Below are 56,484 nucleotides of genomic sequence, written 5' to 3' on the forward strand. Positions count from 1 at the left end.
TTTATATTATGTTAAATCATGGATCAAAGAAACGGCCCGTTGTCCTGCAACCGTCGCATTGCATAAATCTGTTCCCCATCCACCGCCTATTCCTTCGTCCCGCAATCCTCGAGCGCTTGCAGAAACGTCGAACTCCACCAGTGCACATCGAACTTGCGGATCCGGCTAAGCAGCGCTTCATGCCGGTTGATCCGCTCATCGAGCGACATCGTCAGCGCCCGCTGAATGGCCTGCGCGGTGCCTTGCGTGTCGTAGGGATTGACCAGCAGCGCTTCCTTCAACTGCTCGGCGGCGCCGGCAAAACGCGAGAGCACCAGCATGCCCGGATCGGCTGCGTCCTGTGCGGCGATGAACTCCTTCGCCACCAGATTCATCCCGTCGCGCAAAGGTGTGACAAGCGCCACGCGACTCGCGCGATACAGGCCCGGCAAGCGCTTGCGAGCCACGTTCCGATGAATGTAGCGCACCGGCATCCAGTCCAGTTCACCGAAGTCGCCGTTGATCGCGCCGCACAAACTATCCATCTGACGCCGCAGATCGTCGTAGGCACCCACGTCTTCTCGACTCGGCGAGGCAATCTGGATCAGCGTCGCGCTATCGCGGTTCTCCGGGTAGTAAGTCAGCAGTTCGCGGAAAGCATGAACGCGTTGCGGCAGTCCCTTCGAATAGTCCAACCGGTCGACGCCCAGCAGCAAACGCCGCCGCGAATATTCGTCGCGCATCCGGACAAACATGTCGCGGCCCTCCTTCGAGTCGGCAAGACGAATGAAGTCGTCGACGTCGATGCCGATGGGATACGCGCCGACCCGCAGCGTTCGATTGAACGCCCGAAGGCGATCCGGACTCAACCGCTCCGCCTGTGCCTCCGATTCAACGTAGTGAGAAAAATGCGTCAGGTCGGCTTCGCTCTGGAAGCCCACCAGATCGTATGCGAAGAGCGAACGCATCAGCCACTCGTGCTCGGGAATCGCTGCCATGATCAGCGGCGGCGGCATCGGAATGTGCAGGAAGAAACCAATGCGGTTGGTGCATCCCATGGCGCGCAACTCGGCCGCGAGCGGGATCAGCTGGTAGTCGTGAACCCAGATGAGATCGTCCGGCTTCAATAGCGGTAGCAACTTGCGCGCGAATAGCTGGTTGACCCTGCGATAGCCCGCTGCGAATCGCGTGTCGAAGTTAGCGAGGTCGAGCCGGTAGTGAAATACCGGCCACAAGACATCGTTGGAGTAACCCAGGTAATACGTGTCGTGATCCTCGCGGCTCAGATCGAGTGTCGCAAGTGTGACGTTGCCGGCCGTCTGGACATGAACTTCGCCATGGCCGGCTTGTGCGCCATCCGCCTGTTCGTGGATCTTGCCGCTCCAGCCGAACCACAGCCCACCTGTTTGCTGCAAGCTCTCCCGCAGCGCTACGGCGAGTCCTCCGGCCGCGGGCTTTCGCGGGTCTGCAGTACGATTCGAAACGACGACTAGTCGACTCATGAGTTCCTTGTGTTGTTGCGTCCACAATCACGTTCTGATCGACTCAGTTTACTCTGTCGCTGCGGTTAGGGCACGGCAAGGTTAGCGTGCACTGCCCTCCTGCGTCATGACCAGCGCGAGCGACGCGGACAGAATCGATTTCGCCAGTTTGTCGTCGTCCACGGCGCGCGCCAGCGTAATGGCTCCCACGATGGTCGCGACGATACCCAGGGCAGCCTCTTTGCTCTCGCTGGATGCGGCTTGCGCTATTTGTAGCGCCAGCTTGCGCACGTAGTCGGTAAGCCGCGCCATGACGTCCGGATTCGCATGCCGCGCTTCTCCGGCGAGTGCGCACAGCGCACATCCATTGCCGGGATTCTTCACGTGACGCTCATTGAGGAAAACTTCGGCGATAGCCTGCAGAGGCGTTTCTCCGCGCTTTACCGCACCGTTTGCGAGAGACGCTATGCGTTTCTCGCTCTGACTAACCGCGTGCTCGAGCGCTTCCAGAATCAACGCGTCGCGTGATGAAAAATGTCCGTAGAACGCGCCATGCGTGAGCCCCGCGCTACGCATGCACTCAGCGACGCCGAGTGCCTCGATGCCGTGTTCGCGAATCTGCCGTGACGCGTTCTCAAGAACACGCTGCCTGCTCTCAGCCTTTTGTGCCTGCGAGTAACCCATATTTTGCCTCGCTACCCTTGACAATCTGCATGACGAGCATAATACTGAATTTCTGCATGATGATCAACATATAGAATTCGATGTTGACGATGCTCATGTCCGTTTGAATGCAGCGGCTGAGCTGCGCTGCTTAACAGGGCTTTTTAACAGGGCTTTTTGCGAGATTTTTGCGCCACCAGCAGGCGCGGCTTTGGTTGCGATCTCGGCGTAATACACAGGAGAAGGAAATGCGTTTTACAGGAAAAACAGCGCTCGTCACTGGCGGCAACAGCGGCATCGGCTTTACTGCAGCGAAGCTTTTGATTGCTGAAGGCGCCCGCGTTGCGATCACGGGCCGTGATCGCGCAAAACTGGATCAGGCAGTCTCTGAACTCGGGGAAAACGCGCTTGGCATTCAAGCCGATCTCGACAATGAAACCACTATCGAGTCGATGTTCAAGCAGATCAAGGAAACCTTCGGGTCGCTCGACATCGTGTTCGCCAATGCCGGCATCTCGGGTCCGACGCCGCTCGGCGGCACGACCGCGGCTGCATTCGAGGCGATTCTTCGCACCAATCTCACCGGTGTCTTTCTCACGGTTCAAGCGGCGCTTCCGCTGATGAGCGCCGGCGGCTCGATTGTATTGAACGGCTCCGTGATGCGCGAACTGGGTTCGCCTGGGTCGGCCGCTTATTCCGCTACTAAAGCAGGCGTCACCGGCATGGCCAAGGTGTTTGCATCCGAACTCGTGCAGCGTGGCATTCGCGTCAACACTGTGATTCCAGGCGGCACACGTACGCCGATCTGGACGCGCGGCGCCCGGGCCGGGGCCACGCTCGACGGGACCGAAGAGGCACTTGCGCCGGGCATTCCGATGGCACGTCTTGCTACCCCTGAGGAAGTGGCGAGGGCTGCACTTTTCCTCGCGTCCGACGACGCGTCGGGAATCACCGCGGCGGAAATTGTCGTCGACGGCGGCACGATCGGCGCGCCGTGGGGAGCGCCTGTGTTCCGCAAGGGGTGAAGAGGTTCGATTTGCTGATTGGCGAGGCGCAACACGCGATAAAATCAGCGAACACCTATGAAGCGGTTCATGAATGCGTCGCGAGAACTACAACGACCTGCTGGCCTTTATCGCCGTCGCACGCGAACGCAGTTTTACGCGTGCCGCGGCGCAACTGGGCGTTTCGCAATCCGCTTTGAGCCATACGATTCGTGCTCTCGAATCACGGCTCGGGCTGCGCCTGCTGACCCGGACAACGCGCAGCGTCTCGCCGACCGAGGCGGGCGAGCGTCTGCTCCAGACAGTCGCGCCCCGCTTCGAGGAGATCGAATCGGAACTGGCGTGCCTGACCGAGTTTCGTGACCAACCCGCCGGCACCATCCGCATCACCGCGACCGACTACGCGACGAGGACCGTCCTATGGCCCAGATTGTCGAAAGTCCTGCACAAGTATCCGGACATCAAGCTTGAAATCATGACGGACTACGGTTTGTCCGATATCGTGGCCGACCGCTTCGATATCGGCGTTCGCACCGGCGATCAGGTTGCCAAAGACATGATCGCGGTCCGCATCGCGCCCGATATGCGCATGGCAATCGTCGGCTCGCCTGCGTATCTGGAGAAACGGGCTTTGCCGAAGAAGCCTCAAGACCTGACCGCGCATAACTGCATCAATCTTCGTTTGCCGACGCTTGGCGGCTTTTATCCGTGGGAGCTCAAGAAGGGCAATCGCCAGGTTCAGGTGCGGGTGGAAGGCCAATTCGCCTTCAATGGGACCTATCAGATGCTGGACGCGGCCCTTGCTGGACATGGTCTGGCGTATGTGCCGGCGGATCTGGTGCTAACGCATGTCACCACGGGGCGCCTGATCTGGGTACTGGAGGACTGGTGCCCCACCTTCCCCGGTTTGCACGCCTACTACGCGAGCCGCCGGGAATTTTCACGGGCGATGACCGTGGTTATCGATGCAATCCGCTATCGCCCTGAAGACAGGAAACGGTGAAGCAAGCACCATTCATGATTGCAGTTCATAAGGGTTTGCTGTTTCAGGGGCTTTATCGCTAGATCCTCTGTGCCTATCATCTATCGATACCCGTTAGCAATCGCAGGTACCGCCTGCATGGAGATGATGATGGATTACCGATATCTCGGCCGTAGCGCCCTCAAGGTTTCACCGCTGTGTTTGGGTGCAATGATGTTCGGCGGCGAAACTGACGAGACCACATCCAGAAGAATTCTCGACAAGGCGTTCGATCAGGGCGTGAACTTCCTTGATACCGCTGACGTTTATCACGCTGGACGCTCCGAGGAAATCGTCGGCCGCGCGATTGCGCAGCGGCGTGACAGTTGGGTCGTCGCGACGAAGTTCGGCTATCCGGCCACGTCTACAGCGGGTCCGAACGAACAAGGGCAATCGCGCAAGTGGATTTTCCAGTCGGTCGACGCCAGCCTGAAGCGTTTGGGCACCGACTACATCGACGTCCTCTATTTCCATCGCTCGCTGGTCGATGCGCCGCTCGAGGAAGGTGTGCGTGCCATCGGCGACTTGATCCGCCAGGGCAAGGTTCGTTATTTTGGCCTATCCAACTTCCGCGCCTGGCGCATCGCGGAGATCGTGCGCCTCGCCGATCAGCTTGGGATTGATCGCCCCGCGGCGATCGAGCCGTTGTACAACATGGTGGATCGCACGGCCGAGGTCGAACTGTTGCCGGCGGCCGGGCACTACGGGATCGGCGTCGTGCCTTACAGCCCACTCGCGCGTGGCGTGTTGACGGGTAAATATGCACTCGACGGTGCGCCGCCAGCCGACTCCCGCGCGGGACGCGGCGACAAGCGTATCCAGCAGACCGAGTGGCGTCCGGAATCGCTGGCCATCGCGCGCAAAGTCGCGGCTCACGCCGCCGATCGCGGTACGACTTCGGTTGCCTTCGCCATTGCGTGGGTGCTGAAGAACACACTCGTGAACTCCGCCATTGCGGGTCCGCGCACGGAAGCCCACTGGGACAGCTACGTCGAAGCGCTGAAGCTGCAGCTTGGACCCGACGACGAAAAGTTCGTCGACAGCCTCGTTTCGCCGGGCCACGCGTCGACGCCGGGCTATACGGACCCGAACTATCCGATCGAAGGCCGCCGCGTCATCGTCTGACCTTGCGGCGAAGCTTACTTCTCACACAGCGAGGTGAAATCCCGCCAGGGTGACTGCCCTGGCGGGTCACCTGCCCGTTCAGGCGAGCTCGAAGCGGTCGAGGTTCATCACCTTGACCCAGGCCGCCACGAAGTCATGGACAAATTTTTCCTGCCCGTCCTCGCTTGCATAGACTTCGCCCAGGGCGCGCAACTGAGCATGCGAACCGAAGACCAGATCGACACGGCTACCGGTCCACTTCAACTCGCCGCTCTTGCGCTCACGCCCTTCGAACACCTCGCGAGCCGCCGAAGCCGGCTTCCATTCCGTGCCCATGTCGAGCAGGTTGCGGAAGAAGTCGTTGGTCAGCGTTTCCGGCTTGTGGGTGAAGGCAGCTTGCGGATTTTGCCCGGTCCCTACGTTCAGCACGCGCAAACCGCCGATAAGCGCGGTCATCTCAGGGGCGCTCAGGGTCAGTAATTGCGCCCTGTCGATCAACAAAGCCTCGGGCGGCACGCCGTATTTGCCTTTGACGTAGTTCCGGAAGCCATCGGCGATCGGTTCCAGGGCCCCGACGGATTGCACGTCGGTCTGTTCCTGCGAGGCGTCCATGCGGCCGGGCGTGAAAGGCACGCTCACCTGATGGCCGGCGTTTTTCGCCGCCTGCTCGATGCCGGCGCTGCCGGCCAGCACGATCAGGTCGGCCAGCGACACCTTCTTGCCGCCGGACTGCGCACCATTGAACTCGCCCTGAATGCCTTCGAGAACCTTCAGCACCTTCGCCAGCTGCTCAGGCTGATTGACCGCCCAGTCTTTCTGCGGCGCGAGGCGAACGCGTGCGCCGTTGGCGCCGCCGCGCTTGTCCGAACCGCGGAAGGTGGAGGCCGATGCCCAGGCGGTCGATACCAGCTGCGAGACCGACAGCCCTGATGCCAGAATCTTCTGCTTGAGCGAGGCGATGTCCTGCTCAGCGGCTAGCGGATGGTCAACCGCCGGAATCGGGTCTTGCCAGAGCAGTTCTTCGGCGGGCACTTCCGGGCCCAGATAGCGGGCGCGCGGTCCCATGTCACGATGCGTGAGCTTGAACCACGCACGGGCGAAGGCATCGGCGAGCTGGTCGGGATTCGCCAGAAAGCGCCGCGAAATTTTCTCGTACTCGGGGTCGAGGCGCAGCGCGAGGTCGGTGGTGAGCATCGTGGGCCGCAGCTTTTTCGACGGGTCGTAAGCGTGCGGGATCGTTTCGCCGGCATCCTTGGCGACCCACTGGTTGGCACCGGCTGGGCTCTTGGTCAACTCCCATTCGTACTTGAACAGGTTTTCGAAGAAGCCGTTGCCCCACTTCGTCGGCGTGGCGGTCCAAGTCACTTCCAGACCGCTGGTGATCGTGTCGGCGCCCTTGCCGGTGCCGAAGCTGTTCTTCCAGCCCAGCCCCACGTTCTCGAGATCGGCGGACTCGGGTTCGGGACCGACGTTGTCGGCAGGACCGGCACCGTGCGTCTTGCCGAAGGTGTGGCCACCGGCGATCAGCGCGACGGTTTCTTCGTCGTTCATGGCCATGCGCGCGAAGGTTTCGCGGATGTCGTGTGCCGCGGCATGCGGATCGGGATTGCCGTCGGGACCTTCCGGGTTCACATAGATCAGCCCCATCTGCACGGCGCCCAGCGGATTCTCCAGAATCCGTCCGTGGTCGTCGCGGCTCACCTCTTCACCATGTTTTTCTACGTCGGCAACGATCACGCCGCCGTCTTCGTTATCGCCTGCGGCTCCCTTGCCATAGCGGACGTCGCCGCCCAGCCAGGTCTTTTCATTGCCCCAGTAGACGTCCTGGTCCGGTTCCCACGTGTCTTCACGGCCGCCGGCGAAGCCGAAGGTCTTGAAGCCCATGGTTTCGAGCGCGACGTTGCCAGTGAGGATCAGCAAATCGGCCCAGGAAAGTTTCTGGCCGTACTTCTGCTTGATCGGCCAGAGCAGCCGGCGCGCCTTGTCGAGACTGACGTTGTCCGGCCAGCTGTTGAGCGGCGCGAAACGCTGCTGACCGCGCCCCGCACCACCGCGGCCGTCGCCGATGCGATACGTGCCGGCACTGTGCCAGGCCATGCGGATGAAGAGCGGACCGTAGTGGCCGAAGTCCGCCGGCCACCAATCCTGCGAGTTGGTCATGAGGGCGGCGAGGTCTTTCTTTACCGCTGCGAGATCGAGGCTCTTGAATGCCTCGGCGTAGTTGAAATCGTTGTCCAATGGATTGGACTTGTTGGAATGCTGGCTGAGCAGATCGAGCCGCAGTTGTTTCGGCCACCAGTCACGATTCGTCGTGCCGCCGCCTGCGGCATGGTTAAACGGGCATTTTGCTTCGTCTGACATGCGTCATCTCCTTGAGGACGTACCCACTACCTGTTGTGCTACGGCTCCTGAATTCTTTGTATGGTGCATCGCCGACTTACGCCGGCGGGACTGCCGGGAAATCACATAATGGGCGTTTCTGGTGTACCACTGTTGATCACCCGACGTGCATGGTCGGCGTCCGTGATGGATCGCGTGGCGCGCATTGGACGAGGACGGCTCGCGTCGGCAGGCTGCTGCACTTCAAAATATACGTGAGAGTCGCTGTCAATAGTATGGGATTCTGGCAATGCTATTGATAGACCGTGACTATGACGTGGCAAGCGCTTCTGGCGCAGCGTTCGGCGCGCCACAGACACCACACAGGCACCCCACGGCGGCCTTTCAAACGCGCATCAGGGACATACCCTCGCGGTAGCGTAAGCGGCCACGCATGCGATATGCATCGAGCAGCGAGGTTTTCATTCGTTCTTGCACTGCAGCAACATGCCGCCCATCTGAACACGGCGCGCTCATGCAAGCGTGGAGTCATTCAGGATTTGTGCATGGCGTGTTTGTCAGCCAATAGCCATGCAGCCCACATCCCAACAGAATGGGCTGTGCCTGCCATACAGGAGGGCATGCGTGGTTGCCGCGAGCAACCGTTCCTGCAAAAGGAAAATCGTATGTTGATGCGTGACCCAATCCCTACCGCCCTGACCCGTGGATCCGCCCTTCTTTCCGAAGACTCGCTGACCCCGGAGCCGCTAAAGACCTTCCACCATACGTTCGACATTTATCTCAAGGACTCGAACGCGTTCATGAATACGTATTTCTCGCGCTACTTCGAGTGGCAAGGTGTATGTCGCGAGCGGTGGTTTCATGAATGCATACACAACGACCTGCTGGGATCCGACGGCATGTTCGTAACCAAACGCGCGCACCAGGAATATGTCCACGAAACCTTCCCCTTCCAGCATGTGGATTGCTATCTGAACACAGTGCAGGTCAAGCAGTGCTCGGCCTACCTGCTGTTTCGCTTCTGCGTGGATGGGCGCGAGGTCTCGAAGGGTTATCAACAGATCCTGTACGCCGGACGGGACCGCAAGATCAGGCGGTTCCCGGAAGGGATCGTCGAACGGGTCAAGGAGTATGAGCTGCCGTTGACGGCGCTAAGCGCCTGAGCGTGACGACTGATTTTCGCCGTTCAGTTTCGCCGTTCAGTTTTATCGCTGGGTTTTTCCCGCTGTTTTCTCGTTGAGTTTCACCACTGGGTTTCAATACCAGGTTTACCGCTGGGTTTTACCGCTGAGTTTCAACACTAACTTCCAACCTTGAGTTTCACCCCTGACGCCGGCGCAAGGAACGCGCCGGCTTTTTTTTCAGTGCGCGGTCCGCGGGCGACCCCGGTACCGGCAGGCGCACGGTGAAGGTGGTGTGGGCGCCGCGCGTCGAACTGCATTCGATACTGCCGCCCAGAAGCTCCGCGGCGCGGCGGCAAAATGCCAGCCCCATTCCCGCGCCGCTTCCGTGCCGTTTGGTCGAGAAGAAGGCATCGAAGATATGCGGCAGGACGTCGGGCGTGATGCCCGGCCCTGTGTCGCGAAATCGCAGGACGCAAAACCCCTGCTCCAGCACCGCGCTGATTGCAATTTCGCCCTCGCCGCTCACATGAATGGCGTGCAACGCGTTTTTCAACAGATTGAACAGGACAAAAACCGCCAGCGTGTCCGAGCCCGAAAAGCACAGGGCCGCGTCGATCGGCGCCACGCTCACGCGCGCCCGTTCATCGCCGCGGAACGGATAGCGTTCCAGCGCCGACGTCACGCACTGCTGGATGGACTGAGGACTGAAGCGGGTGCGGTCCAGTCGATCGAGGGTGAACGAAGCGAGCGCCATCTCGACCATTGCGCTCGTGCCCGACACCTCCCGTCTGATCGACGTGGCGAGCTGGCTGATGCGCTCGGACTGCCCGGCATGCACCTCATGATCGTCGTAAAGCCCATGCGTGACGGCCAGCCGGTAACCGTTGAACACGTGGGACCAGACGCTGGCGATTTCGTCGGCGTGCATGGCGATCGTCGCGAGCGGTGTCGCGATCTCGTGCGCGATGGTCGCCGCGATTGCATAGGGGTGAATCAGGTGATAGCGGACGATCGTGATCGCGAGAAGCCCCAGGCTGAGGGCAATGAACAACACGCCCGGCGGATAGATCGCATAGCCGTAGTTGACCGCATAGTCGACCGCTGCAAACGAATACAGGCAAAGGCTCGCAAAGCAGAGCTCGAGGCGCCTGCGCGCTTCGCCGCCAGCCTGTTTGCGGGCGGCGAGCAGAAGCTGTCCGCTGCGGCCGGCGAGCAACACGGTCTGCACGACGTGCAAGGGATGCAGCGTGCCGGCGCTCGGATAGTAGCCAAAAAAATAGTGCCGGTAGCCGGCGATCACTTCGTTGCCGGGCAGCAGCACGGCCAGCACAAGACACACGCCGTAAGACGCGAGCAATATCGGCCGTTCACGGCGTCTCGCCGCCACCTCGGTGACGAAGTGATAGAACGTAGTGGGCAGAAAGAGAATGAAGAGATAACCGACCCGGACCAGCACGCTCGCAAGGTGGGGGTTTTCAGTCTGGAACAGCAAGGTCCACGTGCCCTGCCACGCGAATGTCGTCGCGCACATCAAAAGGAATGGCGCTGACAGACGCGTCACGCCTTGTGTGATCAGTACGTAAAGGCCAAACACCACGAACAGCGCGGACACAAAGGCAGTCGGAATGGCGTACATGTGGCTCGATGTGTCTGGAAGCGGTGGTCTATCCCGGCATTTTCATAGCGGACTGCGCAAAGGGCCCAACGCGTCATCCGCGGGCGTGCTGGTTCCGCTCGCTCCGCCATCGCGCAAACGTCAGCGCGTTCAAGCCCACGTGTTTCGAATCTATTCGGGTCCAGCAATAGAAAGCGTCGTCCCAGTCCGGGATGGTTCGGGGTGTCAGCGCCGTGAACTCCGCGTCCGGACGAAACGCCAGGTGCGGCCAGAAAACGGGCATCGACTCGCGTACGGCCATGCGCCTCAACAGATCCACCGGCCCGCTCTCATCCGCCACGATCTCCGCCTGGGCGATCCAGTCGCTCTCAACCCACGCAAGGAAAACGCTCGGGTTGCCTTCACGGTCGAACATCAGAATCGCATTCTGCTCCGGACGCCAGTAGTACTCGACAATGCCCTCAGCGGCCACCACCTCGTCGAGAACCTTCCTCGTTCTCGGGTCGCAGTAGGTGATGCCGTTTTCGCCCAGGCCAAGCCAGCCCGCCTCTGAGCAATGCCGCTTTCTGGCGTCTTTCAGAAAATGGACGAGTCTGCCGGCTGAATCCGCATCCGTCTTGCGCAGATACAGATCGACGATGCCGGCATTGAAAGCCTTGACCGCGACGGTCTCATCCGCGACGCCGGTCAACAATACCTTCGCGCATCGCAAATTGGAAATGGACGAAAGGAATTCGACACCGCTCAGTCCTGGCATGTCGTAATCGACGACAACCGCGGCCACCTCGGAAAATCGGGAATCGCGCGCCAGGATGTCTCGCTCCGCCGAGCTTTCGACAAAGCGCTCGAGGCCCGTCTCGCTCAGACCGGCCGACGCCGGCGCGAACTCCAGCGAATTCTCGCGGGCATGTTTGCGGATGAAAGCGAGCGCGGTTTGAGGCCGCGTGAAAAACAGATTGGTGGAAATATCCGGAAAGAACCGGCGCAACGCGTCGAGGTAGCTGTCGTTGTCATCAACGAAAACGACGGAGGCCGGATAGAAGACTGGGGGTCGAATAAAGTTGTTCATGTTTTTACGTGGAATGTGCGGCGCGCCTTGTACCGGCTGACACGCCGGTTCTCTCACGCTGGCTCCCGGGCCAATTCCCGCTGCCCCATATAGTACCGGGGTCTTCGCATGAACGTGCAATCTCGCGCTACGCGTGCGTCACGCTATGCAAATGGAATAATTTCCTTTAATCAGGCCGTGCTCTCGCGCCGAGGCTCGCCTAACCGTTCAACTGCTCCTTGAGCCGCGCGCGGTGCGCCGCGACCTTCGCGCGGTTTCCGCAGATCGCCATGCTGCACCACCGGCGTGCGTGACCACGCGTGTGATCCGCGAACATCAAGGTACAGGCGGGGCCTTCGCACGCTTTCACATACGTGAAGTCTTCGTCACATACCAGCCTCGCGAATGCCTCGGCGATGGGCATCAATAGCGACTCCGGCGACTGCCAGCGCCGCTGCGCGCGAACCTCAAAGCGCGTCACGCCGCCCTCAGCGTGCGTCACGATTTCGCCATGCTGCTGGTCTTGTTCGAGCAGTTGATTCAACGGTTCGAGCTCACGCAGATCTTTGGCAACGAGCGGCCGCCCTTTTCTCTTGTGGACAAATTCCCTGAACCACTCGCGCAATTCACGCGCGCGGGCCGCAACGTCGTCAAGTTCGGCAGTGGTCGACCGGTTCCGTATGCCTTCGAGCGCCGCTCGAGGCACGAACCCCGCCTGATCCAGCCACGCCAGCAAACCTTCCCCGTCGCTGATCCAGTCCACCGGTTCATCCACCGGTGTCGCGAGCGAGTTGAGGAAATCGAGACCTGGCGCGTCGGCCAGCATCATCGCGGGGATCTGACGGTAGTCCATTTCTCATGACGAATGTGAAGTGATGGTACCTCAATGTAACCTTTAAAAATGCGCTTGACAAGTTACATGACTCGTTTGTAACCTGTAAATACGCTGTTAAGCGGTTACTCGACACGCAGCGGAACACGCCATGCGTGCATCACGAGCAGCACCTACTTCCTTCAAAGGAGCGAGAAATGTCGATTGGTAATGTCAGCGCGGTGCTTGCGCACGGCGCGTGGGCGGATGGTTCAAGCTGGAGCAAGGTGATCGAACGCCTGAATGCACACGGCATTCACGCAGTTGCGGCGCCGTTGCCGCTCAGTTCTCTGCAGGATGACGTGGCCGCGCTCGATAGAACACTGGAACGCATCGAAGGCCCAGTTGTGCTTGCAGGGCACGCCTACGCCGGCGCCGTGATCGGCGAGACGCGCGCCGCCCACGTCAAGGCGCTGGTCTACGTCGCCGCGCTTGCGCCTGACGAAGGCGAAACCGTCGGCGATGTGTTCTACCGCGGCGAAGCGCATCCGCTGGCGCCCACACTCGCACCGGATCGGCACGGCCTGATCTGGCTGCCGGACGAGGCATTCGCGGCAGCATTCGCGCAGCACGCCAGCGCGCAGGAGCTGACGGTGCTCAGCGCGATTCAACGGCCGATTTCGGTTTCGTGCATTGGCGAGGCGGTAGGACGTCCACTCTGGAAGGACCGGCCGAGCTGGTTCCTGACCGCCGGGCAGGACCGCATGATCAATCCCGACACGCAGCACTTCATGGCACGGCGCATGAAGGCGCACGTGCAGTCACACGAGGTCGATCACACACCGATGGTCACCGCCCCCGACGCCGTCACCAGCGTGATTGTCGAAGCGATCGAGGCGGTCTCGGCTCGTTAGGAATATCTGTAACTGTCATGCCGGCCTACGTTGAGCACCGGCCATTTTCAGCAGTACGCCATTCACCCAATCAGGAGTTAAACCATGTCCTCTATCGCCTATCGTCACGCTGATGTAGACGGCCTCAAGGTGTTCTATCGCGAAGCGGGTCGTGCGAAGGCGCCGAAGCTGCTGCTCCTGCACGGCTTTCCCAGCTCGAGTCACATGTTTCGCGACCTGATCCCGTTGCTTGCCCAACAGTTCCATATCGTCGCGCCCGATCTGCCCGGCTTTGGTCAGTCGGACATGCCGGGTCGCGATACGTTTGCCTACACGTTCGACAACATCGCCAACGTCATCGAACGCTTCACCGAGCAGATCGGTTTCGATCGCTTCGCGATGTACGTATTCGACTACGGCGCGCCGACGGGCTTCCGGCTTGCCCTCAGCCACCCCGAGCGGATTGCCGCGATCATCTCGCAGAATGGCAACGCATACGAAGAAGGTTTGAGCGAAGGCTGGAATCCGATTCGCGCTTATTGGCAGGATCCGTCTCAAGCCAATCGCGACGCACTTCGCGCGATGCTGACGCACGAAACGACGGTGTGGCAGTACACCCATGGCGTTCAGGACGCGGCTTCCGTCTCCCCCGACGGCTACTCGCTCGACGAGTTCTATCTGAGCCGCCCAGGCGCGGACGAAGTCCAGCTCGATCTGTTTCGCGACTACCGGAACAACGTCGCGTTGTATCCCGCATTCCAGCAGTATTTCCGCACCCACCAGCCGCCTTTCCTTGCCGTGTGGGGCAAGAACGATCCGTTTTTCCTGCCGCCCGGCGCTGAGGCATTCAAGCGCGACATCCCGAACGCCGAGGTGCGTTTTCTCGATACGGGGCACTTCGCACTGGAAACGCATGCGGCAGAGATCGCCGCGGCCATTTCCGGATTTCTGATTCGCTGACCCGGAATGCCGGAAGGTTGTTGTTCACTCAATCGATATTCAAGCGGCTCATTTACGAGTCAAGGAGAGAGAAAATGTCCAGCAAGGTAGCCATCGTTACGGGTGCGAGCCAGGATATCGGCCGCTCCACCGCCATCAGGTTGGCGCGCGACTTTGCGTCGATCGTGCTCGTTGCGCGCAATCGCGAGAACCTCGATCAGACCGCCGACGCCGTCAGGAAGGCGGGTGCCCAGGCGCTTGCAATCGACCTCGATCTGTCCGATCCGGCGGCCGCGCAAAGCGTCGTCGACCAGACGCTGGCGGCGTTCGGGCAGATCGACGCGTTGCTCAACATCGCCGGGGCGGTGCCGCAAATCGACGTGTTCGACATGACCGACGATCAATGGGAGCGCGGCTTCGCGCTGAAGCTGCACGGCGCGCGGCGGTTGACGATCGCGGCGTGGCCGTCGCTGAAGAAAGCGTCGGGGTCGGTGGTGCTGATGTCGGGCAACTCGGCGCTGTTTCCCAAGGCACCGTACGCGGCCGTGGGCACCATCAACGCGGCGATCGTGGCCCTGGCGAAAGCCTTCTCGGACCGCGGAATCGCCGACGGCGTACAGGTCAACAGCGTGCTGCCTGGCCCGGTGATGACGGGTCGGCGGCAATCCTATCTGGAACATTGGGCGCCGCTGCACAACATGACGGTCGAAGAAGCGACAGCGCGGTTTCCTCTTGAAGCCGGAATTGCCCGGTACGGCACGCCCGAGGAGATTGCCGAACTGATGGCATTCATCGTATCGCCTGGGGCTCACTGGATGACGGGCTCGACGTTGAGGATGGATGGCGGCGAGGTTAAGTCGATCTGAAATCAAGTCGCTCTGAAGCGCGACGATCGCGAGGCGGTGAGAACGTTACGGGGCGATTGATAGATTGATGGATTGATAGATTGATGGATTGATACGCAGCCGAACATCCTTCAATTGCCACGTCGGCGAAACTTTCGCATCACGCGTCACACCAGGGAGAGCAGGCCAACCAGGATGAGGCTCGATGCCCAGATTGCATCCAGGTTGAACCAGCTCCGTGACACGAACTTCAGCCCCAGGTAGCGGTAGACCAACCAGGCCAGCAGTCCGCCGACCAGCACCATGGCGGTAGCGTGAACGCCGGACACGAGTAGCGCCATGCCCAGATTGGCGCCGATCAGCGTTTGCGCGGCCTGGTGCCCGCGGTCGAGATCATAGGACCGGCACAGTCCGAGGTAGATCGGCACGAGCATCAGTCCGGCACCGTGCGCGATGGCCACCGCGAAAGACCAGAGCGCGAGCCGCGACGGCGGGATCCGCGCGAGCACACGCGGATGGCGCCGGCGGATCAGCAGGAACACGCCGAAGCCAACCACGAGAACGCCGGCGCCGACCTGGATCTGACGCTGCCAGGCGAGCAGCATAGCCAGCACGGCGAACGGCATCATCACCGCGAACATCGCCAGTATGTGGCCCGCCGCGAGGTAGACGAGCGCGGCGAGCAGCGCCCGCGCGCGTCTTTGCATCAGTCCGTTCGACACCGCGAGCGGCCATCCCATCGCCGGATTGATGCCGTGAAAGAGGCCACTGGCGAGGACGGCTAACCAAAGGCTGGTCTGCGACCAGCCGCTCCCGATCAAACGCCCACCGACGGATAACAGAACGAATCGGTCGAGCAGTCGCCGCCTTCGAGCCGGATCTGGTGGGCCCGGTATCCGTCCGGGAAGTCCACCCAATAATCGTCCGCCAGCGTGAGGCCGCCGCCGGGTTCAGCCCGCGCCATGACCTGTGCGGCAGGCACGCCGTCCGGGTAGAACTGGTTGTCCCAGGTCGAATAGAGCGAGTTGGTCCAATAGACACGCTTGCCGTCGCGGCTGATCTCGACCATCTGCGGACCGCCCGCGAAAACTTTTCCGTTCGGATGGGGCGTGCGCCGTGCTATCCCGCCGATGTGGACCGATCCTGTGAGCTTCGGCTTGCGGGGCTCCGTCACGTCGTACTGGCGCATCTCGCCGGTGCCCCAGCAGGCGACGTAGAGGAATTTGTCGTCGATGGAGAGATCGATATCGGTGACGAGCGGGGGCACCGCACCGAATCCCTGCAGCAACGGAGGAAGCTGTTCCGTGGCGGCGGGCTCGGGCGGAATGGTCGCGGTCTTCTCGATATGGAACTCTCCGCCTTCGCGCCACCAGGTCCAGATCGATCCTTCCAGGTTCGTCGTGTCGACCACCACGCCGATAAAGCCGTACTCCCGGCTGGGATCATGCGCGGGCCGCACTTCGAGCGCCATCTGATGGTTCGCGCCGAGGTCGAGTGTCTGCACGTTGCGCCTGCCGCGCAGGTCCCAGAAGTGGATGCGATGCCCGTACCTGTTCGACAGAAGGTCCTCGGGGACGATCCCGTTCTCGAATTGCGGCGGCAATGCCCACTCGCTGGACACCATATAGTCGCGCGGCAGGTTCCACCAGAAATCGTAGTGTTTCTCCTGCAAGCCGCGATCGATCTCCCAGCGGCCGAGCACCTCGAATGTTTCGCAATCCATGATGAAAATACCCGGCGGCCCGTCGGTGCCGTCTTGCCCCGCACCGCCGAGCGTGCTGACGTAGATGCCTTCCGGCCCGCAATGGACCGTATGCGGGCGCGAGTAGCCCGTCTTGCGGAAGATTTCTTCCGGTTCGATGATCTTGTGAATCCGCGCCTGAGTCGGATGCGGATGCGTATCCACGATGTAAATGCGTGAAGAACGCATGCCTGGAATGATCAGATAGCGTCGTTCGAGGAAGGCATGGCCGGTCAGCGGCGATAGCGCGGACGAGCAGGCATTCCAGCCGAAATGATGAAATTCGTCTCCCTTGTACGGCACCGGCACCGTGTGAACCACCTGGCTGTAGGTCGGCGAGCCCGGCTTCACGTCGATGACGGCGAGCGCGTCGGGCTGCGAGAAATCGGGGCTGAGCAGCACCGTGTAGGCGTACTCTTCCGCGGGCGCATCCATTGCGAGTTTCGGTGAGGCGTGGAACGTAGGATCTGGGCGCATACCCATGACGGGACTCTCCTTGTATGGTTCGGGGGCGTAAGGCATTCGCCTGCCGGTTTACCTCGTTATTCAGCTGAGCGGGTGCTGCCCGCAGGGTGGCAAGCCGACGTGCGTCGGTGAGCTGCATGGCCTGACAGCCGCGAACCGCGGCTGAACGCACTCAATATTAGGTGTAGTCCACGGCGGAAGTGAGAGCAACCGAAAGTTTTGTTAGCCGTCCGAATGCCAGGCATTTCGCTGATCAAACGTCATATCTGAAACGATAGCAGACGCCCTGCTTTGATCGCATTGTTTGGTCGAACCTTCGGTGGACATCCGGGCGAAATTTCGCCGTGACCGTCGAGCATGGCCTCAACTCGGCTTCGCACGTGGCCGCCGCATGAGATTAAACGGTGCCCTGGGGATCTGTTGCCCAGTGACCCACACCTTGTGCGGAATGTTGGCCGCCGGCCAACGAGCCTGCGCGAATTCCCTGGCACAACGTCCGCCCGGCCACGGCAAACAGTGCGCCACGCCGGTCGTTAAACGGACTGGTCAGCGACACCGTCACGATGCTGCAGCAGATTGGCTCAGGGCAGTGCGGGTTTTCCGGCACCGGCAAGTCGTACGTCTGCTATTGACCGGCGTCTGCACGATGCCTTTCGCCTTGAGCGGAGGTCATCGCGCCGCAAAGGATCGCCGCGGGAATATTTGAAATCGCGCTATCAGGTGCTACGTTCAGGCAGCGGCAACGTCATCAGCCGTCCCCGCTCAGGCTTCACCGCGTTGTCGCCGCAAAGACGCAGACACATCCAGGCGGTGGCGAGATTGCTGCTCACGACCGCCTTGCCCAGCGCGGCCTCGATTCGCGCGATGACCGCCGCTGCCCGCACCGCCGTGCAGGAGATAAAGAGCGCATCGGATTCTTCGGCCGTCGCGTCACGCGCGAAGGCAACGATATCGTCATGCGAGATCCGCGCCATCTCCCGGTCATCGGACAAACCGATGCAGGTGAAGCGGTCGATGATGAAACCTCGTGCGGTGAAGTACTCGGCCATCGGACGGCTGGTTTCAACGGTATAGGGCGTAAGCACGCTGATGCGGCGCGCGCCGAGCGCTTTGAGCGCAGCGACGGCCGCTGCGGTCGGTGTGACGACCTCTGCCTCGGATTTCGCCGCATGGATCGCCCGTTCGATCTCCACCTCACCGATCATGACGGACGCCGAAGTGCATGAATACATCACCACGTCGAGCGTTTCGTCGGGCAGGATCAGCGCGGCGCCCGCGGTCAGCGACGGCCGCATCGCGAGCAGATTCTCCGCCGTCACCGGGTTCGCGTACGGCACGCGGTTCACGTAGACGCCGATACGCTCATTCGCGACGAGCCTCGCGAAGTCCGGCTCGGTGGTGTGATCGGTTGCGAGGATCACGAGGCCGATACGCTTGTGAAAGGCGCGTTCGTCGAGGCGCGGCACCCGGCCTGCCAGATGAATGAAACTCAGCATCGGTCAATGCCCAAGGTTGGGAAAGCGCCTTTCGAGCAGCCTGACGCCCACCACCGCGATCAGACTGATACATAAAAACAGCATGCCGACGAGCGTCATCGGTTCGAGGTAACGGTAGTCCGTGTTCGCGATGATCTTCGCCTCGTTCATCAACTCGAGGACCGTGATCGCCGAAAGCAATGGCGTTTCCTTGAACATTGAAATCAGATAGTTCGCGAGCGCGGGCAGCATCGGCGGCACGGCTTCGGGCAAGATGATGTGCTGCCACATCTGCGCCGGGCTCAGATTGCACGCCTTGGCGGCTTCCCATTGCCCACGAGGCACGTTCTCTATGCCGGTCCGATAGACCTCAGCCGTATACGTTGCGTAATGAACGCCGAGCGCGAGTACACCTGCGGCGAGCGCCGGCATTCGAATACCGATATCGGGCAGCACATAGAACACGAAATAAAGCTGCACGAGCAACGGTGTGCCACGAATAAAGCTCGCCACCGCCGTGGTGGTACGCGACACCGCGCGGTTCGGCGAAAGCCGCAAGATCGCGAAGACCATGCCGACCACCGCCGCCACCACGGCGCCGAGCAAGGTTGCGAGCACGGTGATCTTCAGACCTTGCAGCAGGATCGGCATGATCTCGCGCGCGAAACTCCAGTCCCATTCCATGCGTTTATCTCCTCATCCCGTCGAGGCCAAATGTCATCCGGCGTTCGAGCTTGCGCACGCCGAACGAAATCGCGCAGGCCATGGCGAAGTACAGCGCGAGAATCGTCGCGAACGGTATCAACGTATTGCCGGTTTGCGAGCGTACGACCTGCGCCTGGAATGTCATGTCGCCGAGCGAGATCAACGACACGACGGCGGTCCCCTTGAGCAACTCGATTGCGTTGTTGCCGAAGGTCGGCAGCATCAACGGCAAGGCCTGCGGCAGGATCACGTGACGCATGCGCTGATACGTGGACAGATTCAACGCGATGCAGGCGCTGCGCTGCTCGTGGCCGATCGCGACGATCGCGCCACGCACGACCTCAGCGCCGTACGCGCCGACGTTCAAGCCGAGTGCGAGTACCCCGGCCTGCAATGGCGTGAGCGTGAATCCGACCATCGGCAACACGAAATACGCCCAGAACAACTGGACGAACACCGACGTGCCGCGGAAAAACTCGATATACGACGTGGCGAGCGCGCGTACCGCGAAGAACCGCGACAACCGTCCGAGTCCCGCGGCGAACGCCATCACGAGCGCAAGCACCGTCCCCATCACAGTGAGTTCGACGGTTGCCTCCGCGCCTTTCAGAATCAGCATCAGATAGCCGGACCAGTCGTTCATCAGCGCACCTCTCAGGCAGTGGAACGGCCGTTCGGCGCGCTACTCCATAGCGTGCCAAACGGGCCGGGCAGAGTTAGCTGGTTGCCGCGCACAGCTTGTCACGGGTCGTCGACATTGCGGCCTTTGCCGAGAAGCCGTACGGCTCGACGATCTTCGCGAACTCGCCGGACTCCTTCATCTTCTTCAGTTCCACGTCGAAAGCATCGCGCAGCGCGGTGTCCTGCTTGCGGAATGCCACCCCGTCACATTGCACGGGCGTGCCCTGCACCGGCGCGATCGATTCGAGGTTGGCGTCTTTCGCTTTCGAGAGCAGATCGCTGATCGATAACAGCGGCAGCGCGAACGCGTCGATGCGGCCGTCCTGCAGCATCTTCAGACCACTCTGGCCGTCCGGCACGATAATGACGCGGTCGGTCGGAATATGCGCGGCGGTCGCGAGTTTCTGTTCGGTCGTGCCGCCTTCAACGCCGATCATTGCCTTGGGATCTTTGGCGATTTCCTCGTAGGTCTTGATGGTTTTGGTGTTGCCCTTCTTGACGGCGAACGCTTCCACCGCGCACAGCACCGGCTCCGAGTAGGCGACCGCGGCGCAGCGCTGCGGCGTCATGAAAAGACCCGCTGCGATCGCATCATGCCGGCCTACCGCAAGTCCGGGAATCATCGCGCCATACTCGGAGATCGACGCGACGATATCGTTGACGCCCAGTTTTTTGAAGACCGCGCGCGCCACATCGGGCGCGGCGCCCGTCACCTTGCCGTCGGCGCCGACCGCGGTAAACGGTGGTTCATTGGCAATTGCGATACGCGCGAAACCCTGCTCCCTGAGTTGCGCGAGTTTGTCCTGTGCGGCGAATGCAATGCCGGTCAAGGTCAGCAGCGACAGCGTCCCCGTGATAAGAATCCCCTTCAATTTCATGATTTTTGGCTCCTGGGCGTGGTGGTGTGCGACGGTAAGGATGGGTAGCGTGTTGCTCAGATCCGGTGACCCGCGGCGATGATCTTGCGCAGGAACGCCTGGGTTCGCTCATGCTCGGGATGACTGAAGATATCTTCAGGCTTGCCTTCCTCGACGATCCTGCCGCGGTCGAAAAACAGCACACGGTCCGCAAAATCGTGCGCGAAACCCATTTCATGTGTGACGAGCAGCATCGTCATATCGGTTTCTTTCGCGAGCCGCTGCATGACGCTCAGAACTTCTTCCACAAGCTCAGGGTCGAGCGCTGAAGTCACTTCATCGAACAGCATGATCTTCGGTGCGAGCGCCAATGCGCGTGCGATCGCCACGCGTTGCTTCTGGCCGCCGGAGAGTTGCGCAGGCCGGCTCTTTGCCTTGTCGGCCATGCCGACCATGTCGAGCAGTTCCAGCGCGCGTTTCTCGGCGGACTCACGGCTCTCGCCCTTGGTCAGCATCGGCGCGAGCGTCACGTTGTCGAGCACGCTCTTGTGCGGAAACAGATTGAAGTGCTGGAAGACCATGCCGATCTTCTCGCGCATCTTCTGCAGGTGGCGCTCGTTCGCGGGCACCGTCTGGCCGCCGTGCGGCATATGAAACAGCTGTTCGCCGTCCACTTCGATGTGGCCGCCGTCGATCGATTCGAGCGTCATCAGAATGCGCAGGATCGTCGTCTTGCCGGAGCCGGACGGGCCGATCAGCGCGAGCTTCTCGCCCGGCATGACATCGAGCGACAGTTCGTCGAGCACGGTCAGCGCGCCGTAGCGCTTCGTGATGCGATCGATGCTGATCAACGGCTTCGTCATCGGCGCCTCCCGGCGTGGCACCGAAGTATCGGCAGACGCTGCCGGGCCGTTCGACGGAAAGGTCGCTGGAGCGATGCCTGAAGCGCTCAGCATATCGGTGACTCGCGCGGTGTTCATATCGTTCGGTTCCCGTTCGTCATACCTGACTTGGTTGAATGCAGTGCGGCCGTGCTGCGAGAACAACTATGCAAACCAGAATACAAAGCCATATTCGGGTTCTGATTGCCCTAGAACAATTCTTTTTTCGGCGGAAATCGGCTCGCGCCATGAGGGCAAGGCTACCCGGGCGGGAAGCCGCTCTGCGAGTCAGGGACAACACCTATGAGCACAGCACGGAACAACTGACGAATGCCGATGAGTTTCACTGTCCAGATTCAGGCCGGCAACGAAGATTGAACTAGCACATTAGAAGGCGCTTTTCGCGGCATTAGACTGCGGCCATAAATGCCTAAAGGTCGCTCATTGCGTGCATGGGCCGCCACTTTCCGCCATGACGTCACGAACAGAGAGGGGAAGATGTCAGATACAACGCAACAGGCAGCGCGAACCACGGCGCCCGTCGTACGTCTGCCGTTTGAACGCGCCGAATACGCCGCCCGTATCGGCAAAACGCGTCGAGCCATGCAGGCAGCCGGGATCGAATTGCTGATCGTCTCCGATCCGACCAACATGGGTTGGCTTACCGGTTACGACGGCTGGTCGTTCTATGTGCATCAGTGCGTGCTGCTCGCGCTGGATGGCGAACCGGTCTGGTTCGGCCGTGGCCAGGACGCGAATGGGGCAAAGCGCACCGTGTTCATGGAGCACGAGCAGATCGTCGGGTATCCGGATCATTACGTGCAATCCGCCGTGCGGCACCCGATGGACTATCTTGCCCGCGAGGTGATCGAAGCGCGCGGCTGGGGCGCGTTGAAGATCGGCGTGGAAATGGATAACTACTATTTCAGCGCCGCGGCCTATCGGTCGCTCGTGGTTCATCTTCCGAATGCGCAATGGCAGGACGCGACCAGCCTTGTGAACTGGCAGCGTGCCGTCAAATCGCCGCGTGAGATCGACTATATGCGCGTGGCTGCGCGCATCGTCGAAAAGATGCACGCGCATATCGTGGAGCGGATCGAACCCGGCATGCGCAAGAATGACCTGGTCGCTGAAATCTACTCGGCAGGCATTACCGGCGTCGAGGGTCACGGCGGCGACTATCCGGCCATCGTGCCGCTGCTGCCGACCGGCGCCGACGCCGCCGCCCCGCATCTGACATGGGACGACACGCCGTTCGCCAAAGACGCCGGCACGTTCTTCGAAATCGCCGGCTGCTTCAAGCGCTATCACTGCCCGCAGTCGCGCACGGTGTATCTCGGCAAACCGCCGAAGCATTTCATCGACGGTGAGCGCGCGGTGCTGGAAGGCATCGAGGCGGGCCTCGCCGCAGCCAAGCCCGGCAATACGTGTGAAGACATCGCCAACGCGTTTTTCGCGATGCTGCACAAATACGGCATCGAGAAGAACAGCCGCTGCGGATATCCGATCGGTGCGAGCTATCCGCCGGATTGGGGCGAACGCACGATGAGCCTGCGGCCTGGGGACAAGACGGTCCTCGAACCGGGCATGACGTTCCACTTCATGCCGGGCCTATGGCTCGACGATTGGGGACTCGAAATCACCGAAAGCATCCTGATTACCGAATCCGGCGTCGAAACCTTCTGCAACACGCCGCGCAAGCTGGTCGTCAAACCGTAAGCCCATCCACCCCTGTGCCGCCGCGACCGCGACGCGCACAGGGACACGTTAAAGGGGAAACATGCTTCCGAAGACAATGAAGGCCGTCATGCTGACCGCCCACGGCGGCCTCGACAAACTCGTCTATCGCGACGACATGCCGGTTCCTGCCTGCCGGGCGGGCGACGTGCTGCTCGACATCACCGCGTGCGGGTTGAACAATACCGACGTCTGGGTCCGCGAAGGCGCGTACGGCACGGAGGACGACCCGCAAGCCGTCTCCACCTGGCGGCGCGGCCGCTCGACGCTGTCGTTCCCGCGCATCCAGGGTGCGGATATCGTCGGCCGCGTGGCCGCCGTGGGCCGCGGCGTCAGCGATGCGCGGATCGGCGAGCGCGTGATCGTCGATGCATCGATCTATAACCGCGACGACGACAGCCTCGCCGATATCGACTACATCGGCCACGGCCGCGATGGCGGTTACGCCGAATACACCGCGGTGCCGGCGGAGAACGCGCATCGTGTCGATTCCAGCTACTCCGATGCTGAACTGGCGACGTTCTGGTGTGCGTATCACACCGGCGAACAGATGATCGAACGGGCCGCGGTAAAAAGTGGGGAAACGGTGCTCATCACAGGCGCCTCTGGCGGCGTCGGCTCCGGCATCGTTCAGCTATGCCGCGCGCGTGGGGCGATTCCGTATGCCGTGGTCAGCAAGGGCAAGGAAGATGCGGTGCTCAAACTCGGCGCAGAAGGCGTGATGCTGCGCGACAGCGAGCATTTCGCCGCGGATGTCGAACGGATGACGGCTGGCCGGCCGGTTGACGTCGTGGCCGATCTGGTCGGCGGCGCGCTGTTCGGCAAGCTGCTGAACGTGCTGCGCCCGGAAGGCCGTTACACCACGGCGGGCGCCATTGCCGGTCCAGTCGTACAACTGGATTTGCGCACGATGTACCTGAAGCAGCTACAGCTGAATGGGTCTTCGCAAGGCACGCGCGGCGCCTTCAAACGCGTGCTCGACTACATCGAGGCCGGCACGGTCAAGCCGGTTCTGGCCGCGACCTATCCTCTATCGAAGTTTCATGAAGCGCAAACGCAATTCATGGCGAAGGGCTTTGTGGGGAACATCGTCGTCATTCCGGACCGGCACTACAGCTGAGCCGACAATCAGGCCTGGATAACAGGCCTGCATACCCGCAGCCGGACCAGCGATCATTCGCTGGCCCGGCTGCTTTCTCCTGATCTCACAATCGATCATTGATCAGGAGCGCCGGTTCCTTGTTCGTTAAGCAGAGGCGGCCGGCGCCAGAACCTGCGAGGCGACTTCATCCACCGCCTCGCGTGTCAGCTTCACGATCTCATCGACGTCGTTGCGCGACGTGACCAACGGCGGGGCGAAGCCGAGAATATCGCCGTGCGGCATGGCGCGCGCGATCAAGCCGCGCTGCAACGCGGCAGCGGACACGCGCGGACCGACCTTCAGCGCGGCATCGAACGGTTGACGGCCCTCCTTGTCGGCCATGAATTCGAGCGCGGCCAGCATGCCCACGCCGCGCACTTCACCGACCAGCGGATGAGAATCGAACGCTGCGTGCAACTGGTCGAGCAGATACGCGCCGGTTTGCGCCGCGTTCTGCGTCAGGTTCTCGCGCTCGAGAATATCGAGGTTCGCGAGCGCCGCCGCGGCGCAGATCGGGTGGCCGGAGTAAGTCCAGCCATGTCCCATCGCGCCGAATTCCTGCGACGCCTGATCGATCACGTCCCACACGCCTTCGCTGACGATCACGCCGGATAGCGGCGCATACGCGCTGGTCAAACCTTTTGCCACCGTGATCAGATCCGGTGTGATGCCGTAGTGTTGCGCGCCCATCTTCGAACCGAGGCGCCCGAACCCGCACACCACTTCGTCGCAGATCATCAGGATGTCATGCTTCTTCAACACGGCCTGGATCGCCGGCCAGTAACCGGCCGGCGGCGGCAGGATACCGCCCGTGCCCATCACCGGTTCGGCGATGAAAGCAGCGATCGTATCGGCGCCTTCATGCGCAATCAGCTTTTCCAGTTCTTCCACGCAGTACGCGACAAATTGTGCCTCGTTCATGCCGGCAGGCGCATGCCGATACCAGTGCGGACACAGCGTATGTTTGACGCGCTCGATCGGCAAATCGAAATACTGATGAAAGCTCGGCAAACCCGTCAGACTACCGGTGACGATCCCCGAACCGTGATAGCCGCGCTGGCGCGAGATGATCTTCTTCTTGTTCGGCCGGCCTTTCACGTTGTTGTAATACCAGACGAGCTTGATCTGCGTTTCGTTCGCGTCCGAACCGGACATGCCGTAGTACACCTTCTTCATACCCTGCGGCGCCCAGTCGATGATGCGCGACGACAGTTCAATGATCGTATCCGTCGAGTGGCCGACGTAGGTGTGGTAGTACGCGAGCTTTTTCGCCTGCTCATAGATCGCTTCGGCAACCTCGGTGCGGCCATAGCCGATGTTCACGCAATACAGACCCGCGAAAGCGTCGATATACGACTTGCCTTGATGGTCTTCGATGCGGATGCCTTTCGCACCGGTCACGATACGGCCGGGCAGTGCGCCGCTCGCATGGTCGTGGGCGTGCGTCGACGGATGCATGAAGTGCGCGCGGTCGGCGTCGAAGAGTTGGTCGAGCTGGGTCATCGGAAGCTCCTTCGTGTGATCGATGATTGACTGGTTTGGCTCAAGCCGTGGCGGCGCTTGCGGTTGCGGTTGCGCTTACGTTCGCCAGGCGGTGAGCCGGAAGGCTGTCGGTTACCGGCAAGCCGAGTTGGCCGAGGCAGAAATAGCGGGTTTCGACAAACGGCTCGAAACCTTCCGCCCCGCCTTCGCGGCCGAGTCCGGATGATTTGATGCCGCCGAATGGAATCGGCGCACCGGTGAATTTCGCGCCGTTCACGGACACCATCGCGAAGTCGAGACGGCGGATCAGTTGAAAGACCGTGTTGAGGTCGTTCGCGCAGACATACGCGACGAGGCCGTACTCGGTGTCGTTCGCGCGTTCGATGACTTCGTCGAGCGTGTCGAACGGCGAGACCGCCGAGATCGGTGCGAAGTTTTCTTCTTCGTAAATGCGCATGCCCGGCGCGGCATCCGCGACCACGGTCGGCTCGAAGAACCAGCCGCCGCGCTCATGGGCACCACCCCCTGCTGTGATGCGCGCGCCCTTCTCTGTCGCGTCGGCGATGCGCTGCGCCGTGGTGTCGAACGCCGCCTGATGCATGAGTGGACCGACGTCCACGTCCGCTTCGAAGGCGGCGCCGACCTTCAGCGCCTTCACGGCTTCGCTATAGCGGGCAACAAACGCTTCGTACAGCGGCCGGGCGACGAAAATGCGATTCGCCGCGCAGCAGTCCTGTCCCGAAGTCTGAAACTTCGCCGCAATTGCCACCCGTACAGCCTGAGCGAGGTTGGCGTCTTCGGTCACGATGAAAGGCGCGTTGCCGCCCAGTTCCAGTGCCGTCTTTTTGATGCCGGCGTGGGCCGCCGTCTGCATGACCAGCGCACCCACGCGGGTCGACCCCGTGAAGCTCACCGAACGCACGCGCTTATCGCGCACCAACGTTTCCATCACCATTTGCGGTTCGCCGAGCACGACATTGAACACACCGGCGGGAAAACCCGCTTCTTCCGCAAGCTGCGCGAGCGCGAGTGCGGAGAACGGTGTTTCATGCGCGGGTTTGACCACCACGGTGCAGCCGGCAGCGAGCGCGGCGGCCGCCTTGCGCGTAATCATCGCGCAGGGGAAATTCCACGGCGTGATCAGCGCGGCCACGCCGACCGGCTCGACCACCGTGCCCAGATGGGCGCCGTCGATATGCGTGGGAATCGTGCGGCCGTTGAGCCGTCGCACTTCGTGCGCAAACCATTCGACAAAACTCGCACCGTAGGCGATTTCGCCGCGTGCTTCGGCGAGCGGCTTGCCCTGCTCGAGCGACAGAATCGCAGCCAGGTCATGCTGATGACGCAGGATCAGCTCATGCCAGCGCAATAGCAGTGCCGAGCGTTTCGCAACCGGCAGCCAGCGCCAGGTAGAGAACGCGCGCTGCGCCGCGTCGACGGCTGCGGTGATTTGCGCTGCGTCGAGCATGGGCACATGACCAAGCACCGCCTGATTCGCCGGATTCTGCACGGCGACACTCGCGGCGCTCGCGCTGTGTACCCAGCGTCCGTCGACGTAGCACAGCGATTTGAATAGAACCGGATGACCCAGCAACATGACGCTCTCCTGTGTGCGATCGTTGTCTGTCACTGTACGTCCGGCGGCGCTCGGGTTTTTTTGGTTGTGGTGTCGCAAAGCCGGTGTTTTTTCTGGAATTCGCCGCGGCGTATGGCGATTTTCCGGCGGAGTTGCCGTGCACTCGCGCCGTGTGTCTCAAGCGCTGTCGCCGACCGCTTGTTCAGCCCAGTCCGGCAGACCTTCCGTATTGCTCTTCACTACCTTCGTGACGACGTAGGTAAAGTATTTTTCTATCCCCAGTTCGTCGGTCAGCAGCGAATCGATAAACCGCTGATAGTGGTCGATGTCGCGCGACATCACGTGCATCACGTAGTCGACGCCGCCGCCCGTCGCGTGACATTGCACGACCTCGGCCGCGGCGGCAATGCGTTCCTCGAAGCGCCGCATGTCGTGCGCGGTGTGGCGCGCCAACGTAACCTCGACCACCACGCGGCTGCCCTTGAACGCGCGCACCCAGTCGATATCGGCGCGATAACCGCGAATCACACCGCCCTCTTCCAGGCGTTTGACGCGCTCCCACGCGGGCGAGATCGACAGATTGATCTCCTCGGCGAGACGCGACTTGGTGATGCGTCCGTCGTTCGCGAGGATGCGCAAAATCGCCAGATCGTAGCGGTCGAGTTTCATCGTGCTCAGGGCATGACCGGTATGCCGCGCTCGACGACATCGGCCACCACGGCCACCGTATCGCCGATCCGCACGAGGCCCGGAAAATGCCGGGCCGCCAGCAGCCCAGCACGGCGCGCGCGATATTCGAGCGGCGCGACACCGGTGCGCGAGGCGTCATGAATCCGCGCGATCACGTCGCCGCTTTCAACCGTCTCGCCGAGGTCCTTGCACAATTCCAGCAGACCGTCGTGTTCGCTCGTCGTGAAGCAGGTGCCGTCTGGCATGTCGAGCAGCGTGGTGGTGCGCGGCGTGTCATTGCGCGTTTGCCGCGCGGCTTCGTCTTGCCGGAGGATGTCCGCATGCTGCAGGAAACCCCGTACGCCACGCTCCGCCACCGCCACGCTTTGTACCGTCGCCGTACCGCCGCCGCCTAGTTCGGTCGAGACGAACACCTTGCCCGCTTCTTCCACCGCGGTGTCGTACAGGCCGACGCTATCTAGTTCGAGCATGCGCATCGAATACGGAGCGCCGAATGCCTGCATCGCCGCTTCACAGCGGGCCTGCTGACCGGCATCCGGCAGCAGGTGAATCGCGGCGAACGGCACGAAGTCGAGCGTGCGGCCGCCGGCGTGCAGATCGAGCACGTAATCGGCGAGCGGCAGCAGATAGCGCTGAAAATAATCGGCGATCTTCTCGGTGATCGTGCCATCCGGCTTGCCCGGGAAGCTGCGATTCAGATTGCCGCGATCGATCGGCGAGGTGCGGCTGCCCGCGCGGAACGCGGGAAAGTTCATGAACGGCACGATGATCACGCGCCCTTTCACGTCTTTGGCTTTCAGGGTTGCAGCGAGCTTCGACAACGCGATCGGGCCTTCGTATTCGTCGCCATGATTGCCGCCCGTGAGGAGCGCCGTCGGTCCCTCGCCGTTGCGGACCACCGTGACCGGAATCATCTCCGCGCCCCACGCGGACATGTCGTGTGAATGTGGCAGCTTCAGAAAGCCATGTTGTTCGCCGTCGGCGTTGAAATCGACCGTCGGCTGAATGGGTGATGCCCGCATATGTACGACTCCCTCACGAACAGCTTGCACCCAGTCTAATGTTCTAAAAAACGATTTCCATTGTCCTAGTTCATTTCATGCACACAGCGCAAAATTCGCCCGAGGTCAGTTGAAATCGTGCACCTGGGGATACTGCTCGAACACATCGCGCATCGTTTCCAGCGCGGCTTTATAAGTCTCTTCGCCCACCTCCGCGCCGACGCAGACGCGCACCGCATTTGGCCGGTCCGCATCGCGGACCAGAAATGGATCCGGCGAAGTCACGGCGATATCACGGTTGCGCAACTCCCTTACCAAACGGTCTGAGCGCCAATGGTCAGGCACGCGCAACCACGCGGACAGCGCCTGGGGATGCGCGCCGAGCACATAGCTGCCGAGCGTTTGCTGCAATTGCGCCTGACGCCGCCCAAGAAGTTCACGCTGTATTTCCACGAGTCGTGCGGCCGTCCCGTCGACGATCCAGCGCGTCGCCACCTCGGCGATCGGCGGCGTCGCCATCCAGCTGCTCACGCGCAGCACGCTTTCCGCGCGTAGCGCAAGCCGCCGCGGGGTGGCGAGATAGCCGATACGCAAACCGGCCATGACCGACTTTGTCAGGCTCGTGCAATAGAACGACAAATCAGGGATCAAACTCGAAATCGGTGTGCCGGCCTTGGCCGGCAAGGGTCCATAAACATCGTCCTCGATCACGTAAACGCCATAGCGTTCGGCGATTTTCGCAATCGCGCGACGCCGCGAGTCGGGCATCAGCGCAACCGTGGGATTGTTCAGGGTGGGCGTACAGACCAGCGCCGTGATGCGCTCGCTATCGCACATCTCTTCGAAGTGTTCGGGATGTATGCCGTACTCGTCGATCTCGAGACCCTTCAGCGTAAAGCCCAGTACATTCGCCGACCCTATCACGCCATGATCCGTGAGGCTTTCGCATAGCACGGTGTCGCCAGGCCCGACTAGCGAAGCCAGCGCCAGAAAGATGCCGTGTGCCGCGCCATTCGTGACCAGCAGCGTATCCGCCGAAGCCGGCATGCCCAACGACGCAAGCCACGCGATCCCTGCCTGCCGGTGATGCTCGAAGCCCGCGATGGGCCGGAACGCGCGAATCCAGGGCTGGTCGTCGAGCGTCGAGAGGGTCGCGCACACCTTGCGCCACATGGCGTCGTGCTCGGGCGTATGGATGATTCGCGCGATCGAAAAATCGACCACCGAGCGCTCGGCTGTGTCGAGCATATAACTCGACATGGTTTCGGTGACGCGCGCCGCCACGAAGCTGCCGCGGCCCACCTCGCAGCGGATCAGCCCTTGCCGCTCCAGTTCCTTATAGGCGTTGGTCACCGTCTGCACACTGATCGCCAGTTCGGCGGCGACGTCACGCTGCGGCGGCAGGCGCGCGCCCGCCTGCAAGGAGGCGTTTTCGATATCGCTCGTGATCGCCTTGACGAGCCGTTTATATTTCGATTCCACACCGTGCACCACGCGCACGGCTTCCCGCCACTGCTCGATCACCGCTGCCCTCCGCTGTTATCGCGTCACGCATTTACGCTTCGCTTCAATAGTGCGGCCAAACAGTGCATGAAGATTATTGTCCTAGAGCATTAGCAAACAAAAATATTATGGCGAGTGACCAACCTGCGCGTCGACCGACGACTTGCCGCCAGCGGTGTCCGCTGCGCCCGCACCCGCCTTCACGCTGCCGTCGGCCTGCGGCACTTCGATTGGCTTGACGACGACGGGGGCGGTACCGTCTTCTTTCAAACCGAGCTTGTCGGCGGTCTTGGGCGTCACGTCGACTATCCGATTCTTGATGTAGGGGCCGCGATCCCTGATTTCGACCACCTCGCTGGCGCCGTTTTGCAGATTCGTGACCCGGGCCTTGGTGCCGATCGGTAGCGTCTTGCTCGCGGCGATATTGGACTGCGGATCCATCGGCGTCCCGTCGGCCATCTTTTTCGTGTAGAAGTTTCGGCCGTAATAAGAGGCCCTGCCCTTGCGTGCCTTGCCCGAACGGTCAAGAGCAGTATGGTGAGGTGCCGTGGGGCTCGCTTGCGCGGCATCGTGAGTTGCCGCCCTGGGGCTCGCTTGCGCTGCATCGCGAGCTGCCGCCTTGGGATTCGCCGGCGCGGTATCGTGAGTTGCTGTCTTGGCCGGCGCGACATCCTCAGTGGTGCTTGCCGGCTTTGGCGCCGGAATTGCCGTGCCCAAACCGCACGACAGGACCAGAAACAGCAGCGCCCTCAAAACCTGCGCCGGTTGCGCTTTCAGGCGCACGCATTCCACTTCGGGAAGACGGCCGGGTCGCCGATTCTCCGTGGTATGAAGAACATTTTCCATGGCCCCTCCTTTTAGTCTGTCAAAAGCAGCGGGCACCTGATTCAGCGAAACCGACCTCTGAATGACGGGTGTATGCACGATGTCGAGACGCAATCTGCATTCCTGTCCATTGACTGCCGGTGCATGCCCCTGGCCACAAGGTCATGGCGGCGTCAGGTTCGCGCCATCTCCGTTGCGTATCCTCGGAACTGGCGGAATCATCAGGAGGGCAAATGGAATCATTCCCGCTTTTCATCGTCGGTTCGCCCAGGTCTGGAACGACCTTTCTCCGCTCGGTCCTGAACGCCCACCCGCTCATTCAACTGACCAATGAGTGTCGGGTCTTCGCGCTGCTCAAAGATACCGTCGATGCCGGCAGCCATCGCCCTGACTTGCTGAGTCCGGCTTGCCGCGACCGCTTTGGCCGTTTCAGCCGGCGCACGTTAGGCGCGTGGGTCGAACGTTTTTATCGTGAAGAGCTTGAGATAAAGGCGCCCATTTGGGGCGACAAGCATCCGTCCTATGCCGACCCGACCGTGCTATCCGGCCGCACAGGTTCGATCGAGCGCCTGCCGCTTTCCGGATCCTGTTTGCGCTTGATCCACGAGTTGCTGCCGCAAGCACGCTTCATTCACATCCATCGTGATCCTCGCCATGTGGCCAATTCGCTGGTGCATAAGCACTGGATCGGGTCGGTCGAAGAAGGGATCCGCGTGTGGGAGCAGTACGTGGGCGAGATCATCGATTTCTTCGAAGAGATCCCGGCAGACCTGGCGCTGACTGTCTCGTATCGCACGGTGATCGAGGACCCGGACGCGACGGCGGCAAGCATCGGGCGATTCCTCAGTCTGGCGGATGCGTCTCCGATCAGCGACTTTCTGATGTCGCAACGCCGTGCCCCGACACCGTTCAGCGATCCTGTTACCGATATCGCCGATCTTTATGTCGTACCGGGTGAATCGACGGGCGACGACACACTGCTCGATCTGGCGGGCACGGCGGCGGCACAGCTGGGCTACGCGGCTGCTTAAAGTTGCCAACGCCGGTTGCCAACGCCGGTTGCAAAAGCCGGTTGCAAAAGCCGGCTTTCAACGCCGCCACGAGCCATGCGGTAACTCGACGTCCCGCTGCGCCGCCGCCAATCCCGAGGCAATGCCCGCACGATCCATTGGAATGCAGTAGACCGGTTTCGCACGCTCGAAACGCCAACTGTCTTTGAGCGCGCCGGCATCGACCGGATCGAAACCGAACTGATCGAGAAGCCCGCTCACGACGCGTTTGGCCTGCTCATCGTCGCCGGCGAACGGCAGCGCCCGGCGCTTCGGCGTACCGGCGACCTTGCCGTCCGTTTCCAGATCCCTCGCCAGAATCGCGTTGAAGGCCTTGACCACCTTCGCGCCCGGCAACGCGGCGGCCAGTATCTGACTGGTGGTCGTCGTGTGACTCTCCAGCGCTTCGATCCGGCCGTCGCGTTCGGGATAGTGATTGCACGTATCGATCACGGTCTTGCCGTCGAGCGCCGCAACCGGCAGCGCATCAATATTGCTGAACGGCACGGCAATCACCACCACGTCGCCGAAGCTGGCCGCCTGTTCCGCCGTGCCGAGCGCACAACCGATAGCCGCGGCCGTGCTGGTCAAGGTCCGCGGATCGCGAGAGTTGCTGATCATGACTTCGTGACCACTATGCTTCGCGAGCGTCGCCATCGCGCGGCCGATAAAGCCGGCGCCGAGAATGCCTATTTTCATGTTTCACACTCCACGTCTATTTAAGGATCGCTCCGTTGAGCGCACGCCCATCGGTGAGAAACACTATGATTCAAAACTGAGCCCGGATAAATGGGCATAATTCGACGACTGTCGAAACTATGGGTGGGGAATGATGGATCGTTTGACCAGCATGGCCGTGTTCGTGAAAACGGCCGACAGCGGCTCGTTCGCCGCGGCCGCACTCGCGTTCGGCATCTCGTCACAGATGGCCGGCAAGCATGTGAGCACGCTGGAAGAGCGCGTCGGCGCGCGTTTGCTAAACCGCACCACGCGTCGCCAAAGCCTCACCGAGATCGGGCAGATTTTCTACGAGCGCTGCAAGGCGTTGCTGGCGGATACCGAAGCGGCCGAATCGGTCGCGCAGGAGCTGTCGGCCGCGCCGCGCGGGCGCCTGCGCATCACCGCGCCGGTGACTTTCGGCGCCTGCTGTCTCGCGCCGATGGTCGCGCGGTATCTGAAGGCCCATCGCGAAGTGCGGGTCGAGTTGGCGCTGACGGACCGTTTCGTCGATCTGATCGACGAAGGATACGAAGCCGCGATCCGTCTCGGCGCGTTGTCGGATTCCTCGCTGATCGCAAGGCCCTTGATGCCGTACCGGCTGATCGCCTGTGCGTCGCCTGGCTACCTCGCCGAACGCGGCGAGCCGCTGACGCCGCAAGCGTTGACGGAGCACGAGTGTCTAGGCTTCGTCTTTACGAGCCTGCCGGTCGCGACCGAATGGCGTTTCGCCGATGCGCAAGGCGAACACGTGGTGCCGGTCTCAGGCCGCTTCCAGGCCAACGACGTGAAGGCGCTGCTGGCCGCTACGCTCACTGACGGCGGCGTGATGCTTGCGCCCGAAGTGGCGGTGAAGGACGAACTCGCCGCTGGCCGGCTGGTGCGCCTCCTGAACGGCTACGAAGCGCCCGCGCGGCCCATGCATCTGGTGTTTCCGGCGAGCCGCGCCACGCCGAAACTGCGCGCGTTTATCGACCAGGTGGTGGCTGAATTCGGGCCGCACGTCGCATGAAAGGAGCCGCCGCCCATAGCCGGCAGGCGCCCTTCGCGACCCGCCAATCTCCACCCATTCACAGCTAGAATTGCCGGCTTTGTCCGCTTCGGGCGCGCGACAAGGCAAAATACGGGTTTTGCGCGCGCAAAAACGCGCCGCAAGACCGGATGAATCAGACCTCGGCGGCATGCGTGCCGCCGACCCTCGCAAAAACGTATGACGACGGCCCGGCAACCCCATCAGGCCCGCCGGGCTCGTCGTGTGCGGCGCAGCCAGGACAGCTCGTCCTTTAACAGAGCCCCTCAGGAGCATTCATGACCGATTCGAACCCCTCTTTCCTCGGCAGGATTTCCCTTGCCGTCAGTACGTTTTTCAGCATTCTCGGCGATGGCGAATTCGCCGCCGGAGTGCTGCGTCTGCGCAACGGTGGCGCCGCTGCCGCGAGCGCAGCGCCTGCGACCGCACCCGCTCCTGCCGCTGCACCGGCACCCGCGCCACAGCCTGCGCCCGTGCTCAAGGAAGCAAGCCCGGACGCCGCGCTGCAACTGCTCGGCCTGCTGCAACGCGACGCCCGTTTCATCGATTTCGTCGAAGAAGACATCAAGGGCTATAGCGACGCCGACATTGGCGCTGCCGCCCGCCTCGTGCACGACGGCTGCCGCGCGACGCTGCGCGAGCATTTCACGATCCGCCCGGTCCGCGACGAAGCCGAAGGCAGCCGCGTGACGCTTGCCGAAGGTTTCGACGCCGGCTCGGTTCGCCTGACCGGCAACGTGGTCGGCAAGGCGCCGTTTAACGGCAGCATCAGCCACCGCGGCTGGCGTGTCGACGAAGTGCGTCTGCCGAAGCTGACCGACAGCCACAACGCCAAGGTAATCGCGCCGGCCGAGGTGGAGCTATGAGCGACGCACGTTATTCCATCGGTATCGATCTGGGCACCACGCACTGCGCGCTGTCCTACGTGGACACCACGGCCAGCGATGGCGAAAAAACCGCCCAGGGCGTGCTGCCGATCGCGCAACTGACCGGCCCCGGCGCGATCGACAATCTCGATCTGCTGCCCTCGTTCCTCTACCTACCGCATCCGGACGAACTCGCCTCGGGCGACCTGTACCTGCCATGGACCGGCCAGCGTGAATTCGCAGTCGGCGAATTCGCCCGCAGCCGCGGCGCGGCCACGCCGATCCGGCTCGTGTCGAGCGCGAAGAGCTGGCTGTGCCATCCGGGCGTCGACCGTCGCGCGGCGATTCTGCCGAACGACGCGCCGCCTGAAGTCGCGCGCGTCTCGCCGCTCGAAAGCTCGGTGCGCTATCTGACCCACCTGCGCGAAGCGTGGGACCACGCGCATCCGGACGCCCCATTCAGCCAGCAGGACATCACGGTGACAATCCCCGCGTCGTTCGATCCGGCCGCGCGCGAGCTGACTGCCGAAGCCGCTGAAGCCGCCGGTTACGGCCGCATGACGCTGCTCGAAGAACCGCAAGCCGCGCTGTATAGCTGGATTCAGAAGAGCGGCGGCCAATGGCGCAAGCAGGTCAAGGTCGGCGACATCATTCTCGTGGTCGACGTGGGCGGCGGCACGACCGACCTCTCGCTGATCGCGGTGATCGAACGTGACGGCAATCTCGAACTGCATCGCGTCGCGGTCGGCGAACACATTCTGCTGGGCGGCGACAACATGGACCTCGCGCTCGCCCACGTAGTGGCGCGCAAGCTTGCCGCCGCCGGCACGCAAGCCGACGCGTGGCAACTACGCGCCCTCACCTACGCCTGCCGCTCGGCGAAGGAAACGCTGCTGAGCGATCCCACGACCGACACCGTGCCGCTCGTCGTGCCGAGCCGTGGTTCGAAGCTGATCGGCGGTTCGATCCGCACCGAGCTGACGCGCGCGGAGTTGACCCAGACGATCCTCGAAGGCTTCTTCCCGCAGGTGGATAGCGCGGCGCGTCCGGTGAGCCGCGCGCGGGCCGGGCTGACGCAACTTGGCCTGCCGTATGCGCAGGACGCGGGCATCACGCGGCATCTGGCTGCTTTCCTCGGGCGTCAGGTCGGCGCGCTGGCCGAACTCGAAGGCCTGCGCGATATCGCCACGGCAGAAGGCGCAACCTTCCTGCATCCCACCGCCGTGCTTTTCAACGGCGGCGTGTTCAAGTCGCCGTTGCTGGTCGAGCGGATCATCGGCACGCTCAATGGCTGGCTCGACGCCGAAGGCGCGCCGCCGGCGCGCCTGCTCGAAGGTGCCGACCTCGATCTTGCCGTGGCGCGCGGCGCGGCCTATTACGGCTATGTGCGGCGCGGCAAAGGCGTACGCATTCGCGGCGGCACCGCACGCGCGTACTACATCGCGATCGAATCGGCGATGCCCGCCGTGCCCGGTCTCGAGCCGCCGGTGCAGGCGCTATGCGTCGCACCGTTCGGCATGGAGGAAGGCACGGACGCCGAGTTGCCGGCGCAGGAGTTTGGACTGGTCGTCGGCGAGCCGGTGCACTTCCGTTTCTTCGGATCGTCGGTGCGTCGCCAGGATCAGGTCGGCACGCTGCTCGACTACTGGGGCCCCGAAGAACTGCAGGAACTCGAGGAAATCCAGGCGACGCTGCCCTCCGCCGGCCGCACCGCCGGTGAAATCGTCCCGGTGAAGCTGCATGCGCGCGTGACGGAAGCCGGCACGCTCGAACTCGAAGCGATGCCCCGTGGCACCGACGAACGCTGGAAGGTCGAGTTCGACGTGCGCGGCGGCGCCAATGCATGACCGCAATGAAGCGCTATAGCGTCGGCATTGATCTCGGCACCAGTAATACGGTGCTGGCTTATGCCGCGGCGGGCGATCCCGCGGCGGGCGGCCACGCGACGGCCGCGCCGGAGATTCACGTCTTCGAGATCGAGCAGCTGGTGAGTCTCGGCGAAGTCGCCGCGCGGCCGCTGCTGCCTTCGGTGCGCTATCACGCGGCGCCGGGCGAGTTGAGCGCCGGCGATCTGCAGTTGCCCTGGAGCACAGCGAAGGGTTCTGCCGATACCGATAGTGCTGAAAGCCCGCCGGTCGTGATCGGCCGGCTCGCACGCACGCTCGGCGGCCAGGTGCCGGGACGGCTGGTGGCGAGTGCGAAGAGCTGGCTCTCGCATGCCTCAGTGGACCGCACCGCGCCGATCCTGCCGTGGGGCGCCGCCGACGAGGTCCGCAAGGTCTCGCCGGTCGAAGCCAGCGCGAGCTATCTGGCGCACGTGCGAGCGGCCTGGAATCAGCGCTTCCCGGACGCGCCGCTCGAAGCGCAGGACGTCGTGCTGACGGTGCCCGCTTCTTTCGACGAAGGCGCGCGAGCGTTGACGGTGCAAGCGGCGCGTGAAGCCGGCTTGCCCACGTTAAGACTGCTGGAAGAGCCGCAGGCCGCGTTTTACGACTGGCTGTTTCATCATCGCGAGAGCCTGTCGGCTGAACTCGCGGACACCCGGCTCGTGCTGATCTGCGACGTGGGCGGCGGCACCACCGACCTCACGCTGATCGAAGTCGGCATGCGCGACGGCGAGCCGGAGCTCACGCGTATCGGCGTGGGCAACCATCTGATGCTCGGTGGCGACAACATGGATCTCGCACTCGCGCATCGGGTCGAGGCGCGCTTGCCGCAAGCCGGTGGCGAGCGCACGCGCTTGTCGGCGGCGAGTCTGTCGCAACTGGTCGAGCGCTGCCGCGGCGCGAAGGAACAGTTGCTCGGCCCACAAGCGCCGGCGTCCGCTTCGATCACGCTGCTCGGCGCGGGCTCGAAGCTGATCGGCGGCGCACGCACGGCGCAGATCAGCCGCGAGGAAGTCGAACAGATCATCGTCGACGGATTCTTTCCGGCCGTGGCCTCGAACGAACGGCCCGGCAGAGCGCGCGGCGCGATTGTCGAATTCGGTCTGCCCTATGCCACCGATGCGGCGGTCACGCGTCATATCGCGGCATTTCTGAGCCGCTTCGCGGCGCAGTCGCGTAAGGCGCTCGGTTCTGCCGCTGCCGATTCCTCTGCTACCTCTACTACCGGCGAAGCTCAAGACGCGCCTTTGCCGGTGCCTGACACGCTGCTACTGAACGGCGGCGTGTTTCGCGCTCACGCGCTCACGCAGCGCTTGTCCAGCACCTTGGGCACATGGCGCGGCGCAGCGCTCAACGTACTGCACAACGACAATCCCGACGTCGCCGTGGCGCGCGGCGCGGTCGCTTATGCCCTCGCCCGCGCGGGCCAGGCGCCGAAAATCGGCGGCGGCTCGGCGCGCAGTTATTTCCTCGTGCTGGACGAAGCCAGTGACGGCGAGCGCGACGTCGAGCCGGCGCCACGCGGCCTCTGCCTGCTGCCGCGTGGCACTGAAGAAGGCCACGAGATCAGGATCGAAGACCGCACCTTCGCGCTGCGTCTCGGCCATCCTGTGCGCTTTCACCTGGCCTCTTCAAGCGCGGATACGGTCTATCGACCCGGCGAGCTGGCCAACCTCGCGCAAGGCGACTTCGTTCGGCTGCCGCCTATCGCGACCATCGTGCAAGCGCGTGGCGCGAGCACCGCGCGCGGCGAAACCAGGGTACAGATCGCCACGTCGCTCACGGAAGTCGGCACGCTCGAAGTCCACTGCATCGAGCTCGACAATCCGGCGCAGCGCTGGCTGCTCGAATTCCAGCTGCGTCGCGAGGCTGCCCAGGTCGATTTGTCGACGGATCCGCTACAGGCCCGGCACCCCGCGCTCGACGAAGCGCTCGAACAGATCGACCGCAGTTTCGGCTCGCGTGCGCAAAAGGTCGACCCCAAGGAAGTCAAACGCCTGCGCGCGCAACTCGAACAGCTACTGGGGTCGCGCGAGAGCTGGAATAGCGCGCTGCTGCGTGAACTGTTCGGCGCGCTGTGGGAACGCGCCCGCCGCCGGCGGCGCTCGGCGGATCACGAACGGTTGTGGCTGAATCTCGCCGGGTATTGCGTCCGTCCGGGTTTCGGCTACCCGCTCGACGAATGGCGGGTCGAGCAACTGTGGTCGCTCTTCGACGACGGCATACAGTACGTCAACGACGCTCAGGTCTGGTCGGAATGGTGGACGCTGTGGCGCCGCGCGGCGGGTGGCCTTGATGAGACCGCGCAACTGCGCGTGCTCGACGCGATGGCCTATCTGCAAACGGCCGCGCAATCGCGCCACAAACTGCCGTTCGACGTGTCGAAAACCGGCTTCACGGACATGGTCCGGTTGAGCGCATCGCTCGAACGCATTCCGGTCGAACGCAAGATCGAACTAGGCGAATCGGTGCTGACCCGCTTGAAGAAACCGGCTGAGAATCATCAGAGCTGGTGGGCGGTCGGGCGCATCGGTGCGCGGCGGCCGTTCTACGGCAGCGCGCATGGCGTCGTGCCGCCCGACGTCGCGGCGCATTGGCTGAACACCATCCTCGCGCTCGACTGGAAGAAGATCGACCCCGCGGCATTCGCCGCCGTGCAGATCGCTCGCATGACCGGCGACCGCTCGCGCGACCTGCCCGATGATTTGCGCCATACCGTGGTGCGCCGGCTCGAGGCGGCCAATGCGCCGCGCGCGTGGATCACGATGGTCGGCGAGATCGTGGAACTCGATAACGCCGACGAAGGCCGCGTGTTCGGCGAATCGCTGCCCGCGGGGCTGAAGCTGATCACGGCAGCGCAATAACGTGTGTCGCAATGGTGTACAGCCTCTGCTTCACACCATACGAACACACGCCGCACATCGCCTGCTTATCGCGAACCGCCGCTGGCAATCAGGCTTTCACCGGTCATCCAGCGCGAATCGTCTGATGCGAGAAACACGGCAACATCGGCGATATCGTCAGGCTGACCGATGCGGCCGAGCGGTGTCGTGCTGACCGCCCACGTTTCGAAGTCCGAGCCGACGAAGCCGGCAGCATGCGTGCCTTCCGTTTCCACCATGCCGGGATTCACCGAGTTGACGCGAATCTTGCGCGGGCCGAGTTCCTTTGCGAGGACGCCCGTGATGCTGTCCACAGCGCCCTTGGTAGCGGTATAGACCGCGCTGCCCGGCGGCGTGATGCGGCTGACCACCGAACTGACGTTCACGATGCTGCCGCCTTCGCCCAGATGCTTCACCGCCGCTTGCGTGACCAGTAGCAGACCCAGCACGTTCACATTGAAATGCTTATGGAAGTGCGCTTCGGTGATCTCTTCGATCGGCGCCATCTCATACACGCCAGAGTTGTTGACGAGAATGTCGAGGTGGCCATAGGTTTCGACTGCCGTATCGATGATGCCCTGTGCGTCGGCCGCCTTGGACACATCGCCGCCGACGGCGACCGCCTTGCCGCCCGCCGCGGTGATGGCGGCGACCACGTCGTCCGCACCCGTCTTGCTGGACGCATAGTTCACCACCACTGACGCACCCTGTGCCGCCAATGCCTTCGCAATCGCGGCGCCGATGCCTTTCGATGCGCCCGTTACAACCGCAACCTTACCTGTGAGCTTGCTCATGATCGTGTCCTTTGGATGGAGTTCGCGCCAACGTCGCTGTTGCGAAAAATTCGCCAGACTGACGTCGATGAAAATGCAGTGGCGCTGTCACTGGACACAATGTAGGCACGCAGGGCGTAGGGATAAAGCGGCTGAAGGCGAATAGATACGTCGGATGAACCGAACAATCGGAAAACGCGATGTGCGCAACAGCGCGCGAAGATCAGACAAATGCGTGCGGATGTCGCAAACGAGCGGGCAGTATCAGCGTTTGCGCATCAGCGCGATCTGCACCGTCACGCTTGCCAGCACCGCCAACGCACCCATCGTATCCAGAATAGCCGACCACATGATCCCACCCTCCTTGATTCTCCGCGCTATCTCCGCGCACCTCTCTATGAAACGAACGCACGCGCCAACAACTGAATGCCGAGGCCAAGCAGGCAGATAAAGAACCAGCGCCGGAAAGTCTCCGGACTAATGCGCCCGCGCACCCGCTGCCCGATCCACATGCCGATCAGGGCGGGCACCACGGCGAACAGCGATTCGCCGAGATCGTCGACGGCAAACGCGTGCTCCCGCGCCAACCCGATCGCGAGCGCAATGGTGGAAACGGTGAAGGACAAGCCGAGCGCCTGAACCAGGTCCTCCTTCTTTAACGCGAGCCCTTGCAGATAAGGCACCGCGGGCACGACAAATACGCCTGTGCCGCCAGTGATCACGCCGGTGACCGCGCCGACCGCCGGCGAGAGCCAGCGTTCATGACGCGCCGGCACCGAGAAGCGCCACGCCATCAGGCCGGCCGCGGCATAGAGCGTCAGCGCGGCACCCAGGCCGACGACGGCCCATGCGCCGCCCCCGCCGGCAATAAACGACGCGGCGCCCACCGTGCCCGCGACGATGCCCGCCATCATCAGCCACAACCGCTTGACCAGCATCCCCACGCCGGGTCCCGCGAACAGCTGCCAGACGTTGGTCACGAAAGACGGCAACAACAGCATGGCGGCCGCGTGCGCCGGCAGCATCAGCGTGCCGAGCACGCCCATGGCAACCGTCGGCAGGCCCATGCCGGTCACGCCCTTGACGAAGCCGGCCACCACGAACGTGGCGGCAACCACGCTCACGCGCATAGCAAAGGAAGAGATCATCGGGATGGTGTTCGGGATGTCATGCCAGCGATTTTCGATTGCCGCGGCGCCGTCCACAATGCGTAAGATACGTACTGTGCCTTAGGCTATGCCTAAGGCTCGAATTCAGCCCCAATTGCAGCCCCAACTCACCTCCGACTCCATGCGCTTCGATCTGATCGACCTCCGCCTTTTTCTTCACATTCTCGACACGGGCAGCATCACGCATGGCGCGGCGCGCGCGAACATGTCGCTGCCTTCGGCTAGCGCGCGTTTGCGCGGCATGGAGGAAGCCTTGGGCGAGCCATTGCTGGAGCGCGGCCGGCGCGGCGTGGAGTCCACGGCAACAGGCGATACGCTTGCGCATCACGCGCGACTCGTGCTCGGCCAGATCGACCGCATGGAAGGCGAGCTCGGCGAACATCAGGCCGGGCGCAAAGCGTGCATCCGCTTGTGGACCAATACCGCCGCGATCACCGAGTTCTTGCCGTCAGCGGTCGGCCTGTTTTTGCGCGATCACCCCAACGTGCAGATCGATCTAAAGGAACGGCAAAGCTCCGAAACCGTGAAAGCGGTGCTGACCGGCGCGGCGGAGATCGGCATCATCTCGGATGCCGTCGAACATGGTGCGTTGCAGACGCTGCCCTTCGCCGTCGACAAACTGGTGCTGGTCGCGAGCCGTGACGACCCACTGGCCGCGCGCCGCCGCGTGACGCTCGCAGAAGTGGCCGATCGTGAATTCATCGGGCTGAGTACCGGCAGCGCGTTGCACGCCTATCTTGGCGAACGCGCATTGCTATCCGGACAAACGCTCAGCATTCGCGCCCACATGCGCACCTTCGAAAACATCTGCTGCATGGTCGAACAAGGCGCGGGCATCGCGATCGTGCCGGCCACCGCCGCGAAACGCTATCGCGGCACACCGGGCATTCGCACGATCGAATTGACGGACACCTGGGCCACGCGGCAGTTGCTGATCTGCATGCGCGACCTGAACGCGCTGAAACGCCCGGAAAAAGCCCTGGTCCGGCATCTGGCGGGTCTCTAGGAGCGGCGAGCGCGCACGCCTTGGCGCGCTATTATCAGTGGGACTTATTCCACAACCGATTTTTAATCGATTTGCCTGATTGTCGGCTGTTTCTTATCCTTGACGCACAACCGGACGCCGCCCGATGCATGCGGCGTCCGCTCTGCTCCACGCTGTCCTTTTTGCCGGCAAGATCATGGAACGAACCACCTTCAACGTGCGCGTCGACAGCGTACGCGACGAAGCACACGGCGTGCGCTCGTTCAGCGTGTCGCGTCTGGACGGTCAACCGTTCGATCACTACGAACCTGGCGCGCACATCGACGTCACCGCCCCTTCGGGCGTCACGCGCCAGTATTCGCTATGCGGCGACCCGGATCATCGTGACGCGCATCTATTCGCGGTGAAACGCGAAGAGGCGTCGCGCGGCGGGTCGCGCTCGCTGCACGACGAAGTCGGCGTCGGCAGCGAATTGACGATCGGAGCGCCGCGCAATCTGTTTCAGCTCGCCGCCGGCGCGAGCGACCACATTCTGATTGCCGCGGGCATCGGCGTCACGCCGCTCCTGAGCATGGCGTACCGCCTGCTCAAACAGAACGAGCCGTTTGTGTTGCACTATTTCGCCCGCAGCGCCGAGCACGCCGCTTTCTTGCCGCTGCTCTCGCGCGCACCTTTCAGTGATTTCGTGCGGTTTCATTTTGGCGTCGAACCAGAACAACTGGACACGGCGCTGGCTGAGTGCGTCGCCCACGCACGCGCCGGCACGCACATCTATACCTGTGGCCCGGCGCCCTTCATGGACCGTGTCGTGGCGAACGGTGAAACGCGTGTCGCCGCTGACGCGATCCATCTCGAACGTTTCGCGGCGGACCCTTCTTCGGCTGCTACCGGTGAAGCGAATGCGCTCGACGCATTCGACGTGCGGATCGCCAGCAGCGGCGCAACGGTGCACGTGGATAAACACACGACGATCGTCGCGGCGCTGGCGTCGATCGGCATCGAGGTCGACACCTCATGCGGCGAAGGCGTGTGCGGCACCTGCATGGTCGACGTAGTGAGCGGCACGCCCGAGCATCGCGACCATTGCCTGAGTAAAGCGGAACGCGCGGGCGGCAAGGTGATCTGCTGCTGTGTGTCACGCGCGAGCTCGCCGTTGCTGGTGCTCGATCTTTAAGACGGAAGCTTCGATGCAAACCGGTGCTGCATTCGCAGCACCTTCTTCTGGCGCTCAGCGGTCGTCGTCGCGAATCGACGATGCATGCCGGCACAGCGCGCGCACTTCGATATCCATATACGGAAACAGCGGCAACTGGCTCAGCACGTCATGCAGATGCGCGGGGCTTTCCACATCGAACACGCTGATATTCGCGTAGCGCCCGGCGATGCGCCACAGATGCCGCCATACACCCTCCTGCTGCAGCTTTTGCGACATCGCCTTTTCATCGGACTTCAGGCGTGCAGCGCGCTCGGCGTCCATATCGATCGGCAGATTGACAGTCATCTCAACATGAAACAGCATGCTTGCTCTCCTTTTCTGATCGGTCATAAAAGAACCCTGGCTACCCGGCAAACCACGCCGCGCAGCCAGGGTCGATAGATTTCATGCGATACGTCCACGCCTTTCAGGCGTCGGCGCAGCCTCAGGCTTCGGCGCGCACGCGCTCCACTTCAGCGCCCGGCAGGTTGTCGCGCTCCTTGAATAGCGTGAAGTCGAAGTCGATCAACGCGAACTGGCCTTCCACGCCATACGGCTTGCCTTCTGCACCCTCGGCCTGCTTGACGGCCGGCACGAGGCCATCGCGCGTGGCGAACGCAAAGTCGTCCCACAGATACGGATCGCCGTCGATATTGATCTGCGTGGTCAGCTTGCGGCAGCCCGGCGCCGACACGAAGAAGTGGATATGCGCCGGACGATGTCCGTGACGCCCCAACTGATCGAGCAACAACTGCGTCTGCCCTTGCGGCGGCACCGAGTAACCCACCGGCACCACGCTGCGGAAGCTGTACTTGCCTTCGGCATCGGTGCGAATCGAGCGGCGCAGATTGAAGGCCGGCTGCGACTTGTCGAAGTACGAGTAATTGCCGAGGTGGTTCGCGTGCCACACTTCAACCAGTGCATTGGCGAGCGGCTTGCCGTCTTCGCCGAGCACGCGGCCGCGCATCACCAGCGTCTGACCGGGATCGGTGCCGTCATCGAGGCGTGCGTGGCCGTCGGACAGCGGTGCGCCCGCCACATACAACGGACCTTCGATGGTGCGCGGCGTGCCGCCTTCGATACCGGCTTTCGCTTCCGCTTCCTCGAGACGCAGATCGAGAAAATGCTCGAAGCCGAGGCCTGCGGCCAGCAGACCGAGCTCGCCGCTCCTGCCTGCTTCGCCCAGATAATTCAGCGCGGTCCAGAATTCGTCCGGCTGCACGTCGAGGTCTTCGATCGTATAGAACAGATCGCGAATGATGCGGTTGACGACCTGCTTGGTGCGCGGATTGCCTTCACTGGTGGCGCTGTCGTTGATCTTTTGCAGCAGTGCGTCGATGGCTTGCTTGTTCATGGGGTATCTCCTTCGTTTAATGTGCTTGGCGGCTAGCGGATGAACCGTCAGTTCGTGGTGATGCTTGCGCCCTTCCTGGTATCGCGCCGCAAGCGGTCGATCTTGTCCCAGTCGAGCGTGATGCCGAGACCCGGCCCTTCTGGAAGATGCAAGGCAAAATTCTCGTAACGCAGCGGCTCGGTGAGAATCTCTTCAGTCAGCAGCAACGGCCCGAACAGTTCAGTGCCCCACTTCAGTTCGCCGAACGTGCCGAAGAGTTGCGCCGAGGCGATCGTGCCGACCGCGCCTTCGAGCATCGTGCCGCCATACAGGTCGATGTTCGCGGCCGTTGCGATCGCCGCCACCTGGGCCGCGCCGGTCAAGCCGCCTGATTGCGCGATCTTCACGGCGAATACGTCGGCGGCACGCGCGCTGGCGATGGCGAAGGCATCGGCCGGCCCATGCAACGCTTCGTCGGCCATGATCGGCACTTGCGAAAGATCGGTCAGGCGCTTGAGGCCCCCGCGATTCTCCGCGGCGATCGGCTGCTCGATCAATGCAACGCCCGCGTCGGCCAAACGCTTGCCGGCCCAGATCGCTTCGGATTCAGTCCATGCCTGATTCACGTCGACCCGAACTTCGCCGCGTCCTTCCATGGCTTTCTGGATTGCCACGACATGCGCGACGTCGTCGGCCACCGCGCGCGAGCCGATCTTCAGTTTGAATACGCGGTGCCGCTTCGCCTCGAATACGCGTTCAGCTTCGTCGATATCGCGCGTCGTGTCGCCGCTCGCGAGGGTCCACGCAACGTCCACGGCGTCGCGCACGCGACCGCCGAACAGCTCCGACAACGGCACGCCGAGGCGCTGCGCCTGGGCATCGAACAAGGCGGTTTCAAGCGCGGATCTGGCGAAACGGTTGCCCTGAAACAGCGCGCGCAGCTTGGCCATCGCCGCGCCTGGGCGGGTCGCGTCCATGCCTTTGAGCAGCGGCGCGAAGTACGTGTCGATGTTGACCTTGATACTTTCCGGGCTTTCCTCACCGTACGCGAGGCCGCCGATGGTCGTGCCCTCGCCCACGCCAACCACGCCGTCCGCGCAACGGATACGCACCAGCACGAGCGTCTGGCAGTTCATCGTTGCGACCGAGAGCCGGTGGGGACGAATCGTCGGGACGTCGACGAGAATCGTCTCCACGCTCTCGATCTTCACGGGTGTTGCTATCATTCGTTGCTCTCCTGAACTGCTTGACCGAGGGCTCCATAGTAGAAACAACCCGCGAAGCAGTCCAACACCGATTCCGACTACTTCCATACCTTAGGGGTATGCATGGAACTTCGCCAACTCCGCTATTTCATCGCGGTCGCCGAAGAAATGAACATCACGCGGGCCGCCAATCGCCTGCATATGACGCAGCCGCCGCTCAGCCGCCAGATCCAGCAGATCGAAGAGAGCGTCGGCCTGCCGCTGTTCGAACGCGGCGCGCGGCCGCTGCGGCTGACCGAAGCCGGCCGGATTTTTTACGCACAGGCCAGACGCCTGGTCGACGACGCCGACGAGTTGGCCCCGCTCACCCGACGCCTCGCGCAACTGGCTGAGCGCATCGTGATCGGCTTCGTGCCGTCCACGCTCTACCGTGCGCTGCCGGCGGTGATCCGTGCGTTTCGCGAGGCCGCGCCCCATATCGAGCTATCGCTGATCGAAATGTTTACGATCGAGCAGCTCGCGGCCCTCAAAGGCGGCCGTATCGATGTCGGCTTCGGCCGCTTGCGTTTCGACGATGCACAACTGGCGCGCGAGGTACTCGTCGAAGAACGGATGATTGCGGCACTCCCGCAAGGCCACCCGCTCGCAAGGCAAAAGAAACCGTTGACGCTTGCCGCGCTCGCGCAGGAAACGCTGATCGTCTATCCGAGCACGCCGCGGCCGAGCTACGCGGACCAGCAACTCTCGGCGATGCACGACCACGCGCTGGAGCCGAAGGCGATTCATGAAGTGAGGGAATTGCAAACCGCGCTGGGTCTGGTGGCGGCGCAAGTCGGCGTATGTCTCGTGCCGGAAAGCGTCGAGGGTTTGCGCGCCCATGGCGTGGTGTACCGGCCGGTTCCGGCGGCCAATATCGCGTCGCCGATCATCATGAGCCGGCGCTTGCAGGACGAGTCGCCCGCGACGACGTTGCTGTGTTCGTTGGCGCGGGAGTTGTTCAAGCGGGTTTGATGCAGCCCGCAGGAGCCCTCTCAACGCTCGTCGAAGCGCCGCACAATATTGCCCATCAGATTGCGCAACCACACGTTGCCCTCATCCTGGTCGAAATGCTCGTGCCAATGCATCGTGACCGCCGCCATGGGCAACGTGACAGGCAACTCGTAAAGCTGGAAACCGCCGTCCCGATTGAAAATCTGCGCGAGACGCCGCGGCAGCGTCGCGAACAGGTCGGTCACGGCCAGCACGCTCGGCAAGGCCACGAAATGCGGCAATTCCAGCGCGATATGCCGGCCCACACCTTGCGCGCGAAACGCATCGTCGAGCGCGTAGTGGCTATGCTCGACCGACGTGATCTGCACGTGCGACGCGTCCAGAAACGCCTTCATGCTCAACTCTTTCGTGCGCGGCAAACCGCGCCGCTTGCGTGTCATGCAAACGTAAGTCTCCTCGAACAGCGGTTGATGACGCGTGCGTGCGGTCAGCGTCGGCAGATTACCGATTGCAAAATCCAGCCGGCTCGCGCGCAACGCGTCTTCGATTTCTTCGACCGGCAAAGGCTCAATGCGCAATTTCACCCGCGGCGCCTGCTGGTGCAACGCCTCGCAAATCGGCGGCAGATACGCCAGCTCGCCCGCATCGGACAGGGATAACCGGAACGTGCGCGTGCTCACCGCCGGATCGAAGTGCTCCGCATAGCGCAGCGCTTCACGCACCGTATCCAGTGCTCGTGCCACGATGCCCGACAGTTCGAGTGCGATCGGCGTGGGCTGCATGCCGGCGCGTGTGCGAATGAACAGCGGATCGTCGAACAGGGTTCGCAAACGGCCCAGCGAGTAACTGATCGCCGGCTGCGATAGCGCGAGCCGCTGCCCGGCCCGCGTGAGGCTGCGTTCCTCGACGATTGCCTGGAAAACGCGCAGCAGATTGAGGTCGACGTGGTCCAGCGAATTCATCGAGATATCCATGGGATTGATCTTACAGGTTATTTTAGATCAATTTGACGCATATCAGTGAGTCGGCGAGACTTTGCTTCATCGATCACCCCCACTACGAAATCGATGAGCGAATCCTCATATCAGACCGTCGACACCAGCGCGTTGTATCAGCGCGCGCAGTCCGACCGCGTCGCCCCGTCGCTGTACTACGACCCGGCGGTTTTCGAAACCGAACTCGAGCGCATTTTCTACAAGACGTGGATCTGGGTTGCGCACGAAAGCGAATTGCCGAATCCGGGCGACTTCCGCACCACCACGATTGGCCGCCAGCCGGTGATCGTGGTGCGCGACAAGAGCGGCGCCGTGAACGTGCTGCAAAATCGCTGCCGCCATCGCGGCGCGACGGTGTGCGAGCAGCACAAGGGCAATGCGAAAGGCTTCACGTGTCCCTATCACAGCTGGACCTATGGCCTCGACGGCGCATTGCGCGCACTGCCCTACGGCGACGGCTATGAAGGTGTGATCGACAAGACCGAGTTGCCGCTCGCCAGTTTGCGCGTAGGCATCTATCAAGGCCTGATTTTCGCGAGCTTCAATCAGGACATCGAGCCGCTCGAGGATTTTCTCGGCGGCGCCAAGCCGTGGATCGATCTGTTCATGAAGCAAGGCGCGGGCTATCCGATCAAAGCCAACGGTGAACATCGCTTCCGCTTTAACGGCAACTGGAAGATCCAGCTCGAAAACACCACCGATCTGTATCACTTCCCGGTCGTCCACAAGTCGTGGATGAAATCGATCGACGACGAAACCGCTGCCGCGATCACCAGCTTCATGACAAGCGATGAAGCCTTCTGCCGCTCGCTCGGCAATGGCCATAGCCTGGCCGTGCTGGTACCGGAACTCGTCGATCTCGATAAGGACGACGGCGCGCCGATCCCCGAGCGCTTCGAAGAACTTGCCGCTACGCTCGCGAAAAAACACCCGCCTGAAGAAGTGCGCCGCATCGTGCGTTCGCTGATGGGTGTGGGCTTCAACCTGAATCTGTTTCCGAACCTCGCGCTGTCGATGGCATTTTTCCGCGTGCTGCGCCCGATCTCCGCCAACGAGACCGAAATCCGCCACGTCGCCCTCGCGATGGACGGCGGCCCGGAAGAAGCCAACCGCGTGCGTCTGCGCATTCACGAACACTTCCAGGGCCCGTTCGGCTTCGGCAGCCCCGACGACGCCGAAGCATGGGAGCGCGTGCAGCGCGGTTCGCATGCCGGCCCCGATCTGCCGATTCTCGTGAACCGCGGCCTGAATCGCGAGAGCACCGCGCCGAACGGCGAAAAGACCGCCCACGCCACCGACGAAACCGGCATGCGCGAAGCGTATGCGCAATGGCGCACGATGATGGAGCAAGCATGATGGACGACAGGAACACGCTGTTCTCGCAGAAGACCTTTGCCGATGCGATCGAACTGATCTGGCGCGAAGCCGAACTGCTGGATCGCAAGGACTATCGCGAGTGGCTTTCGCTGTGGGACCCGGCGGGCTTCTACGTGGTGCCGATCGATCCCGACACCACGGATTTCGCCGCCTCGCTGAACTACGCGTACGACGATCAGGACATGCGCGAAAAACGCGTGCAGCGTATGACATCCGGCTTTTCGGCCTCGGCGAGCGACGCGGCCCGCACCGTGCGCACGGTCTCACGGTTTACGCTGACCAGCGATTCGAGCGACGAGGTCGAGGTGAACTCGGCGCAAGTCATCGTGGCGTACAAACGCGGCAAGTCGATTCTGTTCGCAGCGGATCTCACGCACCGCGTCAGTTTCGCGAGCGGCGAGCCGCGTATCGTGCAGAAGGTGATTCGCCTCATTGATTCGACCGAGGCGCTCAGCGCCATCGGCTTCTTGCTGTGACCGATCACGATTCGAGCGAAGCAAATCAATGCCTACACTAGAGGTTTATCTTGCAGCCGGCCACGCGGAAGCACGTAAAGCGCAACTGATCGCCGGTCTGACCCAGGCCACGGTCGACGCGATCGGCGCACCGGTTGAATCGGTGCGGATTCTGCTATGTGAACTGCCGCCGCACGACTTCGGTGTCGGCGGCGTGAGTGCAGCGGATCGCCGCGCACCGCTGCTGGTGATCGTCGCGATCCTGATCGCGGGCCGCACGCCTGCGCAAAAGACCGCGCTCGTCGCCGCGCTCAGCGAAACGGGTGCCACCGTGCTCGACACGCCGCTCGACGCCGCGCGCGTGATGATCAAGGACATTCCGAATACCGACTTCGGCATCGGCGGCCAGACCGCGAAGTCTCTCGGGCGCTAGCGTCCCCTCTCTCCCTACAAGCGAATCAGCGAACCCGACGATGCCAAACGACACGCTATCTCCCACGGCTGGATCGCCTGCCGCCCCTGCCGCACCGGCGACCTCGCGCACGCTGCGCCGGATCATCGTCGCCTCCGTGCTCGGCAATGCGCTCGAGTGGTACGACTTCTTTCTGTACGGCACCGCCGCGGCGCTGATCTTCGGCCCGCTGTTCTTCCCGCTGCACGGCGACCCGCTGATGGGCACGCTCGCCGCGTTCGCCGGCTTTGCCATCGGCTTCCTGGCGCGGCCGCTGGGTGGGATCGTATTCGGGCATATCGGCGACCGGCATGGCCGCAAACGCGCGCTCGTCGTCACGTTGATGATGATGGGCGTGGCGACTTTCGGCATTGGCCTGTTGCCGACGTTCTCGCAAATCGGCTTTCTCGCGCCCATCGCGCTGGTCTGTTTGCGGATCGTGCAAGGCATCGCGTCAGGCGGCGAATGGGGTGGTGGCGTGCTGCTCATTAGCGAAAGCGCGCCCGCGAATCGCCGCGGCTACTATGCGTCGTTCAGTCAGTTGGGCGTGGCGGGCGGCTTCGTCCTGTCGGCCGCCGCGTTCTATCTGGTGCAGCGGCTGCCACTCGAGAGTTTCATGTCGTGGGGGTGGCGCGTACCGTTTCTCGCGAGCGTGTTGATCTTCGGCGTCGGTGTCTATATTCGCCGGAGCCTGCCTGAGAGCCGCGACTTCGCCGCTGCCAAACCGAAGCACATGCCGGTGCTGACCGTGCTGCGCAAGCACCCGAAACAGGTGTTGCAGGCCATGGGACTGCGCGTGGCCGAAAACGGCGGCACGTACATCTTTCTGTCATTCGTGCTGGTGTACGGCAAGACGATCGGCGTGCCGGTCTCGGTGATGCTCGGCGGCGTGATGCTCGCGATGCTGCTCGAACTCGTCACGATCGTGCTGTGGGGCCGGCTATCGGACCTGATTGGACGCCGGCCGGTGTATATGATCGGCGCGCTTGGCCTCGTCGTGATCGCGTTTCCGGCGTTCTGGCTGATCGACACGCATGAACCGCTGCTCGTGTTCCTGTCGCTCGCACTCGGCTTGCCCTTCTGCCACGGTGCGATGATCGGCACCCAGCCCTCGCTGATGGGCGAACTCTTTCCCACCGAAGTCCGCTATTCGGGCATGGCGTTAGGCCACGAAATCGCTTCGGTGTTTTCCGGCGGCCTCGCGCCTGTGGCTGCCATCGCGTTGTATTCGCAGGTGCATGCGGCGTGGCCGGTCGCGTTGATGCTGATCGGCTTCGGGCTCATCACCGCGATGACGCTCGTGACCATTCCGAAGAACGTCCACACCACGCATGATTGAGAATGCGCCCGGTACGGCCCATGCGCCGGGTGCTTCCATTGCGCCCGGCGCACGCCTGTTGCGATCAACGAGCGGAAGCGGCCACGATTGGCAGCGTAAAATTGCATTGAAGCCCGCCCTGTGGCGCCGATCTGGCCCAGATCTCGCCACCGTGCCGTGTGACGATGTTTTTGCACAGCGACAAACCGATGCCATTGCCGCCCGCCTTCGACGACGAAAATCCGTCGAACAGCCGGCCCTGCGCTTCGGCGGGCACGCCCGGGCCGTTATCGATGACCTGCACGAGCGCATGCTTGCCCCGCGGGCTCGTGACCAGGCGCAATTCACCGCGCGGTGCAGCGGCATTCGCGCCATCCGTCAGCGCCTCGATCGCATTGAATGCCAGATTCAGCACGACCTGGCCGATCAGCACGCGCTCGCAATACACGGGCAAGGCTTCGGATGCCTGCTCGATGCTGAGCGCAACTCCCGCTTCTCTGGCGCGCAATTCGATGAAGTACGCAACGTCCGCGATCACGTCGCGAAGGTCCGTGTACGTCTCGCTCGGCTCGCGCTTGACGATGTAATCGCGCACGCTCTTGATGATGACCGCTGCGTGCTCGGCCTGCCGATCGGCACTGCGCAAGCCCCACAACGCGTCGTCGATGGAGCCGGGTTGCGCCAGGCGCAGAATCGCGCCTTCGATGAAATTGCGCACCGCGGCGAGCGGCTGGCTCAACTCGTGCGCAATCGCCGTCGCCATTTCGCCCATCGCGTTGTACCGCCCTGCATACTCGAGCAGCCGCGCCTCGCTACGGCGCGTCTCTTCGACAGCGACTTCGTCCGTGATGTCGCGAAAATGCAGCAGACGGCCGTTGAGGTCGTCTTCGATTTCGATTCTTCTGCACGTTATGCGCAACCAGCCGGACGTGCCGTCACGGCGCGTGATGCGATAGCGCTGCGGCGCCGACGGCTGAATACGCGGTGCGCTGGCGAGCTGCTCGAGCAGGCGCTCGCGATCGGACGCGCTGCAATAGTCGAGCAGGTCGCCCATCGGCGCGCCCTCTTCCAGAGCCAGCACACGCCGTCCGGATTCACTGATGAACTCCACTTCGCCCGTGGGCGTCAGTACGGCCACGCCTTCGCCGAGATCCTGCATGAACTCGCGCAGCCGCGACTCGTAGCGCCGCAGCGTCTGCTTGAGCGTGTCTTCGACGCTGATGTCGCGGAACTGCACCATCACCACCGCGCGTTCGCGCAGCGGCACGAAGGTGGCGATCGCCTCGGACAGCATATCGGCCCCGTTACGCGAGCGGTAGCACCACTCGTAGACCTGCGGGCCGCCGGTGATCGCCCGGTCCATTGCGCCGACGCCGATCTCGCGGCGGTACTTCGGCACCGGCCGGGTCATGTCTTTCGCCTTGAGCGGCAGCAATTCCTCGAGCGTGAAACCGAGCGCCTCGCAGGCCGCGCGATTGGCCCACACGATCGCCTTCGTTTCGGCGTCGTGCAGCAGCACGCACAGCGTCAGTGCGTCGAGCAGGCGGTGGAAATCTTCTTCGGCGGGGAAGTTCATCGGGCAAGACAGTACGGAAGTTGGAGCACGTATGTGACGGAACATAACACCAGTGCGCGCGATTCGCGTCTGAAGATTTCTTTAGGCGCCCCCGGCGTGCTACCTAAACACACAGCCCGCGTCCCAATTGAAGCGTTCTTTTTGCATTTCTAGACTGGTCTCACCCTGCACGCGCCGTCGCCTGCTTTATGTCCGCTTAATACCCGCGAACGACTCGTGCTCCGTGTTTCAGCCGATAACGAATCAAGGAGAACCCCCGCCATGTCCGACACCGTCACCGTCACCGCCGCCGATCAAGCCGCCCTCGTCGCAGAGACCAGCCGCGATGCCGCGCGCTTACCGCTCGCCGATGTCATCTGCGAAATCGCCGCGCGCCGCGAAGAATTCGAGCGTCTGTCGCACGTGCCGCGCGATGTGATTGCGAAGCTCAAGCGTGCGGGCGTGTATCGCGCGGCGACACCGAAGCGTTTCGGCGGCGATGCGCTCGCGCCCACCGCGTTCCTCGACATGATCGAACGTATCGCGGTCGCGGACGGGTCGGCGGCATGGGTCGCGAGCTTCGGCTCGGCGAATGTGTATCTCGCGGCGTTGCCTTTGGCTACCCAGGCGCACATCTACGCCGACGGTCCCGATCAGGTGTTTGCAGGCGGCCTCTTCCCGGTACAAGCGGCGCAACCCGCCGACGGCGGCTGGCGCGTGAACGGTACGTGGAAATTCGCGAGCGGTTGCAAGGGCGCGGATTGGCTTGGCGTGGGGATCGGTGCGACCGGCTTAGGTGCGACCGGTTCAGGTGCGGCCGGCTCAGGTGCGGGTGGTTCAGGCGGTGGCAGCCCAAGTGCTCCCGGCAAACCACGCACAGCGGTGTTTCGCCCGCATCAGGTCGAGATCGTCGAAAACTGGGACGTGGTCGGCATGCAAGGCACCGGCAGTCACGATCTGCGCGTCACCGACCAGTTTGTCACTGACGACTGGACCTTCGTGCGCGGTGGCGCGGCGTGCGTGGACGAACCGCTGTATCGCTACCCGACGATCGCCTACGCGGCGCAAGTGCTGGCCGTGGTCAACCTCGGCCTTGCCCGCGCGGCGCTCGACGTCGCCAACCAGATGGCCGGCGGCCGCAAGACGACAACCGGCGCGCCGCAACTCGCCGACCGTGCGTACTACCGGATCGAGCTGGCGAAAGCCGAAGCGCAATTGCGTTCGGCCCGCGCGTTCTTCTACGACGCCACCGACGAGGTCTGGCAATCGATCCTCGCCGGCAACCCCGTTACGGCCGAGCAGACCAGCCTGTTGCGCCTCGCCGCGACACAGATTGCCCGCGAAGGCGCCGAGGTCGTGCAGCGCGCCTACCGGCTCGGCGGCACGATGGCGATCTATCGCACGCATCCGTTGCAGCGCCTGCTACGCGACTCGATGGTGGTCACCCAGCACGCGTTTCTCGGCGAGGGCAATTTCGACGGCGCCGGTGCGGTGTTTGTCGGCGTGCCGCCGATTCCGGGCTACCTGTAAACCCGCAAGCCATTTTATATATTTGACCTTCGAACGATTTCATGGAGAACCCCACAATGTCCGATAACCAGAAGCTGCCGCTGCGCGTTCTGTTCTGCTGCGGCGTGACGCAGAATTTCTTCGACTTGCCGCGCGAGAAGATCGGCGAAGTCTGGCAGGCCTACGGCAAGATGCTGGCCGCGGTCGAAGCGATGGACGGCGTCAACGTGCTCGGCATCATGGACGACGACCGGCTCACCGTCGGCAACGCCGACAACTCGCCGTGGACTTTCTACATCATGGCCGATGTGCGCGACTTCGATACCGCCGTGGCCGTGTGCAATCTGTATCGCACCACGCCGGTCGGCGAATACAACCTGTGGCGCTATGGCAAGATCGAAGCGCGCGTCGGCCGTGCGCTGCAAGTGCCGCCGCAACATGCCAACGCGGACTGAGCATGCCGGAACCTGACGCAATGAACGAGACCACGACTACGCTGGCCAGGTTGACCGAACGGCTCGCCGCGCTCGAAGCCGAATCCGCGGTGCGCCGCACGATGGCGCGCTATATGGCGCTATGCGATGTGCCCTCGGGTACGCTCGAAGGCGAGACGCTCGCGGGCCTGTTCGCCGCCGGCGCGATCTGGGAAGGCATCGGCCCCCAGTACGCCGGCAAGTTCGGCCGCCTCACCGGCCACGCGGAAATTCTCGCGATGCTCATGCGTTACCTGCCGCCGTCCCCGCATTTTTCGGTCAACGTACACTTCCTCACGTCGGAAAGCATCGAGGTGGATGGCGCAACCGCGAAAGGCCGTTGGATCATGCTGCAAGCGTCCGGCTATGTCGACGCGCAAGCGGAGTTGATCTCGGCGCGCCTCGAAGTGGATTTCGCGCCCGCCGATAACGGTCACGACTGGCTCATCACGCACTTTCGCACCGAGCGTCTCTTCGATGCGCCCTGGCATGTCAACACGAGGAAACCCAACCCATGAACGAGTTTATCCAGGCCTTGTCGCTAGGCGGCACAGGTCCGACCATCGCGATCAAGGACAGCATCGATATCGCCGGCTATGCGAGCACCGCCGCGAGCCGCGCGCTGGCGGATGCACCGCCGGCTT

Annotated in this window: 52 protein-coding genes (1 of these 52 only partly in view); 25 read left to right on the top strand and 27 right to left on the bottom strand. The window is 62.6% G+C overall.

From position 1 onward, the window contains the following. Positions 1-86: 86 nt before the first annotated feature. Together otsA and PQR53_RS35295 are read right to left on the bottom strand one after the other, a co-directional pair. Positions 87-1,481: an alpha,alpha-trehalose-phosphate synthase (UDP-forming) gene (gene otsA, locus PQR53_RS35290; RefSeq protein ID WP_408464668.1), complete on the bottom strand. Its 1,395-nt coding sequence runs from the start codon at positions 1,479-1,481 to the stop codon at positions 87-89. A gap of 81 nt (positions 1,482-1,562) precedes the next feature. Next, a complete protein-coding gene (locus PQR53_RS35295; protein ID WP_408464670.1) occupies positions 1,563-2,144 on the bottom strand; it encodes a TetR/AcrR family transcriptional regulator in 582 nt (193 codons plus the stop codon). 227 nt (positions 2,145-2,371) lie between these two features. Here PQR53_RS35295 and PQR53_RS35300 point away from each other — a divergent pair, with 227 nt between their 5' ends. The 3 genes from PQR53_RS35300 to PQR53_RS35310 all read left to right on the top strand — a co-directional run bounded on the left by PQR53_RS35300 (position 2,372) and on the right by PQR53_RS35310 (position 5,273). Continuing rightward, positions 2,372-3,148, top strand: a complete 777-nt coding sequence (locus PQR53_RS35300; RefSeq protein ID WP_408464672.1) for an SDR family NAD(P)-dependent oxidoreductase — start codon at positions 2,372-2,374, stop codon at positions 3,146-3,148. Positions 3,149-3,221: 73 nt separating this feature from the next. After that, the gene (locus tag PQR53_RS35305) at positions 3,222-4,130 is read left to right on the top strand and encodes a LysR family transcriptional regulator (protein ID WP_408464674.1); all 909 of its coding nucleotides are present in this window, start codon (positions 3,222-3,224) and stop codon (positions 4,128-4,130) included. Between the two features lie 129 nt (positions 4,131-4,259). Then, the gene (locus PQR53_RS35310) at positions 4,260-5,273 is read left to right on the top strand and encodes an aldo/keto reductase (protein WP_408464676.1); all 1,014 of its coding nucleotides are present in this window, start codon (positions 4,260-4,262) and stop codon (positions 5,271-5,273) included. Positions 5,274-5,351: 78 nt separating this feature from the next. Here the strand turns inward: PQR53_RS35310 and katG are convergent, their stop codons facing one another. Continuing rightward, positions 5,352-7,613 carry a catalase/peroxidase HPI gene (gene katG / locus PQR53_RS35315; protein WP_408464678.1) on the bottom strand — a complete coding sequence of 754 codons (2,262 nt, stop codon included), beginning with the start codon at positions 7,611-7,613 and terminating at the stop codon, positions 5,352-5,354. Between the two features lie 644 nt (positions 7,614-8,257). On the opposite strand from katG, the gene PQR53_RS35320 reads away from it, so the two are divergent. Then, positions 8,258-8,755 carry an acyl-CoA thioesterase gene (locus PQR53_RS35320; protein ID WP_408464680.1) on the top strand — a complete coding sequence of 166 codons (498 nt, stop codon included), beginning with the start codon at positions 8,258-8,260 and terminating at the stop codon, positions 8,753-8,755. A 157-nt stretch (positions 8,756-8,912) separates the two neighbouring features. Here the strand turns inward: PQR53_RS35320 and PQR53_RS35325 are convergent, their stop codons facing one another. The 3 genes from PQR53_RS35325 to PQR53_RS35335 all read right to left on the bottom strand — a co-directional run bounded on the left by PQR53_RS35325 (position 8,913) and on the right by PQR53_RS35335 (position 12,232). After that, a complete protein-coding gene (locus PQR53_RS35325) occupies positions 8,913-10,352 on the bottom strand; it encodes a sensor histidine kinase (RefSeq protein WP_408464682.1) in 1,440 nt (479 codons plus the stop codon). A 73-nt stretch (positions 10,353-10,425) separates the two neighbouring features. Continuing rightward, on the bottom strand, positions 10,426-11,400 hold the full coding sequence (locus PQR53_RS35330) for a response regulator (protein WP_408464684.1): 975 nt from the start codon (positions 11,398-11,400) through the stop codon (positions 10,426-10,428). A gap of 199 nt (positions 11,401-11,599) precedes the next feature. Then, positions 11,600-12,232, bottom strand: coding sequence for a CGNR zinc finger domain-containing protein (locus tag PQR53_RS35335; protein ID WP_408464686.1), 633 nt, complete (start codon positions 12,230-12,232; stop codon positions 11,600-11,602). 176 nt (positions 12,233-12,408) lie between these two features. On the opposite strand from PQR53_RS35335, the gene PQR53_RS35340 reads away from it, so the two are divergent. The 3 genes from PQR53_RS35340 to PQR53_RS35350 all read left to right on the top strand — a co-directional run bounded on the left by PQR53_RS35340 (position 12,409) and on the right by PQR53_RS35350 (position 14,888). Then, positions 12,409-13,104, top strand: coding sequence for an alpha/beta fold hydrolase (locus tag PQR53_RS35340; RefSeq protein WP_408464688.1), 696 nt, complete (start codon positions 12,409-12,411; stop codon positions 13,102-13,104). Between the two features lie 84 nt (positions 13,105-13,188). Then, positions 13,189-14,043: an alpha/beta fold hydrolase gene (locus PQR53_RS35345; RefSeq protein ID WP_408464690.1), complete on the top strand. Its 855-nt coding sequence runs from the start codon at positions 13,189-13,191 to the stop codon at positions 14,041-14,043. 74 nt (positions 14,044-14,117) lie between these two features. Then, positions 14,118-14,888 (top strand): SDR family oxidoreductase, encoded by a 771-nt coding sequence (locus PQR53_RS35350; protein ID WP_408464692.1) that lies wholly within the window; start codon positions 14,118-14,120, stop codon positions 14,886-14,888. 146 nt (positions 14,889-15,034) lie between these two features. Here the strand turns inward: PQR53_RS35350 and PQR53_RS35355 are convergent, their stop codons facing one another. From PQR53_RS35355 to ehuA, 7 genes are all read right to left on the bottom strand, one after another. Beyond that, positions 15,035-15,688, bottom strand: coding sequence for a hypothetical protein (locus tag PQR53_RS35355; RefSeq protein ID WP_408464694.1), 654 nt, complete (start codon positions 15,686-15,688; stop codon positions 15,035-15,037). Continuing rightward, entirely contained in the window at positions 15,685-17,091 is a 1,407-nt protein-coding gene (locus tag PQR53_RS35360; RefSeq protein ID WP_408464696.1) for a selenium-binding protein SBP56-related protein, read from the bottom strand. The genes PQR53_RS35355 and PQR53_RS35360 overlap by 4 nt, the downstream gene beginning before the upstream one ends. Before the next feature lie 698 nt (positions 17,092-17,789). After that, positions 17,790-18,569, bottom strand: coding sequence for an ectoine utilization protein EutA (eutA, locus tag PQR53_RS35365; RefSeq protein ID WP_408464698.1), 780 nt, complete (start codon positions 18,567-18,569; stop codon positions 17,790-17,792). Between the two features lie 3 nt (positions 18,570-18,572). Next, a complete protein-coding gene (gene ehuD / locus PQR53_RS35370) occupies positions 18,573-19,232 on the bottom strand; it encodes an ectoine/hydroxyectoine ABC transporter permease subunit EhuD (RefSeq protein ID WP_408464700.1) in 660 nt (219 codons plus the stop codon). A 4-nt stretch (positions 19,233-19,236) separates the two neighbouring features. Beyond that, the gene (ehuC, locus tag PQR53_RS35375) at positions 19,237-19,896 is read right to left on the bottom strand and encodes an ectoine/hydroxyectoine ABC transporter permease subunit EhuC (protein WP_408464702.1); all 660 of its coding nucleotides are present in this window, start codon (positions 19,894-19,896) and stop codon (positions 19,237-19,239) included. A gap of 73 nt (positions 19,897-19,969) precedes the next feature. After that, complete coding sequence (gene ehuB / locus PQR53_RS35380; protein WP_408464704.1) at positions 19,970-20,812, bottom strand: ectoine/hydroxyectoine ABC transporter substrate-binding protein EhuB; 843 nt, start codon at positions 20,810-20,812, stop codon at positions 19,970-19,972. Between the two features lie 56 nt (positions 20,813-20,868). Next, the gene (gene ehuA / locus PQR53_RS35385) at positions 20,869-21,771 is read right to left on the bottom strand and encodes an ectoine/hydroxyectoine ABC transporter ATP-binding protein EhuA (protein WP_408464706.1); all 903 of its coding nucleotides are present in this window, start codon (positions 21,769-21,771) and stop codon (positions 20,869-20,871) included. Between the two features lie 399 nt (positions 21,772-22,170). On the opposite strand from ehuA, the gene doeA reads away from it, so the two are divergent. Next, complete coding sequence (doeA, locus tag PQR53_RS35390; protein ID WP_408464708.1) at positions 22,171-23,391, top strand: ectoine hydrolase DoeA; 1,221 nt, start codon at positions 22,171-22,173, stop codon at positions 23,389-23,391. A gap of 61 nt (positions 23,392-23,452) precedes the next feature. Then, entirely contained in the window at positions 23,453-24,529 is a 1,077-nt protein-coding gene (locus PQR53_RS35395; RefSeq protein ID WP_408464710.1) for an alcohol dehydrogenase family protein, read from the top strand. A gap of 126 nt (positions 24,530-24,655) precedes the next feature. On the opposite strand, the gene PQR53_RS35400 is transcribed toward PQR53_RS35395, so the two are convergent. The 6 genes from PQR53_RS35400 to PQR53_RS35425 all read right to left on the bottom strand — a co-directional run bounded on the left by PQR53_RS35400 (position 24,656) and on the right by PQR53_RS35425 (position 31,741). Then, a complete protein-coding gene (locus PQR53_RS35400; RefSeq protein WP_408464712.1) occupies positions 24,656-26,053 on the bottom strand; it encodes an aspartate aminotransferase family protein in 1,398 nt (465 codons plus the stop codon). Positions 26,054-26,093: 40 nt separating this feature from the next. Beyond that, a complete protein-coding gene (locus PQR53_RS35405) occupies positions 26,094-27,629 on the bottom strand; it encodes an NAD-dependent succinate-semialdehyde dehydrogenase (protein WP_408464714.1) in 1,536 nt (511 codons plus the stop codon). Between the two features lie 156 nt (positions 27,630-27,785). After that, positions 27,786-28,277 (bottom strand): Lrp/AsnC family transcriptional regulator, encoded by a 492-nt coding sequence (locus tag PQR53_RS35410; RefSeq protein WP_408464716.1) that lies wholly within the window; start codon positions 28,275-28,277, stop codon positions 27,786-27,788. Positions 28,278-28,282: 5 nt separating this feature from the next. After that, a complete protein-coding gene (doeB, locus tag PQR53_RS35415) occupies positions 28,283-29,320 on the bottom strand; it encodes a N(2)-acetyl-L-2,4-diaminobutanoate deacetylase DoeB (RefSeq protein ID WP_408464718.1) in 1,038 nt (345 codons plus the stop codon). A gap of 105 nt (positions 29,321-29,425) precedes the next feature. Continuing rightward, positions 29,426-30,823, bottom strand: a complete 1,398-nt coding sequence (gene ehuR, locus PQR53_RS35420; RefSeq protein WP_408464720.1) for a MocR-like ectoine utilization transcription factor EhuR — start codon at positions 30,821-30,823, stop codon at positions 29,426-29,428. Between the two features lie 105 nt (positions 30,824-30,928). After that, positions 30,929-31,741, bottom strand: a complete 813-nt coding sequence (locus PQR53_RS35425) for a septal ring lytic transglycosylase RlpA family protein (protein ID WP_408464722.1) — start codon at positions 31,739-31,741, stop codon at positions 30,929-30,931. Between the two features lie 50 nt (positions 31,742-31,791). Here PQR53_RS35425 and PQR53_RS35430 point away from each other — a divergent pair, with 50 nt between their 5' ends. Continuing rightward, entirely contained in the window at positions 31,792-32,658 is an 867-nt protein-coding gene (locus tag PQR53_RS35430) for a sulfotransferase family protein (protein ID WP_408464724.1), read from the top strand. A gap of 57 nt (positions 32,659-32,715) precedes the next feature. On the opposite strand, the gene PQR53_RS35435 is transcribed toward PQR53_RS35430, so the two are convergent. After that, positions 32,716-33,375, bottom strand: coding sequence for an NADPH-dependent F420 reductase (locus tag PQR53_RS35435; protein ID WP_408464726.1), 660 nt, complete (start codon positions 33,373-33,375; stop codon positions 32,716-32,718). Between the two features lie 133 nt (positions 33,376-33,508). On the opposite strand from PQR53_RS35435, the gene PQR53_RS35440 reads away from it, so the two are divergent. The 4 genes from PQR53_RS35440 to PQR53_RS35455 all read left to right on the top strand — a co-directional run bounded on the left by PQR53_RS35440 (position 33,509) and on the right by PQR53_RS35455 (position 40,039). Next, positions 33,509-34,405 (top strand): LysR family transcriptional regulator, encoded by an 897-nt coding sequence (locus PQR53_RS35440; RefSeq protein WP_408464780.1) that lies wholly within the window; start codon positions 33,509-33,511, stop codon positions 34,403-34,405. Between the two features lie 296 nt (positions 34,406-34,701). Beyond that, positions 34,702-35,289, top strand: a complete 588-nt coding sequence (locus tag PQR53_RS35445; protein WP_408464728.1) for a DUF2760 domain-containing protein — start codon at positions 34,702-34,704, stop codon at positions 35,287-35,289. Then, the gene (locus PQR53_RS35450; RefSeq protein WP_408464730.1) at positions 35,286-37,136 is read left to right on the top strand and encodes an Hsp70 family protein; all 1,851 of its coding nucleotides are present in this window, start codon (positions 35,286-35,288) and stop codon (positions 37,134-37,136) included. The genes PQR53_RS35445 and PQR53_RS35450 overlap by 4 nt, the downstream gene beginning before the upstream one ends. Next, the gene (locus PQR53_RS35455; protein ID WP_408464732.1) at positions 37,133-40,039 is read left to right on the top strand and encodes an Hsp70 family protein; all 2,907 of its coding nucleotides are present in this window, start codon (positions 37,133-37,135) and stop codon (positions 40,037-40,039) included. The genes PQR53_RS35450 and PQR53_RS35455 overlap by 4 nt, the downstream gene beginning before the upstream one ends. A gap of 65 nt (positions 40,040-40,104) precedes the next feature. Here the strand turns inward: PQR53_RS35455 and PQR53_RS35460 are convergent, their stop codons facing one another. Together PQR53_RS35460 and PQR53_RS35465 are read right to left on the bottom strand one after the other, a co-directional pair. Further along, positions 40,105-40,851, bottom strand: a complete 747-nt coding sequence (locus tag PQR53_RS35460; RefSeq protein WP_408464734.1) for a glucose 1-dehydrogenase — start codon at positions 40,849-40,851, stop codon at positions 40,105-40,107. Between the two features lie 374 nt (positions 40,852-41,225). Continuing rightward, positions 41,226-41,978 (bottom strand): sulfite exporter TauE/SafE family protein, encoded by a 753-nt coding sequence (locus PQR53_RS35465; protein WP_408464736.1) that lies wholly within the window; start codon positions 41,976-41,978, stop codon positions 41,226-41,228. A gap of 142 nt (positions 41,979-42,120) precedes the next feature. Between PQR53_RS35465 and PQR53_RS35470 the strand changes: the two genes are divergently transcribed. Further along, positions 42,121-43,005, top strand: coding sequence for a LysR family transcriptional regulator (locus PQR53_RS35470; RefSeq protein WP_408464782.1), 885 nt, complete (start codon positions 42,121-42,123; stop codon positions 43,003-43,005). Between the two features lie 175 nt (positions 43,006-43,180). Next, positions 43,181-44,158, top strand: coding sequence for a PDR/VanB family oxidoreductase (locus tag PQR53_RS35475; protein ID WP_408464738.1), 978 nt, complete (start codon positions 43,181-43,183; stop codon positions 44,156-44,158). A 54-nt stretch (positions 44,159-44,212) separates the two neighbouring features. Here the strand turns inward: PQR53_RS35475 and catC are convergent, their stop codons facing one another. From catC to catB2, 3 genes are all read right to left on the bottom strand, one after another. Beyond that, complete coding sequence (catC, locus tag PQR53_RS35480) at positions 44,213-44,503, bottom strand: muconolactone Delta-isomerase (RefSeq protein WP_408464740.1); 291 nt, start codon at positions 44,501-44,503, stop codon at positions 44,213-44,215. A gap of 121 nt (positions 44,504-44,624) precedes the next feature. Next, positions 44,625-45,533 (bottom strand): catechol 1,2-dioxygenase, encoded by a 909-nt coding sequence (catA, locus tag PQR53_RS35485; protein WP_408464742.1) that lies wholly within the window; start codon positions 45,531-45,533, stop codon positions 44,625-44,627. A gap of 47 nt (positions 45,534-45,580) precedes the next feature. Beyond that, entirely contained in the window at positions 45,581-46,738 is a 1,158-nt protein-coding gene (gene catB2 / locus PQR53_RS35490; RefSeq protein ID WP_408464744.1) for a muconate cycloisomerase CatB2, read from the bottom strand. A gap of 102 nt (positions 46,739-46,840) precedes the next feature. On the opposite strand from catB2, the gene PQR53_RS35495 reads away from it, so the two are divergent. Then, positions 46,841-47,728 carry a LysR family transcriptional regulator gene (locus PQR53_RS35495; protein WP_408464746.1) on the top strand — a complete coding sequence of 296 codons (888 nt, stop codon included), beginning with the start codon at positions 46,841-46,843 and terminating at the stop codon, positions 47,726-47,728. Between the two features lie 20 nt (positions 47,729-47,748). Here the strand turns inward: PQR53_RS35495 and PQR53_RS35500 are convergent, their stop codons facing one another. Continuing rightward, complete coding sequence (locus PQR53_RS35500) at positions 47,749-48,669, bottom strand: LysR family transcriptional regulator (protein ID WP_408464748.1); 921 nt, start codon at positions 48,667-48,669, stop codon at positions 47,749-47,751. A gap of 105 nt (positions 48,670-48,774) precedes the next feature. Between PQR53_RS35500 and PQR53_RS35505 the strand changes: the two genes are divergently transcribed. From PQR53_RS35505 to PQR53_RS35520, 4 genes are read left to right on the top strand one after another with little or no spacing between them, the layout of a single operon-like run. Further along, positions 48,775-50,058 (top strand): aromatic ring-hydroxylating oxygenase subunit alpha, encoded by a 1,284-nt coding sequence (locus PQR53_RS35505; protein WP_408464750.1) that lies wholly within the window; start codon positions 48,775-48,777, stop codon positions 50,056-50,058. Continuing rightward, on the top strand, positions 50,055-50,555 hold the full coding sequence (locus PQR53_RS35510) for an aromatic-ring-hydroxylating dioxygenase subunit beta (protein ID WP_408464752.1): 501 nt from the start codon (positions 50,055-50,057) through the stop codon (positions 50,553-50,555). The genes PQR53_RS35505 and PQR53_RS35510 overlap by 4 nt, the downstream gene beginning before the upstream one ends. A gap of 28 nt (positions 50,556-50,583) precedes the next feature. After that, on the top strand, positions 50,584-50,967 hold the full coding sequence (locus PQR53_RS35515; RefSeq protein WP_408464754.1) for a tautomerase family protein: 384 nt from the start codon (positions 50,584-50,586) through the stop codon (positions 50,965-50,967). A 40-nt stretch (positions 50,968-51,007) separates the two neighbouring features. After that, the gene (locus PQR53_RS35520) at positions 51,008-52,324 is read left to right on the top strand and encodes an MFS transporter (RefSeq protein ID WP_408464756.1); all 1,317 of its coding nucleotides are present in this window, start codon (positions 51,008-51,010) and stop codon (positions 52,322-52,324) included. Positions 52,325-52,388: 64 nt separating this feature from the next. On the opposite strand, the gene PQR53_RS35525 is transcribed toward PQR53_RS35520, so the two are convergent. Then, positions 52,389-53,879 (bottom strand): PAS domain-containing sensor histidine kinase, encoded by a 1,491-nt coding sequence (locus tag PQR53_RS35525; protein WP_408464758.1) that lies wholly within the window; start codon positions 53,877-53,879, stop codon positions 52,389-52,391. 261 nt (positions 53,880-54,140) lie between these two features. On the opposite strand from PQR53_RS35525, the gene PQR53_RS35530 reads away from it, so the two are divergent. The 4 genes in view from PQR53_RS35530 to PQR53_RS35545 are tightly spaced (at most 56 nt apart) and all read left to right on the top strand, a layout consistent with a single transcriptional unit that may run on beyond the window. Beyond that, entirely contained in the window at positions 54,141-55,388 is a 1,248-nt protein-coding gene (locus PQR53_RS35530; protein WP_408464760.1) for an acyl-CoA dehydrogenase family protein, read from the top strand. Between the two features lie 56 nt (positions 55,389-55,444). Next, a complete protein-coding gene (locus PQR53_RS35535; RefSeq protein ID WP_408464762.1) occupies positions 55,445-55,822 on the top strand; it encodes a hypothetical protein in 378 nt (125 codons plus the stop codon). A gap of 20 nt (positions 55,823-55,842) precedes the next feature. After that, positions 55,843-56,358, top strand: a complete 516-nt coding sequence (locus PQR53_RS35540; RefSeq protein ID WP_408464764.1) for a nuclear transport factor 2 family protein — start codon at positions 55,843-55,845, stop codon at positions 56,356-56,358. After that, on the top strand, positions 56,355-56,484 hold the start of the coding sequence (locus tag PQR53_RS35545; RefSeq protein WP_408464766.1) for an amidase. 1,055 nt of this gene lie beyond the right edge of the window; 130 of the gene's 1,185 nt are visible here — the first part of the coding sequence; it begins with the start codon at positions 56,355-56,357; its stop codon lies beyond the right edge, outside the window. Before PQR53_RS35540 ends, PQR53_RS35545 begins: the two co-directional genes overlap by 4 nt.

Source organism: Paraburkholderia fungorum (assembly GCF_046027605.1).
In the GTDB taxonomy this organism is placed as follows: Bacteria; Pseudomonadota; Gammaproteobacteria; order Burkholderiales; family Burkholderiaceae; genus Paraburkholderia; species Paraburkholderia fungorum_F.

Excerpts from the sequence above, each read along its gene's own strand:
- PQR53_RS35335 (WP_408464686.1), bottom strand. The coding sequence starts at position 12,232 with ATGGACTACCGTCAGATCCCCGCGATGATGCTGGCCGACGCGCCAGGT.
- PQR53_RS35440 (WP_408464780.1), top strand. The coding sequence starts at position 33,509 with ATGGATCGTTTGACCAGCATGGCCGTGTTCGTGAAAACGGCCGACAGC.
- ehuC (WP_408464702.1), bottom strand. The coding sequence starts at position 19,896 with ATGAACGACTGGTCCGGCTATCTGATGCTGATTCTGAAAGGCGCGGAG.
- eutA (WP_408464698.1), bottom strand. The coding sequence starts at position 18,569 with ATGCTGAGTTTCATTCATCTGGCAGGCCGGGTGCCGCGCCTCGACGAA.
- PQR53_RS35445 (WP_408464728.1), top strand. The coding sequence starts at position 34,702 with ATGACCGATTCGAACCCCTCTTTCCTCGGCAGGATTTCCCTTGCCGTC.
- PQR53_RS35510 (WP_408464752.1), top strand. The coding sequence starts at position 50,055 with ATGATGGACGACAGGAACACGCTGTTCTCGCAGAAGACCTTTGCCGAT.
- PQR53_RS35535 (WP_408464762.1), top strand. The coding sequence starts at position 55,445 with ATGTCCGATAACCAGAAGCTGCCGCTGCGCGTTCTGTTCTGCTGCGGC.
- PQR53_RS35305 (WP_408464674.1), top strand. The coding sequence starts at position 3,222 with ATGCGTCGCGAGAACTACAACGACCTGCTGGCCTTTATCGCCGTCGCA.
- PQR53_RS35470 (WP_408464782.1), top strand. The coding sequence starts at position 42,121 with ATGCGCTTCGATCTGATCGACCTCCGCCTTTTTCTTCACATTCTCGAC.
- PQR53_RS35530 (WP_408464760.1), top strand. The coding sequence starts at position 54,141 with ATGTCCGACACCGTCACCGTCACCGCCGCCGATCAAGCCGCCCTCGTC.
- PQR53_RS35465 (WP_408464736.1), bottom strand. The coding sequence starts at position 41,978 with ATGATCTCTTCCTTTGCTATGCGCGTGAGCGTGGTTGCCGCCACGTTC.
- PQR53_RS35410 (WP_408464716.1), bottom strand. The coding sequence starts at position 28,277 with ATGAAACTCGACCGCTACGATCTGGCGATTTTGCGCATCCTCGCGAAC.
- catC (WP_408464740.1), bottom strand. The coding sequence starts at position 44,503 with ATGCTGTTTCATGTTGAGATGACTGTCAATCTGCCGATCGATATGGAC.
- PQR53_RS35320 (WP_408464680.1), top strand. The coding sequence starts at position 8,258 with ATGTTGATGCGTGACCCAATCCCTACCGCCCTGACCCGTGGATCCGCC.
- PQR53_RS35395 (WP_408464710.1), top strand. The coding sequence starts at position 23,453 with ATGCTTCCGAAGACAATGAAGGCCGTCATGCTGACCGCCCACGGCGGC.
- ehuD (WP_408464700.1), bottom strand. The coding sequence starts at position 19,232 with ATGGAATGGGACTGGAGTTTCGCGCGCGAGATCATGCCGATCCTGCTG.
- PQR53_RS35345 (WP_408464690.1), top strand. The coding sequence starts at position 13,189 with ATGTCCTCTATCGCCTATCGTCACGCTGATGTAGACGGCCTCAAGGTG.
- PQR53_RS35325 (WP_408464682.1), bottom strand. The coding sequence starts at position 10,352 with ATGTACGCCATTCCGACTGCCTTTGTGTCCGCGCTGTTCGTGGTGTTT.
- PQR53_RS35295 (WP_408464670.1), bottom strand. The coding sequence starts at position 2,144 with ATGGGTTACTCGCAGGCACAAAAGGCTGAGAGCAGGCAGCGTGTTCTT.
- catB2 (WP_408464744.1), bottom strand. The coding sequence starts at position 46,738 with ATGATAGCAACACCCGTGAAGATCGAGAGCGTGGAGACGATTCTCGTC.
- PQR53_RS35300 (WP_408464672.1), top strand. The coding sequence starts at position 2,372 with ATGCGTTTTACAGGAAAAACAGCGCTCGTCACTGGCGGCAACAGCGGC.
- PQR53_RS35340 (WP_408464688.1), top strand. The coding sequence starts at position 12,409 with ATGTCGATTGGTAATGTCAGCGCGGTGCTTGCGCACGGCGCGTGGGCG.
- ehuB (WP_408464704.1), bottom strand. The coding sequence starts at position 20,812 with ATGAAATTGAAGGGGATTCTTATCACGGGGACGCTGTCGCTGCTGACC.
- PQR53_RS35525 (WP_408464758.1), bottom strand. The coding sequence starts at position 53,879 with ATGAACTTCCCCGCCGAAGAAGATTTCCACCGCCTGCTCGACGCACTG.
- katG (WP_408464678.1), bottom strand. The coding sequence starts at position 7,613 with ATGTCAGACGAAGCAAAATGCCCGTTTAACCATGCCGCAGGCGGCGGC.
- PQR53_RS35400 (WP_408464712.1), bottom strand. The coding sequence starts at position 26,053 with ATGACCCAGCTCGACCAACTCTTCGACGCCGACCGCGCGCACTTCATG.
- PQR53_RS35435 (WP_408464726.1), bottom strand. The coding sequence starts at position 33,375 with ATGAAAATAGGCATTCTCGGCGCCGGCTTTATCGGCCGCGCGATGGCG.
- PQR53_RS35405 (WP_408464714.1), bottom strand. The coding sequence starts at position 27,629 with ATGTTGCTGGGTCATCCGGTTCTATTCAAATCGCTGTGCTACGTCGAC.
- otsA (WP_408464668.1), bottom strand. The coding sequence starts at position 1,481 with ATGAGTCGACTAGTCGTCGTTTCGAATCGTACTGCAGACCCGCGAAAG.
- PQR53_RS35350 (WP_408464692.1), top strand. The coding sequence starts at position 14,118 with ATGTCCAGCAAGGTAGCCATCGTTACGGGTGCGAGCCAGGATATCGGC.
- PQR53_RS35455 (WP_408464732.1), top strand. The coding sequence starts at position 37,133 with ATGACCGCAATGAAGCGCTATAGCGTCGGCATTGATCTCGGCACCAGT.
- PQR53_RS35540 (WP_408464764.1), top strand. The coding sequence starts at position 55,843 with ATGAACGAGACCACGACTACGCTGGCCAGGTTGACCGAACGGCTCGCC.
- PQR53_RS35520 (WP_408464756.1), top strand. The coding sequence starts at position 51,008 with ATGCCAAACGACACGCTATCTCCCACGGCTGGATCGCCTGCCGCCCCT.
- PQR53_RS35450 (WP_408464730.1), top strand. The coding sequence starts at position 35,286 with ATGAGCGACGCACGTTATTCCATCGGTATCGATCTGGGCACCACGCAC.
- PQR53_RS35515 (WP_408464754.1), top strand. The coding sequence starts at position 50,584 with ATGCCTACACTAGAGGTTTATCTTGCAGCCGGCCACGCGGAAGCACGT.
- ehuA (WP_408464706.1), bottom strand. The coding sequence starts at position 21,771 with ATGAACACCGCGCGAGTCACCGATATGCTGAGCGCTTCAGGCATCGCT.
- doeB (WP_408464718.1), bottom strand. The coding sequence starts at position 29,320 with ATGCGGGCATCACCCATTCAGCCGACGGTCGATTTCAACGCCGACGGC.
- PQR53_RS35495 (WP_408464746.1), top strand. The coding sequence starts at position 46,841 with ATGGAACTTCGCCAACTCCGCTATTTCATCGCGGTCGCCGAAGAAATG.
- PQR53_RS35330 (WP_408464684.1), bottom strand. The coding sequence starts at position 11,400 with ATGAACAACTTTATTCGACCCCCAGTCTTCTATCCGGCCTCCGTCGTT.
- doeA (WP_408464708.1), top strand. The coding sequence starts at position 22,171 with ATGTCAGATACAACGCAACAGGCAGCGCGAACCACGGCGCCCGTCGTA.
- PQR53_RS35430 (WP_408464724.1), top strand. The coding sequence starts at position 31,792 with ATGGCGGCGTCAGGTTCGCGCCATCTCCGTTGCGTATCCTCGGAACTG.
- PQR53_RS35505 (WP_408464750.1), top strand. The coding sequence starts at position 48,775 with ATGAGCGAATCCTCATATCAGACCGTCGACACCAGCGCGTTGTATCAG.
- PQR53_RS35460 (WP_408464734.1), bottom strand. The coding sequence starts at position 40,851 with ATGAGCAAGCTCACAGGTAAGGTTGCGGTTGTAACGGGCGCATCGAAA.
- PQR53_RS35500 (WP_408464748.1), bottom strand. The coding sequence starts at position 48,669 with ATGAATTCGCTGGACCACGTCGACCTCAATCTGCTGCGCGTTTTCCAG.
- PQR53_RS35475 (WP_408464738.1), top strand. The coding sequence starts at position 43,181 with ATGGAACGAACCACCTTCAACGTGCGCGTCGACAGCGTACGCGACGAA.
- catA (WP_408464742.1), bottom strand. The coding sequence starts at position 45,533 with ATGAACAAGCAAGCCATCGACGCACTGCTGCAAAAGATCAACGACAGC.
- PQR53_RS35360 (WP_408464696.1), bottom strand. The coding sequence starts at position 17,091 with ATGGGTATGCGCCCAGATCCTACGTTCCACGCCTCACCGAAACTCGCA.
- PQR53_RS35310 (WP_408464676.1), top strand. The coding sequence starts at position 4,260 with ATGGATTACCGATATCTCGGCCGTAGCGCCCTCAAGGTTTCACCGCTG.